Origin of the sequence: Klebsiella sp. CN_Kp106 (assembly GCF_040064575.1) — a bacterium.
Classification (GTDB): Bacteria; Pseudomonadota; Gammaproteobacteria; order Enterobacterales; family Enterobacteriaceae; genus Klebsiella; species Klebsiella michiganensis.
On the sequence record NZ_JBEAIG010000008.1, the window covers coordinates 1 to 57,671 of the forward strand.

A 57,671-nucleotide genomic window follows, 5' to 3' on the forward strand; every position below is an offset into this window, starting at 1 on the left:
CAGTGCTGGAGTATGGATTTCGTGTCGGATAACCTGTTTAACGGACGACGTTTCCTGGCGCTGACTGTAGTGGATAATTTTAGTCGGGAGTGTGTGGCGATCCATGCCGGAAAGTCGCTGAAAGGTGAGGATGTGGTCGGTGTGATGGAAGGGTTGCGGGTGCTGGGCAAGCGCCTGCCGGTACGTATTCAGACAGATAACGGCAGCGAGTTTATTTCGAAAATTCTGGATAAATGGGCGTATGAGCACGGTGTCACAATGGACTTCTCCCGCCCCGGAAAACCAACGGATAACCCGTTTATTGAGTCATTTAATGGCAGTCTGCGGGATGAATGCCTGAACATTCACTGGTTCCTGTCGCTGGAAGATGCGCAGGACAAACTCGACAACTGGCGCAGGGAATATAATCATGAGAGAACGCATTCATCATTAAATGACATGACTCCGGCTGAATTCATCCGAAGTCTCCGGAAAGACGAGGATCTCTGATTTAGCACTGCACTGAATTTGGGCCAGGGTCAACTTCCTGTCGTATCCATTCAATGGCATCATTCATTACAGCGTAATAGTCCTCCGCGCCATGATGTTTCAGGTCGTTGACATCGGCATCTTTGGATATTCTGGCAAGAAGGCTACACGGTGATCTGGAATATTACAGGTATGAAAATCAGCATCGAACTCCATGATATCGATTTCGTCGACAGGCTGTTTTTCCATATAAACCCGGATTTCTCCATAGTCACTTTTCCAGCGTTTGATTTCGCTTTCGTCAAACGAGCAGCGCCTGAGTGATATACTTGTCTATTGGGGCCTATACAGGCAAATATAAGCAATGTCCGTTCCTGGCACAGAGCTGCTGTTGCAGCCCTGACAACCTTAGACCTCTATCGATTCAGAAATCCCTGACGCATCATCGACTTCAATGCCCAGATAACGGACTGTGCTTTCCAGTTTCTTATGACCCAACAGAAGTTGAATCACCCGAAGATTCCTGGTTTTCTGTTTCCACCTGGCAATACAGCCAGGCGATGAGGAAAGCAAGTGGGACCGCCTCACGTCCTGCAGAAGACGGTTCATGAATCCCGCTCAGTCCTGGTATTGTGAAAAGCCCCTTTCCGCAAGGAAAGGGGGGGCAGTTCAGAAAGACGGGGATATAAGGGGGTCCGCTAACGGCCCGCATTCCCCCTCTCTTCAGAAGAAGTCAGGCAGGCGGTAAGGCGTCGCTTTATTTGACCTTTCTTATCGCCTTCGGCTGTTTTACAGACTTTTTGGATGCCTGTGTCTTCAGCATTTCAATATACGCGTTCACATTCCGGGCTCGCCGTACTGCTCTCGCCCCCACTGCAACGCAGTATTAATCAACCTCTCCAGCAGTTGTTGCGCCTGCTGCCCTTTCTCCGGAAGATAAGCAAAGCTCTCCTCATCCATATAGCAGCACTGGGCCATTTCTAGCTGAACAGCATGAATATGGTTGGCGGGATCGCCATAGTGACGGGTGATATATCCGCCCTTAAAGCGGCCATTGAGTATCCGGCTATACTGCGGGAACGCATTGCAGCTTGCCAGCAGCGCCTGGCTAAGCTGCGTCGAACAGCTGGCGCCGTCCGCCGTACCAAAGTTCAGATCCGGCAGTCGCCCTTCAAACAAGCGCGGCACCACGGATTTGATCGAGTGCGCATCCCACAACAGCGCATAGCCAAATTTCTCACGCAGACGTGCCAGTTCAGCGGCAAGCGCCTGGTGATAAGGCTGCCAGACCTGTTTTAGGATCGCGTCCTTCGCCGCCGCGTCAGGCGCACCGCCCGGCACGAACAGGGCTTCTCCGTCAAAAAAGATATCGGTAAACAGCCCGGTTGTCGCCGTGCTGTAAAGCGGTTTATCATCCGCCGGGCGATTGATATCCACCACATAGCGGGAATAGCGGGCGCATAACGTGCTGGCCCCCATGTCCGCGATGGTCTGATAGAGCAAGGGAATATGCCAGTCGGTATCTTCCAGACGCTTCGCCCTCGGCGTGAGCCCCTGGGCGACTTCGGGGGTTAATAACGTTCCCGGGTGGGGCATACTGACCAGAAGCGGCAGGTTCCCCTGCCGCAAATCAAACGCCTTAATCACAATAAACCTCCTTACCTTGATAAATCACCTGTTTCGAAAGGGAGCCTCCCAGCCAGTAGCTTAGCTCCGCCGGATGAGCGATATCCCACGCCACGAAGCTGGCCTCTTTTCCGGCTTCCAGAGAACCACAAACTGTATCCAGCCCCAGCGCCTTCGCGCCGTTAAGCGTCACGCCAGCCAACGCCTCTTCCGGCGTCATGCGGAATAGCGTACAGGCCATATTCATCATCAGACGCAGGGACAACACCGGCGAGGTGCCGGGATTTAAATCGCTGGCGAGGGCAATCGGCACCCGGTACTGACGCAGCAGATCCAGCGGCGGTAGCTGTTTCTCACGCAGGAAGTAATAGGCGCCCGGCAACAGCACCGCCACCGTCCCATGGCGTGCCATTGCGGCGATATCTTCTTCGCACAAATATTCCAGATGATCCGCCGATAGCGCATGGTAGCGAGCGGCCAACGCCGCCCCATGCTGTAGCGTTAGCTGTTCAGCATGGAGCTTCACTGGCAGCCCCAGTTCCCGGGCCTTCTGGAAGACCCGCTCCACTTGCGAGAGCGAAAATGCCAGGTGTTCGCAGAACGCATCTACCGCATCCACCAGCCCTTCCTGATGCAGTTCCGGCAGCAGTCGTTCGCAAATATAGTCAATCCAGGCATCCGCCCGCTCCTGATACTCGACGGGCACCGCATGGGCCGCCAGGCAGGTACTGCGCACGGTCAGCGGCAATATGTCGCCTAAACGGCGGATCGCCCGCAGCATTTTACGTTCGTTAACCAGATCCAGGCCGTAGCCGGATTTGATCTCCAGCGCCGTTACGCCATCCCGGCATAGCTCCCGGATACGCTGCCGCGCGCTCTCCAGCAACTGGCTTTCGCTGGCCTGTCGCGTGGCGTTGACTGTACTGGCGATCCCGCCGCCGCCAGCCGCGATCTCCGCATAGCTCGCCCCGTTGAGACGCATTTCAAATTCCCGGGCCCGGTCGCCGCCAAACACCGCGTGGCTATGACAATCCACCAGTCCCGGCGTGACCACCCTGCCCTGCAAATCCACCCGCTGCGCAACGGGCAAGTCCGGCAATTCTGCCCGGTTCCCGACCCATAACAGCACTGCGCCGTCGGTCAGCATCGCGCCATCGTCAAGCAACTGATAATGCCCTGCGGCCATGGTGGCGATCCGGCAGTGGTGCCAAAGGGTATACATGGCGCTCTCCTTTAACGACTGATGGCGGCGCCAGCCGCCGCTGCGGACTGCGCTTTGCGCAGGACATAGTAGAGCCCCGCCGGTAGCGCCAGCCCAATAAGCCAGGAGATATCGATACCGCCCAGCATCTTCACGAATGGGCCGGAATAGAATCCACTATCAATAAACGGCGTCTGTACCGCCACTCCAACGAGATAAACCCCGAGCCCCGTCACATTCCACGCCCGATATTTCCCGTTCGGATCGTTCAGCGCCTCCATGTCTATCGCCTGATGGTTGAAGAAATAGTAATCCACCAGGTTAATCGCGCTCCACGGTGTAAAGAAAGTCAACAGGAACAACAGGAAGGATTTAAAAGCCGACAGGAAAGAGTGTTGCCCGATAATCGCGATAGCGGTCGCCAGGGTAATAATCATCGCCAGCACCAGCAGACGTACCGACTGGCTTACGCGCACTCGCTGCTTCCCGCAGCTGTACACCGTCGCCAGGCACATCAGGCTGCCGTAGGCATTCAGGGTATTGATCGTCAGTTTACCAAACGCGATGCTCAGATATAACAGCGTGGCAATCGCGCCGGTGCCGCCCAGGCCGACGATATAGTCCACCTCATGACCGACCAGTTTTCCCTGCGAGAGAGCGGCAGCCAGCACCCCGACGGTCATGGCGATTTGCGCGCCAATCACCGAACCGCTCCCGACGGCGAAAAAGACCTTCCCGGGAGAGGTGCTGCGCGGTAGATAGCGGGAATAATCGGCAACATAGGGGCCAAAGGTGATCTGCCAGGAAGCCGCAAGGCCGGTGGCGGTTAAAAACGTACTCCAGCTAAAGGGTCGGATACTCAGCAGGTCGCCAATAGCCGGAAAGGAACTGATTTTCCACAGCAGGTAGATAAACGCGATAATCCCCACCAGGCTCGCCAGCTTACCCAACAGGTGGATCAAACGATAGCCGACATAGGCGATAACCAGCGTGGCGGCAGCAAAAAGCAGAATGCCGCTGGTTTCCGTAGTATGGAAAACCGCTGAGATCGCCTGGCCGGACAGCACCGCCCCGGTGGCGATAAAGCCAAGGTACATCAGGCAGACCAGCAGAATCGGCAGGCAGGCGCCGTAGACGCCGAACTGTACCCGGCTGCTGATCATCTGTGGTATCCCCAGCTGCGGCCCTTGCGCGGCATGCAATGCCATCACAATCCCACCGGCAATCTGCCCCAGCATAAGACCGGCCAGCGACCAGAAAACATCCCCGCCGAATACAATAGTTAATGCGCCAGTGACCATGGCGGTGATTTGCAGGTTAGCCCCCAGCCACAGGGTGAACTGGCTAAAAATGCTACCGTGGCGTTCACCGTCAGGGATGGGTTCAATAGAACGTGTTTCGATGTATGTTGTGTTGTTATTATTCATGGCAGCACTCCGGTGAGGCGAAGAGGATACATTGCCCCCTTCGCCGGAGAAATTAGTCCGCAATCATTGGCAAGTTGAGTCCTTGCTCTCTGGCGCATTCAATCGCGATGTCATAACCCGCATCCGCATGGCGCATCACACCGGTGGCCGGGTCGTTGCTCAGCACCCGGGCGATGCGCTCCGCCGCTTCATCGCTGCCGTCGCATACAATGACGACGCCGGAGTGCTGGGAGAAGCCCATCCCTACGCCGCCGCCATGGTGCAGGGAAACCCAGGTCGCGCCACTGGCGGTATTCAGCAGCGCGTTCAGCAACGGCCAGTCGGAGACCGCGTCGGAGCCGTCCTGCATCGCTTCCGTTTCGCGGTTAGGGCTGGCAACGGAGCCGGAGTCAAGATGATCGCGGCCGATCACGATCGGTGCCGACAGCTCGCCGCTGCGGACCATTTCGTTAAACGCCAGGCCCAGCCGGGCGCGCTGTCCCAGGCCGACCCAGCAGATCCGGGCCGGCAGCCCCTGGAAGCTGATGCGCTCTCTGGCCATATCCAGCCAGTGGTGGAGGTGTTCATCATCGGGTATTAGCGCTTTAACTTTCGCGTCGGTGCGGTAGATATCCTGCGGATCGCCGGAAAGCGCCGCCCAGCGGAATGGGCCAATCCCCCGGCAGAACAGCGGACGAATATAGGCGGGAACAAAGCCTGGGAAGTCAAAAGCGTTTTCCACCCCCATCTCTTTCGCCATCTGGCGGATGTTGTTGCCGTAATCGAAGGTGGGAATGCCCTGCTGCCTGAAGGCGAGCATGGCTTTAACGTGTTCAGCCATTGAGGATTTCGCCGCGTGGATCGTCTCCACCGGGTGGGACTGCGCGCGAGCGCGGTAGTCTTCCCAGCTCATGCCCAGCGGCAGATAACCGTTGAGGGGATCGTGTGCACTGGTCTGGTCGGTCACCATATCCGGGCGCACGCCGCGTCTTACCAGCTCCGGTAAAATTTCCGCCGCGTTGCCATGCAGCGCGATGGATACCGCTTCTCCTTTTGCGGTATAGCGGGCGATGCGGGCCAGGGCGTCATCCAGATCGCTGGCCTGCTCATCGACATAGCCGGTACGCAGACGGAAGTCGATACGCGACTGCTGGCATTCAATATTCAGCGAACAGGCTCCCGCCAGGGTTGCGGCCAGCGGCTGAGCGCCGCCCATCCCCCCCAGGCCCGCTGTCAGCACCCAGCGTCCGCGCAGGCTACCGTTATAGTGCTGGCGCCCGGCTTCCACAAACGTTTCGTAAGTGCCCTGAACAATGCCCTGGCTGCCGATGTAGATCCATGAGCCGGCCGTCATTTGCCCGTACATCGCCAGACCTTGTGCATCAAGCTCGTTGAAGTGCTCCCAGTTTGCCCAGTGCGGTACGAGGTTGGAGTTGGCGATCAGCACCCGCGGGGCGTTGTCGTGGGTTTTGAAAACCCCCACCGGTTTACCGGACTGGATCAACAGCGTTTCATCATCATTGAGCTGCTTCAGGGTCTCAACGATCTTGTCGTAGCATTCCCAGTTTCGGGCCGCCCGGCCAATACCGCCGTACACCACCAGCTCTTTTGGATTTTCGGCGACATCGGGATCCAGGTTGTTCATCAGCATGCGCAGCGGCGCCTCTGTGAACCAACTTTTTGCGTTCAGCTTAGTGCCTCGCGGGGCTCTTATTTCAACATCGCGAAAACGGGTTGCTTGTTTACTCATGCGCTTTACCTTCTTATCCGTTACCTGTCATATGTTAATTAATTGTTAGTTTTGTTATTTGCATTTTAATTGTATATACATGATAAGCATGTTGGATGCCAGGTTAGCAATTAATTTATAAAACTAATAAAATTCAACAAATTAACATAAAAACAGAAGGACATACTGCGCTATACACTCGTGAACACACCGTGATGATGGGCCATTTTGGTGCAAAAATACAGCTCTTCGCCTTATTTTTGTGCACTAAAACATCACAAAAAGATAACACTAGTGCATTTTCTATCTCGTCATGACTTCTTATCTCGCCATAGACGGCAGTACCAGATAACGCAAATACACTATAAGTAATTGTTTTAAAATAACAAAATAACCATCTCATTGCATATCCCTCTGGCAGTGGCACAAGTTTTGCTAGTTGTACATACAAGATTATACATAGCAGCATTTTGTCGCGTGACTTCCCTGCATTCGGGAACACCACACACAACAATCAGAGGCGTGAAGATGATTACCTTCCAGAATGTGACTAAGCACTACGACAACGGTTCGGTCGTAGTAGATGGCCTTAGCCTGGTAGCGCCGGGGGGCAAAATTACGGTATTTGTCGGCCCTTCGGGCTGTGGAAAAACCACCTCATTGCGGATGATTAACCGGTTAGTGGAACCGTCATCGGGCCGGATCCTGCTTAACGGCGAAGCCACCGAGCAAATGGATATCGTGCAACTGCGCCGCCGTATTGGCTATGTCATTCAAAATGCAGGTTTATTCCCCCATAAAAATATTATCGACAACATTGCCACCACCGCGATTCTCAACGGCGCCGCCAAAAGTAAAGCCAGAGCCAGAGCCGGGGAATTACTGGAAGTCGTCGGTCTGGATCCGCAAATCGCCAAACGCTTCCCCTGGCAGCTTTCCGGAGGCCAGCAGCAGCGCGTGGGCGTTGCCCGCGCCCTGGCGGCAGACCCGGAGTTTATGTTGATGGACGAACCGTTCAGCGCGGTCGACCCGGTGGTCCGCGAACAGCTGCAGGAAGAGTTTTTGCGTATTCAGAAAGAGGTGAGCAAAACCATCATTATGGTCACTCACGATATTGATGAAGCCATGAAGCTCGGCGACCTGGTCGCGGTACTTAAACCTGGCGGCAAGCTGGCGCAGATGGCCTCCCCAGGCAAACTGCTCAATACGCCGCAAAACGCCTTTGTGGCGGACTTTATCGGCAAAGACAGAGGCTATCGCAAACTGAGTTTCCACGCCGCCGACACAGAAACCGGGTTACGCGACGAGCCCTATGCCGAGCTGGACTGTTCCTTCGAGCAGGCCAAAGAGATGGCCATCGACCGCTGGCTGCTGGTTACCCAAAACGGCAAAGCGTTTGGCTGGTTCGACACCCATCAGCCGGCAACAGCGATTACCCACGACAACATCAATCTGGGGGCGACGTTCCACCAGCAGGGGAGCCCGTTGCGCCATTTGCTGGACGCTGCGCTGAGCTCGCCCAACCATCGGGCCGTGATCGTCGATGAACGGCAAATCCCGCAGGGGACCATCCACCTCGATCAAGTACTCGACATGTGTAAATCCACGCGCCAGGAGGGAGCATGAGATTCGATTGGCTATGGGCGCAGAGCGATAAAATCTTCAACCTGTTTCTCTGGCACAGCTATCTCGCAATTGTGCCGGTAGTGATAGGGTTAATTCTGGCGATCCCCGTCGGCTGGGGCATTCACCACCTGCCATCGGTCAAGTCGGCGATCGTTAACCTGTTTGGCCTACTCTATACCATTCCCTCCCTGGCGCTGTTTGTGCTGCTGCCCCCGCTGCTCCACACGCAGATTCTGGACCCCATTAATGTTGTGGTCGCCCTGACCATCTACAGCTTTGCGCTACTGGTTCGCACCGTCTGCGACGGGCTGGACTCCGTATCGGCCGATACCCGTCAGTCCGCGGCAGCGCTCGGGTATAAACCCGCTCAGCAGTTTTTCCAGATCGACCTGCCGCTGGCCGTGCCGGTGATTGGTTCCGGCCTGCGCGTTGCCGTGGTGTCTAACGTCAGTATCGTTTCCGTCGCGGCATTAATCGGCGCACCGCAGCTCGGCTCGCTGTTTACCCTGGGCTTCCAGCTGCAATTTCTGACGCCCATCATCGCCGGGATCGCGCTCAGCATCATTCTGGCGCTGCTGCTGGATATGCTGGTGGTTTACGCCACTCGTCAACTCAGCCGCTGGCAACCTCAGAGAGGATAATTATGCTTACCTGGTTTATGGATCCCATCCACTGGTTTGGTGAGGGCGGCATTTTCCCCCTTCTGGCGCAGCATATCAGCTATAGCGCTGTCGCTCTGGCGATCGCCTTTATCATCGCGTTTCCCGTCGGCTGCTACACCGGCCATACCGGTAAAGGGGAAGGCCTGCTCATCGGTACCACCAACGCCCTGCGCTCCCTGCCCTCATTTGGGCTGATTATTCTGCTGGTGATTTTACTTTCCGGCGAGTTTGAGTCCGATATGGCCTTTATTCTGCCCTGTATTCTGGTGCTGGTGGCGCTGGCGCTCCCGCCGATTGCGCTGGGTGTGCATGCGGGTATTCGCGCGCTCGATCCCTATGTCCTTGATGCCGCTCGCGGCATGGGGATGACGCGGCTGCAGATCCTGCTACAGGTGGAGTTGCCCTGCGCGCTTCCGCTGATCCTCTCCGGCGTGCGCAGCGCCACGTTGCAGATTATTTCCACCGCCACCATCGCAGCCTATGTCTCGCTGGGGGGATTCGGACGTCTGATTATTGACGGACGCGCGGCGAACGATTTCAGCCAGATGATCGCCGGCGCCATGCTGGTGGCGCTACTGGCTTTACTGATCGACTGCTTGTTCTCTGTCTCGCAAAAAATAGTCGTTTCACCCGGTATTACCCGGCGTATTAAAAACCCATAACCTCATTCCACTGCTCAAAAGGATACCTCAATGAATATGAAAAAACGTATTTTGACGCTGTGTTCAGCGCTGCTGCTGTCGGCGACCTCATCGGCCTGGGCCGCGCCGAAAGTCATTGTCGGTTCTGCAGACTTCCCGGAAAGCCAACTGCTGGGCACCATTTATGCGGGTGCGTTAGAAGCGCAAAATATCCCGGTGGAGAAAAAGCTGAACATCGGCAGCCGCGAAGTGTATATCCCGGCGCTGCTGGACGGTTCCATCACGCTGATCCCGGAATACAGCGGCGCGCTGTTGAGCTATCTGGATGCGAAAAATGCGGCACACGGTAGTGAGGACGTCGCCAGAGAGCTGGCCGCTAAGCTGCCGGAGAAAGTTAAAATGCTGCAGATCTCCCAGGCTCAGGATATCGACGTTCTGGCCGTGACGCAGAAAACCGCCGATAAATATAAACTGAAAACCATCGCCGATTTACAGCCTGTTGCCAGCCAACTGGTGCTGGGCGGCCCGGCGGAATGGAAAACCCGCCATGAGGGGCTCTCCGGCCTGCGCGACGTGTACGGGCTGAACTTTAAGAGTTTTAAAGTGCTGGACGTCGGCGGGCCGCTGACGCTCAGCGCCATGAAAAATAACCAGGTCCAGGTCGCCGATCTGCTTTCAACCTCGCCAGCAATCAAAAAAGATCGCCTTGTCGTGCTGGAAGACACAAAACATCTGTTCGCGGCGCAAAATATTGTGCCAATCGTCGCCAGTGAAGCGCTGAATGACGCCGTGACCACCACGCTGAATAAAGTCTCTGCTCAGCTAACGACTGAAGATCTGATCGACATGAACGAGCAAATTGCCGAATTTGTCAGCATCGACGATATCGCGCATCAGTGGCTGGTAAAACATGGATTTAGCCAATAAGGTCGCAGACATGACAACTCCTCTGAACGGCAGCATTACCCTCGGGCAGGCACCGGGTACTGTGGATGAGATAGTGCGGATTGCCGACGGCGCGCCGATCGCGCTGGAGAAGGCGGCGCTGGATAATATGGCGCGGGTCAGCAGCCGTATCCAGCGCGCCATTGAACAAGGCCAGATAATCTACGGGCTGACGACCGGCGTCGGCGATCTGGTCACCACCCGGCTTTCCCCGGACAGGATGACGGATACTCAGTTGAATATGCTGCGCAGCCACGCCTGCGGAGTCGGTCCGGACCTGACGGTGCGTGAAGTGCGGGCCATGATGGCGGTGACGTTAAAATCCCTGCTGCAGGGATACAGCGGCGTTACCCCGGCGCTGGCGCAGCGTATCGCCGATATGTTGAACCGTCAGGTCACGCCGTGGTCACCCGCCGGCGGCTCCGTCGGTTACCTGATTGCCACCGCCCATATCGGCCTTGCGGTCTTCGGCGAAGGCAAATGCTGGTATCAGGGAGAACTGCTGCCGGCGCAACAGGCGCTGACGCGGGCGGGTATCCCGCCCTATGTTCCCGGCCCCAGAGAGGGTCACGCGTTGGTCGGCGGTACCTATGAGATCACCGCGCTGGGCTGCCTGGCCGTGGCGGATTTCCAGCGTCTGCTCCCCGTCGCCGATATGGCGGGCGGGATGTGCCTCGAGGCCATGCGAGGAAATACGCGCGGCTACGATGCCCGCCTGCACGCCCTGCGCCCTCATCCCGGACAGCAGGAAACCGCGCAAAACCTGCGCCGCCTGCTGAAAGGCAGCGAGATCCTGGCGCGTTATCGCGACCACCGGGTTCAGGACGCGCTTAGTTTACGCTGTATCCCCCAGATCCACGGCGCGGTGCGCGACCAGCTGGCCCACTGTCGGCAGATTATGACCATCGAACTCAATTCGGTGACCGATAACCCGCTGTTTCTGGTAGAAGAAGACAGGCTTATCGTGATGCCCGGGGGCAACGGTCACGGTGCGCCAACGGCGCTGGCGCTGGATGCGCTGGCCGTTGCGATTGCCCAGTTGAGCACCGCTTCCCAGGCCCGTTGCGACCGAATAACCAATACGCATCTCAGCGGGCTGCCGGCCTTTCTTATCTCGCCGGATTCGGGGTACTCCGGGATGATGATCCCACCCTACGTCGCCGCTGCGCTGGCGGGCGATAACCGCAGTCTGGCCGGCCCGGCCAGTATCCACACGGTATCCACCTGCGCCGGTCAGGAAGATCATGTCAGCATGGGAGTTGCCGCCGCACGTAAAGCGCTTAAGGCGGTAGAAAACGCCGTGGACATCGTCGCCATCGAACTGCTGTGCGCCTGTCAGGCGCTGGAGTTCCATCGCCCGCTGCGTGCCGCCGTGGGCAGCGAGGCGACGCTGGAGAGAGTGCGTCAGGCGGTGCCGTTCCGGGATAAAGATACGCTGCTCTACCCCGATATACATGCGCTACGCGCCCTGATTCATCAGGGCGAACTCAGCGCGATGCTGCAGGCATTGTGCGAAGAGGTGTGACAACAGGCGCCGCAGAAGGAGCCTGCGGCGTGATTAAAGGGGAACCAGCGTGATGCGGGCCAGACGCGCGCCCGGAGAGTCCGGGATAACCAGCGCCACCGCTTCATCCACCAGCAGACTGTCGTAATGTTCCAGTAAATAGCGTTGGTCGCCGATGCTCACCCGCAACGCGGGCCCGGCATTAAACAATATCCGCAGTCCGCCCTGATGCGACCACGTCCCCGCCCCGCACCAGCTCACCGTCGCCCGCAGAGCGGCTTCCCGGTAAATCACATTAAAATCCAGCAGCGGGCCGCCGACAATCTCACAGGATACGCCGCTCGCGCCGTTAAACCCCAGCGCCTGGAAAGGCGCAATCAATGCGCTGCGCTGCCCATCGATTGTCAGGTACATCCCGCCGCCTTCCAGCACGCTGATATTGCGCAGGTAGCCGGGAAATGCGGAGAACGGACCAGGCTGGCGAATGGTCGCCAGGGAAATACGCCAGTCATATTCCCCCGCTTCCGGATAGCGGGCCACTTCGCGCGTCACGCCCTGGCCGTTTTTCCAGGGCATTTCCGTATACAACCCGGCAGGGAGCAGACGGATCATTTGCGCATGCTCCCTTCCAGGCGGTAACGCGGACCGGGATAGACCAGGCGCACGCTGGTGACGATTTTCTTCTCCTGACGGCCGGTCCACGTCCGACGATTGACCAGCAGACAAGGCGTATGTTCATCAATTTCCAGGTAAACACACTCGGCCCGCGTGACGTTGACCGCTTCAATAACGTGTTCGCCTTCAACAATCGGCGCAATTGAGGAGAGATAGGCGTTCGGCGTGATACGTGTAAAATCCTGCTGCAGGTAGTCAGGCACAACCTGCATATTCACCAGTCGGTCTTCCAGCATAACCGGTACGCCATTTTCATAATGGCAAATCAGCGAATGGTACAGACCGCAACCCTGCTGCATGCCGAAGCTGAACGCCTGCTGGGCATCGGCTTCGATTTCCGTCAGTCTGAAGACTCTGGCGTGGTGGCGATGGCCACGGCTGGCGATTTCGTCAGCGATATTGTTAATGTCCAGCAGCGCCGACTGGCCGCGAATTTCGGCGACAAAAGTACCGACCCCCTGCATCCGCACCAGCAAGCCCTCCGCGGTCAGTTCTCGCAACGCGCGGTTAATCGTCATTCTGCTATAGCCAAACAGCGTGACCAGTTCGCTTTCAGAAGGAACACGGTAATTCGCGGGCCATGCCCCGCTGTGGATCTTGGTTTTGATCATGGCCTTTACCCTTTCATAAAAGGGGGCGGGATGTTCAAGTAACTCATCCATGGAATCCGAATTTGACAGGTCGTTACGCGCCATTAACCATTCCTCATATGCTGACGTTGTCAGTTTACTCTATGACCTGTTAGATGTATATATATGTACATGTATATACATTAGCACTGATAATAAGGTGGTAAAATGGCAGTCTGGTTGGCAGAAAAAGCGCTGTTGCCTGATGGCTGGGCAAATAATGTCGGCATAACCGTGTCCGAAGAAGGCATCATAACCGCGCTGGAAAAGAACGCAGCGCCGAATCCGCAGGCGACGCGCATCAAAGGGGTCGTCGTGCCGGGTATGCCGAACCTGCACTCCCATGCCTTCCAGCGGGCGATGGCCGGGTTAACGGAGGTGGCGGGAAACCCGTCGGATAGCTTCTGGACCTGGCGGGATCTGATGTACAGGCTGGTAGATAAAATTACGCCAGAACAGCTGGAAACCATCGCCAGCTATCTGTACATCGAAATGCTCAAAGCCGGGTACACCTCGGTCGCCGAATTCCACTATCTGCATCACAGCAGCAGCGGCGCGCCTTATGAAGAGCGGACGGAATTAGCGCTGCGTATCGCCAGCGCGGCGAAACATACCGGCATCGGCCTGACGCTGCTGCCCGTCCTGTACAGTTACGCCGGGTTTGGCGCGCAGCCGCCCTCCGTTGGACAGCGCCGCTTTATCAACGATAGCGACAGCTACCTGACAATGTACGAGTCGCTCACATCGCGGCTGGCCGGCGAGCCAATGCAGCGTACCGGTCTGTGCTTCCACTCATTACGGGCCGTTACGCCGGAGCAGATTGGCGCCATTCTGGCCTGCCATCCTGGCCAGCAGCCGATTCATATTCATATTGCTGAACAGCAAAAAGAGGTGGATGACTGCCTGGCCTGGTCCGGCGAGCGCCCGGTGGAGTGGCTGTACAACCATCTCCCCGTGGATTCGCGCTGGTGCCTGATCCACGCCACTCATCTGACGCCTCAGGAAACGATGAAGATCGCCACATCCGGTGCGGTGGCCGGCCTGTGCCTGACTACCGAAGCCAATCTCGGCGATGGCATATTCCCTGGCCCACAATATCTGGAGCATAACGGCGTCTGGGGAATTGGTTCCGACAGCCACATTAGCGTCAGCGTCAGCGAGGATTTACGCTGGTTCGAATACGGGCAGCGCCTGATAGCCCAGCGCCGCAACCGGCTCATCGTCCCAGGCGAGCCTCACGTCGGCAACGTGCTGTATCAAGGGGCGCTACGAGGCGGCGCCAGAGCGCTGGGCCAAAACATTGGCCAGCTAAGCGTAGGATATCGGGCCGATCTGGTCGTATTGGATAGCCAGAATCCCTTTATCGCCAGCGCAGAAGACCAGATGCTGCTCAACCGCTGGATCTTCGCCTGCTCATCTAATCCCATTACCGCGGTGATGACTGGCGGACGCTGGGTGATTGAGGATGGGCATCACCATAAAGAAGAATCTGTCTCTCAGGCATTTATTCAGGTAATGAAAGATCTTGCAGCCTGATATCGAAAAAAGCGGTTCACCGACGGTGAACCGTTTTGTTTTCGGATGTATTCAAAGTAAAAGCCTCGGGCGATTCACTGAATCCAATAAGCCAGCCCCGCGGCGAAGAGCATTGAAAGCAGGACCGATGCCAGGCCAGGCAGCAGAAAAGGGTGATCGATAATATGTCGGCCCAGTCTGGTGGAGCCGGTATCATCCAGCTCTACCGCCGCCAGCAGCGTCGGATAGTTTGGCAAAATAAAAAGAGAAGCCGTTGCCGGGAAGCAGGCAACCAAAATAGCCGGGGCAACGCCCATACTCAGCGCGGCGGGGAATAAAATTTTTGTGGAGGCCGCCTGAGAATACAAGAAGCATGAGGCCGCCATAATAATAATGGCCAGCATCATGGGCGAATCCAGCAAGTGTGACGAGACCGCGCTTTGCAACCACTGTTGATTACTGTCCATAAAGGTTGAACCCAGCCAGGCGACGCCGAGAATACAGATGCAGGAGGTCATCCCGGTTTTAAACACCGAGCCGGACGGGACCTTGTGTACGTTAACCCGGCAGCACACCACAATCAGCAGCGCAACGCCCATCATCACCCCTACCCGCGCCTGTCCGCTGCTCATGACCGGATGGGCAATCAGCCCGAGCTTCGGACTGGTGACAATCGCATAAACCAGCACCACAACCAGCCCGACGATAAAAATCAGCACCGAACGACCGGCACAGGGCGGGATCGCCCGCGCAGTCCTTGCCTGCACCTGAACCGGATTGTCATTGAGCCGATCCTGCTGGCGGATCCTGTCCCAGCACAGGTAAAAAACGGAGGTGACCAGCAGCGCCAGAAAGGTGGACGGGATTGATACCGCAATAAGCTCAATATAGCCCCAGCCAGAATGGCCCTTTTCCAGAATCCCCGAGAAGAAAATCACCGCCGCAGAAATGGGCGACGCCACAATGCCCAGCAAAGAGGCACCGACCGAAAGAGCAAGCGCCCGGGTGGGTTTTATATTGTTCTCTTTCGCCACGCCGACAATAACCGGCATACAGGCAAAAGAGACCTGCCCGGTGCTGGCCATCATGGTTAATAGCCAGGTGGAAAGCGGCGCGGTGATGACTAACAATCGCGGATAGCGGCGCAGCAGGCGCTCGGTGAGGTCAACAAGGTATTCAATACCGCCGGCCTCCTGCATGGCGGCAATCGCCACGATCACCACCATTATAAATACGATAACCAGCATCGGCATATCACCCGGCGTGGCGCCGAGCGCGCTGAGGACAATCACGCCGGCGCCGCCGGCAACCCCCACGCCGATCCCCCCGACCCGCATGCCGATGTACAGAAACAGCAGCACCACCAGAAACTGAACCAATATCATACATTGCCTCCACGGCTCCCTGTCCGGCATTAACCCTTTACATGATTAAATGGCCTGCAAGTCCTGGCCGCCGGGCAAACGCGCTCTCACCCTGTTTTTGGATACAAACGATAACTTATCGCGCTACTGCGGCATCGCTGCGCACGGTATTCATCAGGCATCCGATCTGCTCAATCTCGACTTCCACCCTGTCCCCGGGCTGCATAAAGAGCGGCGGGGTACGTTTTTTTCCGATGCCTCCGGGCGTGCCGGTCAGAATGACATCCCCCGGAGAGAGCGCGCTGAAGGTGCTGATATACGCAATGAGTTCGGCAATTGAATACAACATGCTGCCCGTATTATCCTGCTGCACCGTCTGGCCATTCAGTCGGGTGGTAATATTCAGATTTTGCGGGTCGGGGATAGCGTCCGCGGTCACCAGCCAGGGGCCGAAGCCGCCCGTCGCTGGCCAGTTTTTGCCGCCGGTAAAGCAGGCATGCTGCCAGTCGCGCACGGAGCCATCCATATAGCAGCTGTAGCCGGCAACATAATGCAGCGCCTCCTGCTCTGGTATATTGCGTCCTCCACGGCCCATCACCAGCGCCATTTCGCCTTCATAGTCAAACTCATTGCTGCGTTCCGGCTTGAGGAGCGGTGCCAGGTGCCCGGCCTGTGAATCCGCAAAGCGGATGAATAGCACTGGGTTAGAGGGCTTCTCGTTACCGGCAGCATTTTTATCGCGATAATTCACGCCAGCGCAGATAATTTTTTTCGGTTCAGTAATGACCGGCAGGAAAGCGATCTCGTCGAAAGAATAGTTCGCCTGTTTCGCAGACGGCGGCAGAGTATCAACAAGATGAAGATGCGGTATAAATTCCAGCAGGCTGCCATATTGAGGAAACCGCGCCTGCAGATCGATGACGCCGTCAGCGGTCGCCAGGCCATATTTGTTTTTATCATTAACGCGAAAGCTTAATAGTTTCATAAATCACCCAGCAATATACAGAGGTGAAAGCCCCGACGTTATGATGAAGAGCAGCAAAAAATACCGGGGCGAAGTAACCGATGATCCGCAATACAGTAAGCGATATTTCTGCATTGCGGATTAACAACAGACGCAGAATAAATTAACCGACGCGGCCCAGCTCAGCGGCGCGCATGGCGTCGTGGATCTCTTTTTCAGCGCCATTTTCGAGCGGCAGCAGCGGAGAGCGAACGGTGGCATGTTCAAGGATCCCGCGCGCAACCAGAGCATGTTTAAGGGCCACGGTACCTTCCATGTGCGAACCGCGGTGGTAGACGCTTTTGGTCACCGGCAGCAGTCGGTCGTGCAGCTCACGCGCTTTAACGTAATCGCCCGCTTTACCCGCCTTAATCATTTCAATTAACGGCTCAGGCGCGATATTGCCGTAGCCGACCAGGAAGCCATCCACATCAAAGGCGGTATGCAGCAGATATTCATCGTGGCAGCTTAAGATTTGCAGATCCGGACGCTCGCGGCGAATAACCGGAATTTCGGTATCCCAGCGGCGCATATTACGTACGCCATTCTTCATGGCAAATACGCCCGGCTGCGCGGAGATATCCAGCAGCGTTTTCAGGTTGTAGGTGGCTTTAGTGACATCCGGATACTGGAAAAGAATCAGCGGCAGGCCGCTTTCTTCGTACACCACGCGGTAGCGATCCTGAGGCGCGCCATCCTGATAGCCAAAGCGCAGCCAGCCGTGGGAAGGATAGAGCAAACCGGCGGATGCGCCGGCGGCAACGGCGCGCTTCGCCTCCAGCGCAGCCACTTCCGTCCCTTCCCCGGTGATGCCGGCAATAATCGGAAGCTTATCATCCACGGACTTCACAAACGCGCGGATCACATTCGCCTGCTCTTCCTGGGTCAGAAAAGTCCCCTCCCCTGCATGTCCCAGCACCACCAGACCTTTCACCCCGTCGATGCTGCCCAGCCAGCTGCCGAGGCGCTGAATGGCATCATAGTCTACGCGTCCATCGCGAGTGAAGGGTGTAACCGGAGCCGGAGTCAAACCTCTCAGATCGATGTTAATCATAAATATCCCCTTGATGAGTAAGCATTTGTTTACGGTTAAGCGATTCTTTGAAACGGAAGTGAAATCGTTTCTGCAATCGTTTTCACGACGTTGACATTGAACCTCAAAAATAAAACCGTCAACGCCATGTTGGTTAAAAATGCAACGCAGATCACAAACTAAACCGCGATCTGCATCCGGGATGAGATCCGTTATACAAAATTCAACCCTCCCCGCTTTCTCCTGGAAAGTCGGGGGAGGATCGCAGGGGGATTATTTACGTGGAGACGCGGTAGACTTACGGGGAATAAGGGAAGGCGTGGTAATCCGAATATTATTATTTATCTCTGGATTCAATAACATATCAACCGCATTGCTGGCGATATGCTCCAGCGGCGTTCTGACCGAGGTCAGCGCCACGGGCAGTCTGCTCACCAGGGGAATATCATTGTAGCCGACCAGGGAGAGATCTTCGCCAATCACCAGCCCCTGCTGGTGCGCGGCCGCGAGGACGCCGATCGCCAGCTCGTCATTGACGGCAAATAGCGCGCTCGGGCGATGAGGCTGGCTGAGAATTTTCATTCCCTGCTGCTCCCCCGAGGCGATATTAAAATCTGAATGACAGCACCATTCCGCTTCGATCCTGAGCCCGGCTTCCTGCATTGCCCGCTCAAAGCCCTTACGCCGGTTGCGCGCGTTGGAGGCAAAATCAGGGCCGCCAATCAGGCCAATATCGCGGTGGCCTAAATCAATCAGGTGTCGGGTAGCCAGATAGCCGCCAAGCTCATCGTCCCCGACCGATGAGGGGCTAAAACCGTCGGTACGCAGCGCCAGAACGTGGGGCACATCCCGTTCACGCAGGGTTTGCGGCAAAGGATCGTCCAGCCGGCAGGTGGACATGATCAACCCATCCACGCGACGATCCAGCAGCGATTCCACGGCGTTTTTCTCCTGATCCTTGCTATCACCGCAGGTCGCAACGATCGCGAAATAGCCTCGCCTGGCCGCCGCCCTGGCTATCTCTTCGAAAAGCATCGCCGTAACGGCATCGGTCAGCCTCGGCACCAGGACGCCAAGCGTTCCGGTATCGCCCCGGCGCAGGCTGGAAGCAACATAGTCCCGACGGTAGCCCAGCTCACGGGCCACCTGGCGAATTTTCTCTGCCGAGGCGCTGCGTGAAGTGGGTAACCGTTCATCGAGTACGCGCGAAACGGTCGAGACGCTCACGCCCGCAGCGCGAGCAACATCCCGCATTGTCGCCAGCTTTTTTTCCGGCAAATCGTTCAGTTCACTTTCTTGATCCATCTGCTGCTCCAACTCATCAATGCGGGTAAAAATCCGTGTTGCCCGTTCAACGGATACCATCGTGCAAACCGTGGGGTTAAAGGATCTTACGTCAAACCTCGCCCGGACAAAAGGAATGGTGCTTCACTTTGCCGGGTTCATTCGGCTGGTCGTTAATTCACATTTCTTATCCATTTTGCTTTGCATTCGCCGCTTCGCCTTTTTGCGCGTGAGTTTTTTCAGATTGTGAACTGCTCGACATTTATACAACAGGCGTAATTGACTTAGCGGCGAATCCAGCAAAGGATTAGCTGCAAGTGAAATCGATTGCAGTAACGTTATCATAAACACATCAGGACAGCATTATATGCAGCACGTCGATGAATAAGGGTTCGTTGCCCTGTGGTTATTCAGAACCTTACGTGTATGCCCCAGACAACGTTTAACAGGGTAATACTATGTCAACTCAGGCCATTGCTTCAGATTACGCCGTTGCCAGCGGAACGGCGTCCACGCCAGACGCGCTGCTGGCAAGGCTGGAACGCCTCCCCATCACCCGACGGCTGAAAGCGATCCGCGTTATCGTCGGCTTATCGACGTTTTTCGATGCCTATACCATTATTGCAATCGCATTTGCTCTCCCCCAGCTTACCCAGGAGTGGGGTCTCACGCCGACGTTTGTCGGTCTTATTATTGCGGCCAGCTACGTGGGCCAGCTGTGCGGCGCCCTGTTTTTCGGCTCGCTGGCGGAAAAAATAGGCCGTATCGGCGTATTGCGTATCACCATCATCATGTTCGTACTCATGGATGCGGCCTGCCTTTTTGCCTGGAACGGCTGGTCAATTCTTGTTATTCGCTTTTTACAGGGGGTGGGTATCGGTGCGGAAGTCCCCGTTGCCAGCGCCTATATCAATGAATTTGTCGGTGCCAAAAAGCGCGGGCGTTTCTTTTTGTTGTATGAAGTGATTTTCCCTATCGGCATGATGTTTGCCGGATTGGTGGGGTATTTTCTGGTGCCCATCTATGGCTGGAAGGTCATGTTTTTAATTGGCTTAGTCCCCTCCGCGCTGACCGTTCCCCTGCGCTGGCTCATGCCGGAATCACCGCGCTGGTTGACAGCAAAAGGGAGGCTGAAGGAAGCGGACAGCATCGTATCGACGCTGGAATCAGAGGTCATCAGGCGCGGGATGACGTTGCCCGAACCGGAAATAAAAGCCCCCGCGGTGCAAAAAGCGGCTCCGGAAGGGGTTAAAGCCCTCTTTGGCGGTATCTATAAATCCCGCACCTTTATGCTCTGGGGACTGTGGCTGACGGTTTATAGCGTCAACAACGGAATGATCACCTGGTTTCCAACCCTCTACAAAACCTGGTTTAACCTCTCCCTCGATACCAGTCTGGCCTACGGCTGGATCACCTCTTCCTGCGGCGTCGTGGCTTCGGTGATCTGCGCCTTGATGATCGACCGCGTCGGGCGCAAGCGCTGGTACACATGGGCCTTTTTACTGGCCGTCGTTCCGCTGATCGCCCTCTCCGTTCTGGGCGCGAAATCCGCCGTTGAAATTCTGATTCTGGGCAGCCTGACCTACGCCATTCTGCAGACCATCGCTTTCTCGCTTTATCTGTACGCGGCAGAGCTTTATCCCACCCGACTGCGCGCTATCGGCACCGCGTATTCCAGCGCATGGCTCCGGGCGGGGTCATCCATCGGCCCACTGATGGTCGGTTTTATCGTCAGCGGCTTCGGGATCCGCTTTGTGTTTATCACTTTCGCGGTCATTGCGCTGATTGGCGGCTTAATTACCTGGCTTTTTGCCATTGAAACCAAAGGAAAATCGTTAGAAGAGCTGTCGCCATAGACGGCCTGTGGCTCCGGGAAACGCGGAGCCACCTCTGACGGGAGGTCGGCGCAGCCGGCTGATTCAGCTGCGCCTTACCGGGAATTATTCATAGACCTGGATCATTAACAGGCGGTAAAAACATGAACAAACTCATCCACAGCGGCACGATGCTGCTGGCTTTACTACACCCTTTACAGACGCTGGCCAACGAGACGCTTTTTTCTCCCACCGCAAAAAACATGACCGGAGAATGGGGAGGCGTGCGTACGGATCTGCGCCGTCATGGTTATGATTTTACGCTGGAATATAGCGCAATGACGGCCACGAATATCTCCGGCGGTTACGATCGCGATAAAACCCTGCGCTACAGCGACCAGTATATTCTCGGCGTAAATATGGATCTGGAAAAGATTTTAGGTATTCACGACGGTGAATTTAAAGCGTCGGTGAATAATCGTAACGGGCGAGATCTGACTCAGGATCGCCTTCAGGATCCGCGCGCGCCGGTAATAGGCTCCGGTGTTCAGAGCAACTACGGTCGGGGGCAAACATGGCACGCGACGCAGTTTTGGTTCAAAAAAACCGGGTGGGATAAGAAGCTGGATCTCAAGGTGGGCCTGATGCCGCCGGGAGAGGATTTTGATAACAACGGCTGCTTTTTTCAAAACCTGTCGCTGTGCGGCTCTTTAGCCGGCCACGGCAGCGGCGTCTGGTATAACACCCCCATAGGCCAGTGGGGCGGCCGTATTAAATACAGCCCTGCCCCGGCGCTTTACGTCCAGGCCGGCGCGTTTCAGTACAATCCTGCCTACGCCACCCGCCACGGAAGCTTCCAGCTGGATGGTACCGGGCATCTGGGGTACATGTACCTTTTTGAACTGGGATATCGACCTACTCTCGGCGCGGCAAAACTCCCCGGCATCTGGAAACTCGGGGGATGGTATAACACGGCGGACGCCAATGATGTGCTGGATGATGACAATGGCGATCCCTATGTGCTCACGCACCAGGCCGCCCGGCGACACGACGGCCGCTACGGAGGTTATCTCTATATCGTCCAGCAGCTGACCTACTCGAGCAGCCAGCGCCAGCGTGGCCTTAGCCTTTTCGGGCATCTGGCAATGAATGATAAAGATACGGCGACAATGGACTATCAGATTCAGGCCGGAGCCATTTATCAAGGCTCTTTCGCCAGCCGTCCGCAGGACTTTATCAGCTTCGGCGTCAGTAAAATGCACGCCAACGACAGAGTCGCCCGTCGGGCGCAGCTCCTGAACCAGATGCGGGGGATCGATGATTATGATAACCCTCTGTATGTTCCGGTTCGCAGAGCCGAGTATGCCGCAGAGCTGCATTATAGCTTTCGCGCGACGCCATGGCTGACCGTGCGCCCTAACCTGCAGCTGCTCGTTCATCCGGGAGGAAGCGAAGAGATTAAAAACGCCTGGGTGCTCGGCAATCAGGTGACCGTCAAATTCTGATAAAACGGGCTGCCGCCGTCAGGCCTGCTCTATTCAGCAATACGCAGCCTCTCAACGCTTTAGCGCACCGGAATCAACGACCAGACACATGTCTTTCCAGGGGGAGAGGAGATTATCTCCCCATTTCTCCCCCCACGTCATAGGGAATTCAGAGGGAGTACGGACAGAACTGGGGTCAGCTTCTTTATATAACCCTCTTGTCTATCGCGGGAAATTCTTTGGTCGCGGTCGTGGTTATCCAGTCACGGAAACGCCGGCATATCTTCTGCAAGACCGCGGACTCGTCGTACACCAGATAGTACGCAATCGGCGTATCAACCGGTATTTTTAGCGGGTTAATCAGCAAACCACTCTTCAGTTCTTCACAAATAAGAGAACTGCGCACGAGCGCGATACCTTTGCCCGCGATTGCGGCCTCAATCACGCCGTTGGAATCGATGAAAACGGGCCCCGTGTCTGTCTTCAAATTGCTAATACCCAGAGCACGAAACCAGAGAGCCCAGTCCAGCCTGTGTTCATCGTGCAGCAGCGTGTATTCAGCCATATCGCCCGGTGATGAGAGCTCGTCCTCTGATGCGATTAACCGGGGGCTACAGACCGGGAGGAGTTTATCGTTTATCAGGCACTCAGACTCCAGCCCGGGATAGTCACCAGCCCCGTGTCGGATGGCGAAATCAATCCCTTCAGACAGTAAATCAACCTGCCTGTTGGTGGTACTGATTTGCACTTCCACGCCCGCGTTAGCTTTTTCAAATGCAGGCAGCCGCGGCAGGAGCCATTGGATGGCAAAACCACTTGTGCAACTGACCGTCACTTTGTTTGCCTTTCCTTCATTCATTAAGCGCTGTGTTGCTTCTGCTATCTGATTGAAAGCCGGCCTTATCGCCCGCAGATAGATGCGTCCTTCGGTTGTCAGTTCGAGACGGCGAGGACTACGTATGAACAACCGGCTGTTCGTCATGCTTTCCAGCTTAGCAATCTGTTGGCTGACCGCGCTGGATGTCACGCATAACTCATCGGCAGCCGCTTTCATACTCATCAGCCTTGCCGCAGACTCAAAACACATAAGCGCATGTAAAGGTGGCATTTTCATCGGCTACACGACTTCATGAATTAGAAAAGCTTAAGTATAAACAAAAATCTTGTTTGTCAGTACGCCCGCCCTGTTTCACAGTTGCGTTGTGACTTCTCATTCAAATAAAAGGAACCGCTATGCGCATTGCTGATTATCTTCGGTTATTGTTGCTCGCCGCTATCTGGGGCGCGAGTTTTCTCTTTATGCGTATAGCCGTACCGCAGTTTGGCGCTATTAACACGGCTTTTTTGCGCGTCTTTTTTGGTTTCACAGGACTCGCGGTTATTTTATTTATCTTTAAATCTTCTTTTGACTTTAAAGATAAATTTAAGTCCTCTGTGATGCTTGGCGTCATTAATTCTGGATTACCCTTCCTGATGTATTGCCTGGCTGCCAAATGGTTACCGGCTGGGTATTCAGCCATTCTGAATGCAACAACGCCGTTGATGGGGGCGGTGATTGGGTTTGCATTTTTTGCAGAGAAATTAACATTCAGAAAATGGGCTGGCATGCTCCTGGGCATTGTCGGGATCATCGCGATCGCCACAATTGGTGAACCCCTGTCAGCTGAGAAACAAATTGCCGGCGTTATTGCCTGCCTCATCGCGACCAGTTGCTATGCGATCGCCGGTTTTCTGACGCGTAGCTGGATTTCAAACAAAGGTGGACTCGATCCTAAAATCGTTGCCTTCGGTAGTCAGATAGGTGCGTCCTTTTTTTTGCTACCCTTTTTTATATGGAGCACCCATAGTGGACCGACCGTTAACTGGTTACAGCAAGAGGCATGGATAAGCGTCATTGCCGCAGGAGCGATCTGTACCGCATTTGCCTACATACTCTATTTCCGGCTTATCGCTGATATCGGACCCTTACGTTCATTAACAGTGACCTTTTTAATTCCTCCATTTGGCGTGCTATGGGGATACATGGTACTGAACGAAACCGTTAACAATGGTTTTGTTATCGGGGCGATCATTATAGGTATTGCTGTCTGGATGGTTGTGAGCCCGGAAAAAAATAATTAGCGAGGGAGTACGCAGAGTCAAATTGACGTGCATTCAGTGCCAGAAATCCCCAAGAAATTATCCTGAAAACGTAATGAATATGGCCAGTTCGCCGCTAACCGGCTGCTGTCCTGGGCAATGCGTAAACTGACAAGAGAACACCCATGGGCGCCCTTTCCTGCGGTTCTGAACCCCCCTGATCCCGGCATAGCCTTCCTGCTATGCCGGGTATTTCAACTACCGCTTGATTAACGCAAACACGCCCCAGCCAAAGTATTCACGCGTATAAGTCGCATGGCGTTTTGGCGCCATCGTCAGCTCCGCCCGGACTTCTGGCACAAACTCATCATCGGGGTTTTCCTCTAACCAACGGCGCATGGTGAGCCATTTCGCCGCTTCGTAGCGGTCCCAACCTTCCTGGTCCGCCAGCACCATTTCGACGAGGTCATAGCCAAGCGCATCGTAAGAGGAGACCAGATCGGCAAGCGTCAGAAAGTCGGCGAGCGAAGAGGCGCCACAGGCCTGTGCTATCTCTTCCGTTGCCGGTACCTGGCGCCAGTACGGTTCGCCGATCAGCAGCATACCGCCGGGCTTGAGGCTTTTGCTCAGCAGCTCGATAGTCCCGGCGACGCCGCCGGCGATCCAGGTCGCGCCCACGCAGGCGGCGATGTCGCATTTTTCCTCGGCCACATAACCGGCGGCGTCCTGGTGAATAAACGTCACGCGGTCGGCAACGCCGAGCTCTTCTGCCCGCAGCTTAGCCTGCTCGCTGAACAGCGCGCTCATGTCGACGCCGATGCCGCGAATGCCGCGATCGCGCGCCCAGGTACAGAGCATCTCCCCCGAACCGCTGCCAAGGTCGAGTATCCGGGTTCCGGCCTTCATTCGCAGCGCGCGGCCAAGAGCGGCGTATTTTTCCGGCGTAAACGGGTTATGGATGCGGTGAGCGCTTTCACTAATGGTGAAAATACGGGGAATATCCAATGGTTGAATTCCTTTTATGGGTTTTGCGGAAAGAGAATCGGGAACGTTTTTTTCGGCCAGCAGCGCGTACAGCTTGCCGGTAAAGGTTTCGCTGACCGGCCATTCCGCCTCATCCGGGCGAGTAATGGTGGTCAAACCCGCCGTGCGCAGCAGGTCGAGATAAGCGTCATCATGCCAGGCGGTCATCCGGCTGCCGAAGCGCGTCACCTTGCCGCTCTCTTCAATCGCCATAAACCGCGTGGAGCTGGTTTGCGCCGCCGGATCCCAGGCGTGCTCCGTCAGCAGCAGGTGCGGAACATCAAGAAACAGCCCCTGCGGACAGCGCTGCCAGCCGGGATCGGCCATTCCCTGACGTTTAACCTCTGCATAGGTATGAACCTCGATGAGCAGCTTTCCCCACGGAACCAGCCACTGCGCGCAGCGATGAACCAGCGAGCGGGCCTCAGCCGCGCTGAACACGTTCAGTTCACCGAAGGTCATCATAATGAAATCAAACTGGGTTTCCGGCGCGTACTCGCGAACGTCCTGCTGGTGATAGGCAATATCCAGCCCGGCCGCCTGCGCCTGCTGCCGGGCCCAGGCGATCGACGCCGGCGAAAAATCCACGCCCGTACAGTAAAAGCCGCGCTCCGCCAGCAGGCGGGTGTAAAAGCCCGGCCCGCAGCCGAGGTCCAGAATGCGCGCGCCGGCGGGTAGCTGTCCGGCAATCCACGCGACCTGTTGTTCGATAACCGCACGCCTGCGGCTGGCCCAGTCGTGCTCCTGCGACAGATGGTTCTCCAGCATACGCTGGCTAAAAGCCGGTTCATCCCAGGGGATTTTGCGCTCCCGGGATGACAACGCGATATGCCTGGAACCTGTAATAATCGTGCCAATAGTCATCATCATCTCCTTATTGATTACTCGCGCCAGTGCTCGGGTTTCATTAACGCCCGGGCGCACTGTATCTGGCCCGTTCGTCCCAGCGGCTGAGACGAAATCGGCTGCAGCATCCAGCAGGCTTTATGCGCCGCGGGAATCGGATAAGGCGCCGGATAGCCTTTATCTCCCGCGCATGGCTCAAACCCGTGCCTGGGGTAGTAAGCGGCGTGGCCCAGAACAAATACCGCCTGGCTTCCCATTGCTTTCAACTGCTCAATGCCGTGCCGGATAAGCTCTCCGCCAACGCCCACGCCCTGGTATTCCGGCACCACCGCCAGGGGAGCAAGGATGTGCATCATCGGCGAGTCCGGCTCCCCTTTGAACGTCGCCCGGGTGAATAAAATATGCCCAACCGCCTCTCCGTTATGCCTGGCCAGCAGCGATAGCGTCGGGCAGGCACTCTCATCGTTGAGCAAATCGGCCACCAGCCTGGCCTCTTTGCTGTAGCCGAAAGCCCGGGTTTCGACGTCGAGAATGTCATCGGTATCGCCTTCAGAGGCGACATGAAAAGTGAAGCTGTGGTTTGTCATCAGAGGCTCCTTAGCGATTGTCCAGCTGTGCGCGGACGTTATTCAGCCCGGTGGTATTGATGCGGTAGGGCTGTCCGTTGACGGACTTAATCAGCTTTTTGGTTTTGAGTTTTTTGAAAACGGCGAGCGTGCAGTCGCTGAGCAGGAGCCCTTCGCGGCTGTAGCATTCAACAGAGGTGACGCGGCCTGATGCATCGCGGATGTGCGCGATCCGGCCACCTTTAGCGAGAACGTGTAAGGTACGTTGTTCCTGACGGGATAGATTCATACTGAAGAAACCTGTTAATCATCATGCGTAAAAACGAGCCAACACCCGCAGGTGTTCGCGTAAGGTTTAAGCGCAGCGATAACCAGTCCGGCCTGAAAAGGTCGGGAAGCTGATTATCTGATGATGACATTCTCCAGCATCAAAGCCTCGGTGAGAGTTGAAAAGGTATTTACCAGCGGAATGATAACACGTAGTTTTTATATGGAAATCGTAATAATCAAAAAGTGTGATCTGCTGCGAGTCCGTACGCGCTCCGGCCGGCATCAATGACCGCCTCCGTTCTTCTGGTCGATAGGTTTGGTACATTGGTTAACCATTTCGCAACACGACGCTACCCGCCGCGCACTGACCCTATGCCCATGAAGAATTCCACTTCCCCGGTTCTGAGTAATCTCTTGAAGTACATGAAAAATGCTTAACACTAACGCCAGCAGAATCAGCCCGCGCCCCGTGGCGGTCTAACAATGCCGCCCTGTTTAACGTTCCCTCCCCTTCACGCATCTCCGTCACACTTTGGTTTACCAATTTGCCATTCATGGTTGACATGTTCGACCAATTGGAGGAATTTATACGCCATATCGTCTGGTTTCCCCTCCGTTACGATGGTTGACCGGAACCGACGCTACCATCAAAGCAGCGGCCTGAAGCAGGTCAATAACGTGAAAGAGGTTAAGCATGGAACAGACATGGCGCTGGTATGGCCCTAACGATCCGGTCACTTTAGCTGACGTCCGTCAGGCGGGCGCGATCGGAGTGGTTACCGCCCTGCACCATATCCCGAACGGTGAAGTGTGGACGGTTGACGAAATCCTCAAGCGTAAAGCCATCGTGGAAGCCGCCGGGCTGGTATGGTCGGTGGTCGAAAGCGTACCGATTCACGAAGAGATCAAAACCCATACCGGCAACTACGCGAAGTGGATCGCTAACTACCAGCAGAGCCTGCGCAATCTGGCCCAGTGCGGCATCCGTACCGTGTGCTACAACTTTATGCCGGTCCTCGACTGGACCCGTACCGACCTGGAATACGTCCTGCCGGATGGCTCCAAAGCCCTGCGTTTCGATCAAATTGAATTCGCCGCCTTTGAACTGCATATCCTCAAGCGCCCGGGCGCGGAAGCGGACTATACCGCCGAAGAGGTCGCTCAGGCGAATCAGCGTTTCGCCGCCATGAGCGATGAAGATAAAGCGCGCCTGACCCGCAACATTATCGCCGGTCTGCCGGGCGCGGAAGAGGGATATACCCTCGACCAGTTCCGCCAGCACCTTGCCACCTATAAAGATATTGATAAAGCCGCGCTGCGCGAGAATTTCGCCGTCTTCCTGAAAGCGATTATCCCCGTCGCCGAAGAGGTTGGCGTACGTATGGCGGTACACCCGGACGATCCGCCGCGCCCGATTCTCGGCCTGCCGCGCATCGTCTCGACCATTGAAGATATGCAGTGGATGGTCGACACGGTGAACAGCATGGCTAACGGCTTTACCATGTGCACCGGCTCCTACGGGGTCCGCGCCGACAACGATCTGGTGGATATGATTAAGCAGTTCGGCCCGCGCATTTACTTCACCCATCTGCGCTCTACGCTGCGCGAAGAGAACCCGAAAACGTTCCACGAAGCCGCTCACCTGCACGGCGACGTGGACATGTACGAAGTGGTGAAAGCGATTGTTGAAGAAGAGCACCGCCGTAAAGCGGAAGGCAAAGAGGATCTTATCCCTATGCGTCCTGACCACGGCCACCAGATGCTCGACGATCTGAAAAAGAAAACCAACCCCGGCTATTCCGCGATTGGTCGCCTGAAAGGGCTGGCTGAAGTTCGCGGCGTCGAGCTGGCGATTCAGCGCGCTTTTTTTAGCCGCTAATTCCTGACTGGCGGGGCCGACGTCCCGCCTTTACCTCTTCGGCCGCCTTTTGCGGCCCACTCTGGAGTTTGCTATGACTGCAACCATTGCCGACAGCAACCTGCCGGTGACGCGCCCCGCGTGGGATCGTTCTCGCCTGGAATCCCGCATCGTTCACCTGGGCTGCGGCGCATTTCACCGCGCGCATCAGGCGCTTTATACCCATCATCTGCTGGAAACCAGCGACAGCGACTGGGGCATCTGCGAAGTCAACCTGATGCCGGGCAACGATCGCGTTCTGATTGAACAGCTGAAAAATCAGCAACTGCTCTACACGGTGGCGGAAAAAGGCGCTGACAGCACCGCGCTGAAAATTATCGGTTCGATGAAAGAGGCGCTGCATCCGGAAATCGACGGCTGTGACGGCATTCTGCGCGCCATGACGCGTCCGCACACGGCAATCGTCTCCCTGACGGTCACTGAAAAAGGCTACTGCACCGATGCGGCCAGCGGCCAGCTCGATCTCAACAACCCGCTGATTCAACACGACCTCGCCAACCCGACGACGCCGAAATCCGCCATAGGCTATATTGTCGAAGCGCTGCGCCTGCGCCGTGAGCAGGGGCTTGAGGCCTTTACGGTGATGTCCTGCGATAACGTCCGCGAGAATGGCCACGTGGCGAAAGTGGCGGTGCTTGGCCTGGCCCAGGCGCGCGACCCGCTGCTGGCGGCGTGGATTGAAGCCCATGCCACCTTCCCGTGCACCATGGTTGACCGCATCGTACCCGCGGCGACGCCGGAAACGCTGCAGGAGATTGCCGACCAGCTTGGGGTCTACGATCCGTGCGCCATCGCCTGCGAACCGTTCCGCCAGTGGGTGATTGAAGATAGCTTCGTCAGCGGCCGCCCGGCGTGGGATAAAGTCGGCGCGCAGTTTGTTGAAGACGTCGTGCCGTTTGAAATGATGAAGCTGCGGATGCTCAACGGCAGCCACTCCTTCCTGGCGTATCTTGGCTATCTCGGCGGCTATGAAACCATCGCCGATACCATGACCAACCCGGCCTATCGCGAAGCGGCTTTCGCCCTGATGATGCAGGAGCAGGCGCCGACGCTCTTCATGCCGGAAGGCACCGATCTCCAGGCCTACGCCACGCTGCTGATTGCCCGTTTCAGCAACCCGTCGCTGCGCCATCGTACCTGGCAGATCGCCATGGACGGTAGCCAGAAGCTGCCGCAGCGCCTGCTGGATCCCATCCGTCTGCATCTGCAAAACGGCAGCAGCTGGCGCCATCTGGCGCTCGGCGTGGCGGGCTGGATGCGCTATACCCAGGGCATCGACGAGCGGGGGCAGCCTATTGATGTCGTCGACCCGCTGCTGGCGGAGATCCAACAGATCAACCAGCGTTTTCAGGGTGCAGAACGCGTCGCCGCGCTGCTGGCGTTAAGCGGAATTTTTGCCCACGATCTGCCGGACAATAGCGATTTTATTGCGGCGGTGACGCAGGCTTACCACGCGCTGTGCGAACGCGGCGCCCGCGAGTGCGTTGCGGCGCTCGGCGGCGGCCTGTAACGCTCTGTCCTGCCATGGGTCAACTGCACACCAATGTGGTTGACCCGTTTTCCCACTCTCCGCGCACGGGGAGGTGCCAACCCCCTGGCCAGATGCTATAGTCAGCCACCGGGCTATCGCATCTCACAACATAACATCATGAAATCACAAACTTCTCAGCACAGACCCTATCAGGAAGTCGGCGCGTTGATCCGCAATCTGATCGTCCAGACGCCCTATAACCCCGGCGATCGCTTACCGCCGGAACGTGAAATCGCCGAGATGCTGGACGTGACCCGCACCGTGGTCCGCGAGGCGCTGATCATGCTGGAGATTAAAGGGCTGGTCGAAGTGCGCCGCGGCGCCGGGATCTACGTGCTCGATAACGCCGTCGGAGAAGGCGCGGCGGAGAGCGCGGACATCAATCATTGCAATGATGCCGGTCCGTTTGAACTGCTGCAGGCCCGCCAGCTGCTGGAGAGCAATATCGCCGAATTTGCCGCCCTGCAGGCAACCCGGGAAGATATCATCAAAATGCGCCAGGCTTTGCAGCTGGAAGAGCGCGAGCTGGCCAGCAGCGCGCCGGGCGGCTCCGAAAGCGGCGATATGCAGTTTCATCTGGCTATTGCCGAAGCGACCCACAACAGTATGCTGGTCGAGCTGTTCAGACAGTCATGGCAGTGGCGGGAAAATAACCCCATGTGGATCCAGCTGCACCGCCATCTCGGCGATACCCACTACCGCCAGGAGTGGCTGGTGGATCACAAACGGATCCTCGCCGCCTTAATCAAAAAAGACGCCCGGGCGGCCAAGCTTGCCATGTGGCAGCATCTGGAAAACGTCAAACGCCGCCTGCTGGAGTTCTCCAACGTCGATGATATCTACTTCGACGGCTACCTGTTCGACTCCTGGCCGCTGGACAACGCAGACGCCTGATCCCTGCCGCTGGCGCACGGATAGCGGCCGTCCGCGCGCCTTCTGTGCCGCAGCGCAAAAGTTGATAATGATTCTCATCTTTATTGTCGCCCTGCCCGCGCAGTGATAAGGTGACGTCATCCGATGACGCCCTCTCCGGTGCCGAAAACCGCATGAACAAGACAACTACGCAGAACGAACCCGCCCGCCAGGCGCTGAGGAAAACCTTCTCCGTCAGCGAGTTTATGGCGTTTGGTGAACGATACGGTATCGACTACCGCTTCCCGCAGCTGCTGCAAAAGCCGGAGCCTCCGCACGCCAGCCCGGTGCTGCGGGGAGAAGTGGAAGAGATGACCCTGCCCTGCGGCATGTGCGTCACCCATTCTGATGTTCACGTATTGCAGCCTTATGAGACCACCTCCCGCCACAGTAGCCCGCTCTATATGCTGGTGGTGCTGGAAGGCTGCGTCGCGCTGACCCTCAACGGGGAGCAGCACCTGGTGCGTTCCGGGATGGCCTTCACCTCGCGCCTTAGCGAACATCAGGCCATGCGCGCCCGCCACGATGCCGACAGCCGGCTCCGTACGCTCTCCCTCGGACTCTACCCGGACGGCACCTGGCGCGATGGCCTGCTCGATTCATTGATGCGCGAGTGGGAAAGGTGCCAGACGCCAACGCTTATCTGGCAGATACCGGGTTTTCTGCTGAGCGGACTGCAGTACGCGCAGCAGAGCGCGCTGAGTCGCGTGTCCCGACAGCTGATGCTGGAAGGGCTTATCCTGCAGCTGTTCGGCCATGGGCTGAGCGTCTGTCAGGATGAAAGCGCGAAGCACGTCGCCCCGGCGGGCGGCGAACAGCAGCGGCTGGAGAGAGTTCGCCGCCTGCTGGAGCAGGCGCCGGAAAACGACTACACCCTCAATGAGCTGGCCCAGCGGGCGGCGATGAGCTCCAGCAGCTTGCGCAGTAAGTTTCGCCAGGCCTACGGCTGTTCGGTTTTTGACTACCTGCGCGATTGCCGCCTGGCGCGGGCAAGAAGCTATCTGCTGGAGGGCTATAGCGTGCAGCAGGCGGCCTGGATGTCGGGCTACCAGCACGCCACCAACTTCTCTACCGCTTTTCGTCGGCGCTACGGCATCTCGCCCTGCGATGTGCAAAAGCCGGGCTAATCCATTTTTCCCCTTTTTGCGAAAAATAGTCAGCGGCTTTGGCAGCGCGCATACGTATCCTGGCATTGCGCATAGCTATAGACAGCATCAAAAAGGTAATAATTCTTATTAACAATTAGAAATGCCTTTGGAGATGTTCATGTTTGCGAAAACTCGCCTGGCGCTACTGGTAGGATGGGTGACCGGCGGCGTCGCCTTCCCGCTGCTGGCCCAGGAAACAACAAAAAACGAAACCATCGTGGTCACTTCGCAGATGCAGAGCGGCGCGACCAAAATTGCCACCCCGGATATAGAGACCCCGCAATCGGTGTCTATTATCACGCGCGAGCAGTTTGAAGAACAGGGCGCGATCAGCGTCCGCCAGGCCGTGAGCTATACCCCCGGGGTTTACAGCAACCAGATTGGCGCCTCCAACCGCTTTGACTATATCGTCCTGCGCGGCTTCTCCGACGGCAGCCTGGATAACGTCTATCTCGACGGCCTGAAAATGATGGGCGATACCAACTCGCACAGCTCGCTGGTGGTCGATCCGTGGTTCCTGGAAAATATCGAAGTGGTGCGCGGCCCTGCCTCGGTGCTGTACGGCCGCTCTTCGCCCGGCGGCATCGTCGCCCTCACCTCGCGTAAACCCTCATTCGATCCCGGCGGAGAAATTAAGCTGTTTGCCGGGAATAACAACCAGCGCGGGGCAGCGTTTGACGTTACCGGGGCGCTGGACGATAACGATCGCGTGGCGGCGCGCTTAAGCGGCATGACCCGCTATGCAGACTCGCAGTTTGATACCTTAAAAGAGCAGCGCTACGCGATTATGCCCAGCCTGACCTGGCGCATCACCGACCAGACGCGCCTTGATTTAATGGCCTATCTGCATCGCGACCCGGAGGGCGGCAGCCACTCGGGCCTCCCCTATGAAGGTACCGTGGTGCCGCACTACGGCAAGAAAATCGCTAACACCTTCTTCGAGGGAGAAGATGACTACGACAAGTACGATCGCCGCGAAAATATGGTCGGCTACAACTTCGAGCATCTGTTTGATAACGGCTGGTCGGTGCGGCAGAAGCTGCGCTACCTGCATACCAAAGTCGAGCTGAATCAGGTTTATGCCGCGGGCTGGCTGAACGAAACCGAGCTGAACCGCGGCTATTCCGGCTCGGACGAAAAGATGAACGCCATCACCCTCGATAACCAGCTCGACGGCAGCGTCGATACCTGGGCCGTTAACCATCGCCTGCTGATAGGGATCGACTATCAGGACCGCAGCAACGACACCACCGGCTACTATGGCGCATTCCCGGCCATCGACGCCTTTAATCCGGTCTACGGCGCGAAGCCGGATTACATCACCATGTACAGCCGCGAGAAGCACAAGCTGCGCCAGACCGGCTACTATTTACAGGATCAAATGTCCTGGGAGCGCTGGCGTTTGACCCTCGGCGGGCGCTACGACCAGGTCAGCGTCTCCAACATCGATAAGCTTAATCAAACGCGCAGCGATCTGGATAAGAACAACTTCAGCACCCGCGCCGCGCTGCTGTATCTGTTCGATAACGGGTTTGCCCCGTACATCAGCTACTCCACCGCCTTTACGCCCACCAGCTTCGCCGACGAAAACGGCAACGTGCTGGATCCGATGAAAGGCAAGCAGTGGGAAGCCGGGCTGAAGTATGAGCCGGAAGGAATGAACAGCCAGTTCAGCGCCTCGGTATTCCGCATCAATCAGACCAATATCGCCACCAAAGAAGAGCCGACCGATCCGTATCGTTCGATTGGTGAAATTGAGTCGAAAGGGGTGGAGCTGGAGGCGATAAGCCAGCTAACGGATAGCTTCCGCCTGCAGGCCGCCTATACCTACACCGACATTCGCTATAAGAAAAGCAGCCCGGAAGAGCAAGGCAAGCGTGCAGTTTACGCGCCGCGCAATCAGGCCAGCGCCTGGCTGAGCTATGATGTAAAAAGCGGCCCGCTGGATGGCCTGACGCTGGGTTCCGGCGTGCGCTACGTCAACGGCATTACCAGCGACCGCCTGAATACGCACACTCTGCCATCCTATACGCTGGTGGATATGGCGATCGGCTATGACCTGTCGAAGGTGGGAATTAAAGGCCTCAGCGCCCAGCTGAACGTGAATAACCTGACCGACAAAAGCTACGTTGCCGCCTGTAACTCGCTCTCTTACTGCTACTTTGGCGCAGAGCGCAGTATCGTCGGCAGCGTCTCCTGGAAGTTCTGACGCGCTAAAAGCCCGGAGTTTTGCTCCGGGCTGCGGGTTACTCTTCCGCTTTATGGGCCCACGCGGGCATGGCCGTTAAGTAGCGCATCGCCCGCTTGCGCGCTTCCGCGGGGCCGACCTTCTGCCAGGAATCGAGGAACTCGGCCAGGCCGGAGACGGCATCCTCCCAGGACTTAAGCTTCCCCTCGCTATCGCAGCACCAGGCGCAGTAATCGTCGCTTGCGCTTTTCGCCTCCTCGGCGGACATCGGCATTCCGCAGGCCTGACAAAACCGTTCTTGCTGTGACATAGGGCGCTCCTTTCTCGCAAATTGAGCATAAAAAATACAGCATTGTTTGCACAATAACGTTCTGCCAGTTCAAATATCCGTAAATTATTGAGGGTTATTATTGTATCACCCAGCACTGCTCCCGGTTCTCTGAACGCGTTCGTCTACACTAAACAGGGACAGGTGTTTGACGCAGCTGATTCAGGCGCATCCACGGTTTAAAACAGATTAAGACAGGACGCAATCATGCAACTTAACGACCCTACCCTTTTTCGCCAGCAGGCGTTGATTAACGGACGCTGGCGCGACGCCAGCAGCAAAGAGACCCTCGCGGTCACCAACCCCGCCAACGGCCAGCAGCTGGGCAGCGTGCCCAAAATGGGCGCCGCAGAAACCCGCGAGGCTATCGATGCCGCCGCCGGCGCGCTGCCCGCATGGCGCGCCCTTACCGCCAAAGAACGCTCCGCTATCCTGCGCCGCTGGTTTGAACTGATGATGGAGCACCAGGACGATTTGGCGCGCCTGATGACGCTGGAACAGGGTAAACCGCTGGCGGAAGCAAAAGGTGAAATCAGCTACGCCGCCTCCTTTATCGAGTGGTTTGCCGAAGAGGGTAAGCGCATCTACGGCGACACCATTCCCGGCCATCAGGCCGACAAGCGGCTGCTGGTGATTAAACAACCGATTGGCGTGACCGCCGCTATCACACCGTGGAATTTTCCCTCGGCGATGATCACCCGTAAAGCGGGCCCGGCGCTGGCCGCAGGCTGCACGTTGGTGCTCAAGCCCGCCAGCCAGACCCCGTTCTCCGCGCTGGCGCTGGCGGAGCTCGCCAACCGCGCCGGGATCCCCGAGGGCGTGTTTAACGTGGTCACCGGATCGGCCAGCGAAGTCGGCAATGAGCTCACCGGTAACCCGCTGGTGCGCAAACTCTCGTTTACCGGCTCGACGGAAATTGGCCGCCAGCTGATGGAACAGTGCGCGAAAGATATCAAGAAGGTCTCGCTGGAGCTCGGCGGCAACGCGCCGTTTATCGTTTTTGACGACGCCGATCTGGATAAAGCCGTCGAAGGCGCGCTGGCCTCCAAGTTTCGCAACGCCGGGCAGACCTGCGTCTGCGCCAACCGCCTGTATGTCCAGGATGGCGTCTACGATCGTTTCGCCGAAAAGCTTCAGCAGGCGGTGAGTAAGCTGCAAATCGGCGATGGCCTGCAGCCCAACGTCACCATCGGGCCGCTGATTGACGAGAAAGCAATCGCCAAAGTACAGGAGCATATCGCCGATGCGCTGGGCAAAGGCGCGCGGATAGTAACCGGCGGGAAAGTTCATGAGCTCGGCGGAAACTTCTTTCAGCCAACGATTCTGGTGGACGTCCCCGGTGATGCCAAAGTGGCGAAAGAAGAGACCTTTGGCCCCCTCGCCCCGCTATTCCGCTTTAAAGATGAAGCGGATGTTATTGCTCAGGCCAACGACACAGAATTCGGCCTGGCGGCCTATTTCTACGCTCGCGATCTGAGCCGCGTCTTTCGCGTCGGCGAAGCGCTGGAGTACGGCATTATCGGCATTAACACCGGCCTGATCTCCACCGAGGTCGCCCCGTTCGGCGGCGTGAAATATTCCGGTCTCGGCCGCGAAGGGTCGAAGTATGGCATAGAGGATTACTTAGAAATCAAATACATGTGCATTGGGATTTAGCCAATAAACGCGCCAGCCCCGCTGGCGCGAATTTTTTAACGCTCAAGTGCGGATCGGCCAGGAAATGTAGTCACGACGGCCGTTCGTTTGCCACCCGGGTCTCTCCGCCCCTATTTAATCGTAACCGCCATTTTTATGCTTCAGGCAATGATAAAAATATTATTGCCCGTCAGGAAAAGTTATCTCCTCTCAGTCCGGGGCAGGTTCGACATAAGATTAATCGTAGGCTACAATAATCAACGCCGATCTAAAGCTTAATTTTTGAATAGATTCATAGACATAAATTCAGCTTTAAAGAAGGACGGGACATCATTTTATTGACTATAAAACGAGCAAAAAGATGACGGATAGCACCATTAAAATTTACAACGCCCGCTATAGTAAGCTGATGAAGCTACTGGATTTTATTGCCGTCAACTTGTTCATTTTCGCTTATTTAAAATACTTTTTCGTCGAACCCTCAACGGCCTCTCTGTTCCTGGGCATAATATATTCACTGATTTTTATCAGAGCCAATGAACACTTTCAGCTATATTCTGGTCAGTTTAAAGGCCAGTATTTAAAAAAATTAACTAAATTGTTTTTCAGCGTCAGTATAAGCGGCTTGTTATCATTTTTATTGTTTGTAAGCGCCGAATTATTACTGAACAATCACGCCAGCACAAACGCGGTGCGATTAGCTGAAATTATTGTGCTGTGCTCGATTGCCATATTTATTAGTATGTTTCTGATTCGCGTTATCTCCAGCCGCTATTTTTTCAAATCCAGACTCAAGGTGGCTATTTTAGGCATAACGCCAGCCGGGCTGGCCATCGAGCAGGCGCTGTTTAAGGAGTATACCCACGACGGGATTGACATCACCTTCTTTGAGGACCGCGCCGTGCAGCGCGACAGTCGCCTGCTCAGCATTGAGAAAAAAGGCAATTCACGAGACCTGCTGGCGCTGGCGAAAGCCGGAGAAATCGATGAAGTCTATATTGCCCTGCCGATGGTCGCCCAGCAGCGTATTCGCCAGTTCTTGAATGAATTTTCCGACACCACCGTAGATGTGTTTCTGGTACCGGACCTCTTTTCCTACAGCTCACATATTTCTCAGCTGCGGATGTTTGGCAATATTCAGACGATCAGCATTTTTACCTCGCCGTTTGAAGGCGAAGGCGCGGTACTCAAGCGTATCGAAGATATCGTGCTTGGCGCTTTTTTTACCCTGGTCAGCCTGCCGGTCATGCTGGCGGTGGCGATCGGCATTAAGCTGACTTCGCCGGGCCCGGTGCTGTTTAAACAAAACCGTTACGGCCTGAACGGTAAACAGATCCCCGTCTGGAAGTTCAGAACCATGCGCGTGATGGAAAATAGCGCGGTAGTGACCCAGGCAACGCGTAACGATCCGCGCATTACCCGCTTCGGCGCCTTTTTACGTAAAACCTCGCTTGACGAACTGCCGCAGTTTTTTAACGTGCTGCAGGGAACCATGTCGATAGTGGGCCCACGCCCTCACGCGGTCGCGCATAATGAGCAGTATCGCGTGCTGGTGGAAAATTACATGATCCGCCATAAAGTGAAGCCCGGCATTACCGGGCTGGCGCAAATACACGGTTTTCGCGGCGAAACCGACACGATTGATAAAATGGAAAAACGCATTCAGTACGATCTGGAATATATTCAGTCGTGGTCGCTGCTGCTGGACATTAAAATTGTGTTTTTAACGTTTTTCCGCGGATTTGTGGGGAAGAATGCGTTCTGAACTCACTTTCCTCGCAGGTTTGCTGGCGATGCCTTACGCATGGGCTGACCTGCAGGCAAAACCACATACCGGTGTGGCTGGCATCGATTTCGAGAGCCAGGTGGGTTATGACGTCGGTTACAATGACAACGTGACCTGGCAACGCTACGGCGGGAATGAAATCGGCTCCGCTTATCAAGGCGTTAAGCCGATTTTCAAAGCCATCGGCGAGCGCTACGAGGACCGCTATTTATTGATGTACTCCGGCGATTACCGCCGCTACGCCAGCGATAGCGCAGATAACCGCGACAACCATTTTTTTATGTTTAACGGCAAGTGGCGCTTCGGCAGCATGCACGGGCTGTCGTTGGATCTCGATGAAACGTTCGGCCATGAAGAGCGCGGCCGCGATACCACCGAGGGGTTTCTCCCCGAGCAGTTTAAAGAGTTTGGCATTAATAAGCCCATCGCCACGCGCTTCTTTAACAGTGAACTGCGCTATAGCTACGGGGCGCCGGAAGGCCGCGGTAAAGCAGAAGTTGCGCTAATGCATAAGCAGCTGCGCTTTCGCAATCTCGACAGCATTGAGGACGCCAGCGCCGACTTTCATTATTACATGCACGATCAGGAGTGGCATGAAAACAGCGTGGTCGCCGAGCTTTTTGATCAAAAAGCCAAAACGCTGCGCTATCGCTACAGTTTTATTACCAACCAGCGTCGCTATGAGCTCAACCCGTTAAAAGACAGTAATGAATATTACCTGCTGGTCGGCATGAAAAATCGTCTTTCCGGCAAGACCGAGATCCACGGCAACGTCGCCTGGCTGTATAAAGATTTTATCCATAATCCCGACTCGCAGGGGTTCAACGGCCTGAACTGGGATATTAACGCCGACTGGAAACCGCTTGAACAGATAAAGCTCAACCTACACAGTTCACAACGAATAAAAGATCCCACCGACTCCGGCGGCTATATTCTGGTATCAAATTTCGGTCTGGGCTATGAGCACCACTGGCTGGTCGACAGGTTCTCCACTCTGGTTGATTACTCTTATATTACAGAGGATTACAAACACCAGACCAACGGACGCAAAGATCGATCAAACCTCGTTTCGCTCACCTTCAACTACGACTACCGTCCATCCGTTAATTTTCAGCTGAAGCTGCAATGGAACACGATGCATTCTAATAAAGAAAAAGATGCCTTTTATATTGGCCCGGACTATGACCATGAGGTCGAGCGCACGCTGGGCTACAACGACTCGGCCATTATTTTTATGACGCAGGTACAAATATGATCCTTAGCTATGGAAAACGGGCGGTGATTTCTCTTCTGGCGCTATGGCTGGCGGGCTGTTCGGCGCCGCCGCAGACAATCCGAACGCCGCCGGATGCCGTTTATCATCTGGACCAGGGAGATGAGATCAATATCGCGGTTTCCGGCGAACAGGATCTCACTATGCGCGTAAAAATCGATAATAGCGGCAGCGTTGATTATCCTTATATAGGCTCCCTGATGCTGAAAGGGAAAACGCCTGAACAGGTCGGCAACGAAATTGCCGATAAGCTGCGCGGTAACTATCTGCAGGCGCCAATGGTGACCGTAAGCATTGCCGAATACCGTAAAATTTATCTGTTAGGCGAAGTCAAAAAACCGGACGGTTACGCCTGGGAACCGGGCTTAACCGCTGAAAAAGCCATTGCGCTGGCCGGCGGGTTTACCGATCGCGCCGATCGCCATGACATCCGCATTCGTCAGTTTCGCAGCGGTAAACTGCTGGAAAACGTCGCCGCCGACTCCGCCGTACAGGCCGGAGATACCATCATCATTGGCATGAGTTTCTTCTGATATGGCTATTTCATTAGTTGAAAATGGAAAGAAGAAAGAAGGCTTTATCGACTTCACGCCTTATTTCAACAAAATTAAGCACAAGCTGATCTGGTGCCTGGTAGTGGTGGTGGTGGCTGCCGCGGCGTCGTGGATCCTGACGCGCTTTATGTCATCCAGCTATACCGCAACCGCGACGGTGCTGTTTAAAGCGCAGTCGCAGGATGTTACCCCCCTGCCGCGGCTGGAAAACTATGATTCCACCCGCAGCGATTACTATGAAACCAAATACGCGCTGATGGGCTCCCGCGTCGTGCTGGAAGCCGCGGTAAAAGCGCTAAAGCTGGATCGGGACCCGGAATTTAACGGCGGGGACAATCTTGATGAGGCCGCACGGGTCAATAATGCGCTGCGCGCCCTGCAAAAAAACCTGACCATCTCCGGCGTGCGCACCACGCAGCTAGTATCCGTTTCGATGGAGGCGAAATCGCCGCAAAAAGCCGCCGATATCGCCAACGGCGTGGCGCAGGCGTTTATCGATTACAGCCTGGCGCAGAAGCAGAAAATCTTACTTCAGGCCCAGGGCTGGAACGAGAAAATGATGGACGATCTGCGCGATAAGCTCGATCGCCAGAAAGCCGACATCGATGATTTTCTCAAACAAAACGGCCTGCTGACCTTTCGCAGCATGGATGGCTACGAGACCGAGCGCCTGGGGATCGTGATTAACCATCTGGCCGACGCCACCCAGCGCCGTCTGAAAGCGCAAACGGTGTGGGACAAAGTGCGCCGTCAGCAGGGAAAAGCGCCGGAAGCCATCATCTCGCTGCCGGAAATTTCCGGTCATCCGCAGATTCAGGATCTGCGTATCGCGCTGATCCAGACGCGGCGTAACTTATCGGAAGCGGCAAAACACTATGGCCCTAAGCATCCGAAATATCTTCAGGCTCAGGCCCAGCTGCAGGTCGTCAACGGGCAGATAGGCCAGGTGTTGGGGGAACTACTTAACGGCTTACGCCAGCAGTATCAGATTGCGCTGGACGATGAGCAGCACTATCAGAAGATGCTCGATGATCAGAAAGCCGACTTCCAGGCGCTGGGCGCCAAGCGCGATAAATACAACACCATGATGACCGCGCTGAACAAAACCGAAGAGCTGTATAAGTCGCTGTATCAGCGGGCGAATGAGCAGAAGCTCTCCGAGAGCTTTTCGGTTCCCGATGAAGTGATCTACGATGCCGCCGTGCCGCCAAATCTTCCTTCTAAACCGCAGCGCGGTCTGCTTATCGTGATGGCGACCCTGATGGCGCTGGCGCTGTACATCATGTACCTGATAGTCAGCACCGCGCTCGACAAAACGGTGAACAGCATCAGCGAACTTAAAGCCAAAACGGGCCTTGATGCCAGCGGTGAGTTTCCGCTGTTGCCTCAGGCGAACAGCGCGAAGCTGACGTTCCAGAACCTGCTGTATGCCGATATGCTCCACAGCCTGCGCCTGGCGCTGCTCGGCCAGAATACTCATAGCGGGACGATACTGGTGACCTCGGCGCAGGCAGATGCCGGCAGCAGCCTGATTGCCGAAATGCTGGCGTGGTCCGCCGCTAAGTCAGGCAAAACCTTGCTCATCGATATAGATTATCTGGCAAGCGCGGGGCTCTCCGCGCGCTATCCTCAGCATAAAACAGGGTTCAGCGAGCGTCTTGATGGCCGCAGCGCCGCGTCCCAGGCGGTGGTCCCCCTTTCCGAGACGCTGGATTTTATGCCGCGAGGCGAACTCAGCGACTCAGCCCTGCTGCTGCTCACTTCTGAGCGGCTCCCGGCGCTGCTGACGACGCTGCGGCAGACCTACGATTATCTGATTATTGATGCGCCATCGCTCGGACTGGCCCAGGACGCCCTGCTGCTGGCACCGCACGTCGATATCAGCCTGCTGGTGGTCAACGCAGGCGAGCAGGCGTCGCGCATCCGCGACGCGCAACATCGTCTGCAAGCCGCCGCGCCAACGCCTGTCGCCACCATGCTTAACCGGGTACAAGAAGAGAACCTGGAGACGCAGGAGGGCAAACGCCTGCCCGAGCGCGGCATGGGCGAACTGATTTCACCGAAGTAGCGATTATGAACTTAATTAAGAGTATTTCTTCAATCGCCAGCTCCTCGGTCCTCTCGCAGGCGATCGGCGCTTTTTCCGTGTGGCTGATTTCCCATCGCTACGGCATGGCGGAAGTCGGGCACTATGCGATGATCTACAGCAACGTGCTGATTGGCGCGCAGGTTTGCACCTTTGCGTCGCAGCTGCTGATCCCGCGCCAGGAAGAGCATGAGCTGGGGCAGAATGTGGTGTTTTGCCTGCTGCAAAGCCTGCTTCTGGCGCTGCCGTGGGCGGTCATCACCGGACTGATATTCCATCTCAATATCGCGTTTCTCTACCTGCTCACCTTCGGCTATGCGCTGGTTTTGATCGCCGAGAACCTCTCGCTGCGCGGCGGTAACTATCAGTTCCTCACCTTCCAGCGTATCGCCGTGTCGCTGGTGGTGGCGATAGCTCTGCTGGCGATGCCGAATACCACGCTGTTCTATATTGCCTGGATGGCGGGTATTTTGCTGCTGCTCGGCCTCTGCCTGCTGCGTTTGTTTCGCTTCAGCACCCTGACGCCGGCGCACTTTTCACCGCGAGCGAACGGCCTTTTTGCGCGCCAGCACTGGCAGCACCTCAGCCGCGTCGGCAGCGCGGAAGTGCTGGCGATGGCCAGCAATAACCTGCCGACGATGTTGATAAATATCTGGTTTTCACCGCTGGTCGCGGGCTATTTCTCGGTAGTGAGCCGCTTCTGTTTATCACCGGTGATGATTGTCGGTAACGCGGTGCGCAACTCCATCTTTTCAAAATGGTCGATGGATTTTCGCAACGGCACCTTTAACTATCCGGAGTACAAAAAGATTCGCCTGCTGCTGATGGCCGCGGCGCTGATCTGTATCCTTGGGATCTGGATTTTCTATCCGCTGGTCATGCGCCTGGGCTTCAGTCAGGAGTGGCTCAATTCCATTCCGACCTCACGCTATATGCTGCCCTATCTGTTCGCCGCGCTGGCCGTCAGTCCACTGACCGTTATTGAGCTTATCTTTGGTTCTAAACGCTATTTTTTACGTATTCAGATCGAGCAGCTGCTGATCATTATCGTCGCTTTTATCGCGCTGCCTGAATTGGGCCAGCGCTATGAGATAGCCCTCCTGACGTTCTCCGTGCTGACCAGCATTCGCTATCTGTTCATCCTGCTGAAAATGAACAAACGGGCGCTACAGCTCTCCCGGCAGGAGCAGAAAATATGCAGCTAAACACCGGTCGCTATCTGGAGGTATTCGCGCTGACGACCATCGTCTTCTGCGGCACGATTCAGTATTTCACCGGCGTGGCAGCCGTGCTGTGGCTCCCCTTTTTCATGGTGCTGGTGATGGTGGTCCTGCTGATGATGCAAAGCCGGCCGCAGCCGCTGGCGCTTAGCGCGCGCGAGAAGGTGGTGCTGGCGCTGTATCTGACGTTTATCATCCTTAGCCTCTGCGCCACGGTTTTACAATCCGGCATCGTTACCGCCATCGTCGGCTTCAAAAATGAACTGGCCCTGTCGCTGGTGATGTTTTGCATGCTGCTCGGCATGTTTCGCGAGTCGCAGCTGCACCGCCTGACCCGGCTATTTTACTGGCTGTTCTACGTCCAGTTCCCGCTGGCTATCTATCAGGTGCTGGTGGTGGTGCCAAAACGCGTGGCTTTGCGCGGCGAGGATGAAAAGTGGGATTCGGTGGTCGGCACGTTTGGCGGCGACCCGATGGGCGGCGGCAATACCGCGGCTATGGGGATGTTCTGCCTGCTGATTATGCTGCTGAAGGTGTCCGAATTTAAGCACGGTATCTGCTCGTTCAAGTCGATGGCGGCGCATATCGTGCTGGCCTTTTTCCTCTGCGTGGTGGGCGAGGTAAAATTCGTGATTCTGCTGTCGCCTTTCTTACTGGCGCTGCTATGGATCATGCCCGCTTACGTCAGCGGCATCAGCAAAGTCACCCTGCGCTCGTTGATGATTATCGCCGCCGGAATGGTGGTGCTAATTTTTGCCGCTATCACCATTCTGGCGTCCAATTACTCGTCGGCCTTCGGCGGGGACCCGACCAAAAGCGCGCTCTCGGTATTTATCGATTCCCTCGGCTATATCTTTGATACCAATTACATTATGGAAAGCGGCGAGCTCGGCCGGTTTACCACTATTTTCTTCTGGCTCCAGCATAACGAGCTTTTTGGCCCCGGCGGGATGCTGTTTGGCTACGGTCTGAACGCCACCAACAGCGGCAGTACCGTCTCCCCCGGCTATATTGGCGCCTGGTATCATCTGATACTCGACTCCACCGCGCTGAGCATGATGCTGTGGGAAGTCGGTATTATCGGCGTGATCTTATTTATCGCCATGATTGCCGCTATTCTCATCGGCATGCGGCCCAAAGAGACCTTTTCCCGCTACGATCTCAAACGGGAAGATTTACAGCTGCTCAGCTCCGCGCCTGCGTTTTACGTCTTTGCCATTGGCTGTTTGCTCAGCCTTCCCTACAGCCAGATCCTGATGATCATTCCCATGCTACAGTTTTTATTATGGCTGGCCCTCGGGGCGCTTATTGTCATTCATCGTTCCGTCCGTCTGAACTCCGGTACCCAATATGAATAAAACGCCATCAATTACCGTCAGCATTAAGACCCTCAACGAAGCGCAGGGTATTGAAAAAACGATCGACAGCGTCCGCAAGCAATTGCAGCCTTACCCGCATCAGATTATCGTCGCCGATAGCCTGTCCACCGATAATACCCGCGAGCTGGCCGTCGCCAAAGACGCTATGGTGGTCTGCCTCGATAACGCGAAAGATCGCTGCTGCGGCGTGGGCCACCAGCTGGGCTGGTTATTCAGCGAAGGGGACTATCTGCTGCTGCTGGACGGCGATATGGAGCTGGAGCCGGGTTTTCTCGACACCGCGGTGGCGTTTCTTGAAACGCATCCCGAATATGCGGGCGTGGCGGGCAGCGTCGAGATGGATGACGCCGCTAACTATGAGTTTAAATCGCGCAAGCAGCGTCTGCATCTTATCTATCCGCAGGGCGATACCGATCATCTTGGCGGCGGCGGCCTTTACCGCCGTTCGGCAATCGAGAAAATTGGCTATCTGACCAATCTTAACCTTCACGGTTATGAAGAAGCCGAATTGGGGATCCGCTTGCAGGCCGCGGGCTATAAACTCCACCGCCTCGCCGCGCCCTATTTTAGCCATGCGTCCTATACTATGCCGACATTTAAAATGCTGACCTATCGCTGGAAGAACGGTTTTTTATGGGCGCCGGGTGAGCTATTACGCAACTGCTGGGGGAAAAAGCATTTCCCCGCCGCGCTTAAGATTGTTCGCAACGAACTGATATTCACGCTGTATATCCTGGTATTGATTATTTGCCTCCTGTCGTTCAATCCCGGGGTGATTTTTATCGCCCTGCTTCCGCTGCTGGCATTTATCGCGCTGAAGGCGATTAAAAATAAGTCGCTGCGGGACGGCGTCCAGAGCGTGATCAACTTATCGTTATTTTCCGCAGGTATGGTGCGAGGCCTGATTAACGCCGTTCGCGATCCGCTGAAACAACCCGCCGTGACCGTCTCCAACCCAAAACATATCCAGACAGAACATGAAAATATTATTCGTTAATAAATTCTTTTTTATTAAGGGCGGAGCGGAAACCGTTTTTTTCCAGGAGCGAGACGCCATGCTGCAAGCGGGCTATCAGGTTGTCGACTTCAGCATGCAGCATGCGGAAAATAAGCCTTCGCCCTGGGAAAGCTTCTTCGTACATAACGTGGATTATCATCAAAGCCACGGGCTGACGGGTAAGCTCAAAGCGGGCATCGACTTTATCTACAACGCTGAGGCCTGCAATAAACTCAACACCCTGCTGCTGGAGCAGCGCCCGGATATTGTGCACTTTCATAATATCTACCACCAGCTGACGCCCGCATTGATTGGCGTCGCTAAGCGCTTTGGCTGCAAAACCGTACTGACGGCGCACGATTATAAAATCGTCTGCCCATCGTACACCATGCTACGCGATGGCCACGTCTGCGATGACTGTCTTACCGGTTCGGTGAGCAATGCCTTTCGCCATCGTTGCCAGCAGGGCGATACCTTTAAAAGCCTGCTGCTCTCGCTTGAGGCCTACTGGCAAAAGTTCGCGCAAAATTACGCCATGCTCGATTGCATTATCGCTCCCAGCGAATTTATGCGTCAGACGCTGCTGCGTAAATTACCCAGGTCGCGGATCGATGCGATCGTCAACGGTATTGATGCCAGCACCACGATCCCGGGCGATACGGCGGGGGATTATTTCCTCTATATTGGCCGCTTGAGCCGTGAGAAAGGCGTGGCCACCCTGGCGCTGGCGCAGCAAAAAATGCAGCAGTCCATGCCGCTGAAAATCGTCGGCGATGGCCCTCTCGGCAGCGACCTGCGCGCCCGCTTTAGCGGTCCGGAATTTCTCGGCTATATGCGCCACGGAGACGCGCTCAACGCGTTGATTCGCGGCGCGCGGGCGGTGATCGTCCCTTCCGAATATTATGAAAACTGCTCGATGTCGGTGCTGGAGGCCATGGCGTTCGGTCGCCCCGTCGTCGGCGGCAATATCGGCGGCATTCCGGAGCAAATTCGCGATGGCATTGATGGCTATCTGGTGGAACCCGGGGATGCCGACGCGCTGGCGCGCATCATGGATAGCCTGGCCGCCAATCCGCAGCAGGCGCGTGAAATGGGCATCAACGCACGCCAGCGTTTAGAGGAGAAATACGATCTCGCCCGGCATATGCAGGTTCTGCAGGAACTCTATCAGCAGCTCGTGGGGGAAGCGAAATGAAGCTCAAAGTGACGGTGCTTGGCACCCGCGGTATTCCGAACGTCCAGGGCGGCGTGGAGACCCACTGCCAGAATCTTTATCCAGAAATCTATCACCAGAATCACGCCGATATCTGCGTCATTGCCCGCTCACCGTACGTGGACTATCGCCGTAGCGAATATAAAGGCGTGCGGTTGAAAAGCCTGTGGGCGCCCAAAAGCCGTAAATTCGAAGCCATTATTCACTCTACGCTGGCCGCCTTCACTACCCTCTTTGACGGCTCAAATGTGGTTCACGTTCACGCGGTCGGCCCTGGCCTGGTGGTCCCGCTGCTGCGCCTGCTCGGCAAGCGCGTCGTTTTTACCCACCACGGCCCGGACTACGACAGGCAGAAGTGGGGCAAAATGGCGAAAGAGATGCTGCGCCTCGGTGAGAAATGGGCGGTGAAATATGCCAACGAGGTTATTGTTATCTCGGAAGTGATTAATACGCTGATTAAGACCAAACACGGCCGTACCAACGCTAACGTGATCTATAACGGCGTGCGCCAACCGCAGCTTCCCGCCGAAGAGACGCGACGGGCCACGCTGAATCAGTACTCGCTGAAAGCCGGGCAATACGTTGTCGCCGTCGCCCGTTTTGTGGAAGAAAAAGGGCTGCACGATCTGCTTGCCGCCTACAAAGCCTCGAACTGTTCGCTGCCGCTGGTGCTGATTGGCGATGCCGACCATCCCGATGAGTACAGCGAGCGGCTGAAGAAGCAGGCGGCCGAAACCCCGGGAGCGATCATGACCGGTTTTATTAGCGGCGATCCGCTGCACACTTTGTTCTCACAGGCCGGGCTTTTTGTTCTACCGTCTTATCACGAAGGGCTGCCCATTGCCCTGCTGGAAGCCATGTCCTGGTCACTGCCGGTTATCGTCAGCGATATCCCGGCCAACCTCGAGATTGGCCTGCCTGCCGAGGTCTATTTTCCGACGGGCAATGTCGCCGCGCTGGCGCAAAAGCTCCAGTCCTGGCGCGGCGAGGAGACCGCGGATTACAGCCAACTGATGCCCAAATACCGCTGGCCGGACATTGCGGCAAAAACCGCTCAGGTCTATCAGCGTTTAACGAATAAGAGTCAACCGTGACTAAATCAACATCCGACCTGGTCGTCGAGCGCTTTTATTCCGCGCTTGACCCGGAAACAGAAACCTCACTCACGCCGGAGCAAAAGCGCGGTATTGAACAGGCGCTGGTGAGAGCGAGCCTGGCCTCGCGCCATCGCATCGATTTTCGCCACAGTTTTCCTTTTCTGCATCGCCGCTATTTCGTGGTCTTTTTATGCGGCCGCGATCTGCGCAAAATTCGGCGAGAGAGTACGCTGCTCGGGCGTATATTCTCCACCCTGGCGATTACCATCGCCGTGCTGTTCGCCATTCTTGCGGTGCTGCTGGCGCTCTATATGCTGAAATCCGCGCTGGGTATCGATGTGTTTAAAAACTTCCACGTCGGTATCTGGACGTGGTTTGTGAACCTCCACGATAAAGTGAATTAACGATGAGCTCTTTTTCGCTGCGCCGCGCCGCGCGCCTGGTGGCGCTACTGCTGGCCGGAGTCATACCCTCAGCGGCAGTGCTGGCTGAACGCACGGTTATCACCCCGCCGGCCTTTACCGGTCTGTTGACGAACCCAGGGATCGGCGTGGCCAGTTTCCACGATGGTTATGGTCAGAAACCCTCTCTGAAAGAGTATCCGGACACCGGGTTTGAATACGATCGCTTTTACTGGAGCGATCTGGAGCCTGAAGAAGGCGTCTATGATTTTGCGCCGATCGATCGTGCTTTCAGCGTCGCCGCCCGGCATCAGCCGGCGATGAACGTCGGATTGCGTTTCATGGCGCTCGATGAACCGCAATCGGGCTCGAAAATCCCCGCCTGGCTTATCAAAAAAGGCATTCAGGGACAATGGGTCGAAAATGGCAAAACCTTTGTGCCGGACCTCAGCGATCCGACCTTTATCGCCTATGCGCAAAAGTTGCTTAACGCCCTCGGCGCGCGTTATGACGGCAATCCGAACCTCGGGTTTGTCGATATCGGCATGGTGGGTTCGTGGGGGGAATGGCACAACTCCAATTTCCCTGACGTTGCGCCGTTGCTGGAAAAGTACGCTCCGGAGCAGCTCAATCGCTACGTTGATATGCACTTCAGCAGTTTCCCGAAAACGCCCAAAATCATGTTAATCAGCGGCGGTAATTCGCTGGCCTGGGCCAGCCAAAAAGGCGCGGGGTGGCGTGCGGATTGCTGGGGAGACTGGCATAACTTTTCTCCAGAGTGGAGCCATATGCGCGATGATTATCCTCAACGCCTGGCCGCGGCGCAGACGGCGTGGTCCGGGTTTAATGATAGCTGGCAGCACGCCCCCGTTAGCCTGGAAATTTGCGGTTATATGGCGGAGTGGGAAAGCGTGCAGCACTATACCCGCGAAGAGGTCCAGGCAAGCTTCGACTGGGCATTAGCGCAGCACGCCAGTACCCTGAATCTGAAATCGCGTCCGGTGCCGGCAGCGTATCGCGATATCGTTGATAGCGCGTTATTGCGAATCGGCTACCGCTACCGGGTGGGTCAGCTGGAATGGGATACGCCCGTACGCAGCGGCATGCCGCTTACGCTAAACGTCACCTGGCGTAACGACGGCGTCGCGCCAGCCTATCTCCCGTACCTTGTGCAATGGCGGATAGTCAATGACGCCGGAACTACCGTTACGCAAATCAAAACGGCGGATGACGTTCGCCAGTGGCTGCCCGGCGAACATCACAGCAGCGCTACGCTGCCGCTGCCTGCCGGACTCCCGGGCGGCCAATATCGTCTGGAAGCGGCTCTGACCAATTATCAGGGCCAGCCGCGTATTCAACTCGCTAACGAAGGTAAAACCGGTGATGGATGGTATTCACTGGCTTCGTTTAACCTTAAGGAATAACCATGTTTGAGGCTATCAGGCTGGTCGCCCGGGAAATCAAATCCTGCGGCGGCATAAAAGCGAAAATCGCGGTTCTGCTTTATCGTCTGGCGACGCTCTATCGCAGCCGTAACCCTCTGTGGAAGATCTGCGGGATCCCCTTCGTTATTCTCAATATCGTGATTAACGAGTGTTTATTTTGCATTGAGCTGCCGTGGCGAGCGCGCATTGGCTATGGGCTGAAGCTGTATCATCCGCACTGCATCGTGATTAATCGGGGAACGGTCATCGGCCAGAACTGCACCCTGCGCCAGGGCGTCACGATTGGCAGCGTGACCGACAGTCAGGGCCGTGAGGGCGACAGCCCGCGCATCGGCGATAACGTCGAATTTGGCGCCCACGCCGTGGTGATTGGCGCGGTCACGCTGGGTGACAACGTCAAGGTTGGGGCAGGCACGGTAGTGACCAAAGATCTGGCTGCAGGAATGATTGCCGTCGGTCAACCCTTTCGGGTATTAAACGGTATTTAGCGCGGGTTTGCCTGGGAAGGAAACCCGCGCTGGTCGAAACGCGGGTTTTATTGCGAGCAGGATGACAGCCGCTGACCGGAACTCAGGCTCTCAGCTTAACCGGTTCGCTAAAATCATCGGCGGGCTCCAGCTTAAGACTGAACGTCGCCAGTAACGCTTCGGCTCGTTCGTGAAAACCACGTAGCGTCTTTTCAAGCTTTTCAGTGACTTCAGGATCGTCAATCGCGACCGGACGCCAGACGCCCTCTTTGTCGAACAATCCAAACTGATAGCTATAGGTGAAGCGCGATTCCTGCGCTTCCATCTCCATCCACCATCCCCAGAACTCGCGTTTTTCAGGCGCTGGTTTTACGTTGACGCAAACAGCCAGGCAATCGAAAAAGAAGCGGTTGTCTTCACATTGCTCCTCACGGATGTAAGGGCCAAGCGCCGTGAATTTCTTAATCAGCTTACTCTTCAGGTGTCCACTCGGTAACGTCATTGCGATCTCCTTTAGTGATGCCATGACGTTACCAAATCGATAGAATTTAGCAATATATTAACTAAATCTATGGCTAATCCAGCGGGCGATCTGCCGCAGCGCGTGATCGAAATTGCGATAGACCGGATTGAACGGGATCTCCAGCAGCTTGCCGTCGGATGATGATGAAGTAATCAGCCGCGACTCCTCCTCCGGGCTGAACGGATCGTCTTTCCAGAAGCCTGAGAGCATCGGCGTGGGGCAGCGGCGTCCCAGCAGCCCCTGAACCTTCAGGGAATAGCGGTTAAGCTCAACGCGCAGCGCGTCGTCGGAAGCGTCATGCATCCCCAGCCGCGAAGCCAGAACGTCAAGATACATCTCCGGCACCCGCCCCTGATGCAGCGGGTCCACCAGCAGGCCGTGTACCACCGGCCCCAGGCAGGCCACCGCCTTCAGGCGCTGGGACTCAAGATAGCCCAGCCGCACGGCGATATTCGCGCCGAAACGGAAACCAAAGGCGGCCACGCGGGTATGATCGACCCAGGGCACATTAGCCAGATGCTGCAGCACATACTGGTGCAGCAGACTGGTATCCTGGGTCAGCTTGCATTTTGAGGAGAAACCGATGGAAGGCATATCCACGGTCAGCATAGCGATACCCAACGGCGCAAAATAGTTTTCATACAGGTTGTAATAGTCGGTCTGTAGCGCGTCAAGCCCGCCGCACATCAGTACCGTCGGGAACGGCCCATCGCCTGGCGGCATATGCAGGAAACCGGTGATCGGCGCGGCGCCGGGGATAGAGAACTCCAGCTCTCGCAGCTTGCCGGGCAAGCGCTGAGCGGCTTCTTCATAAGCCCGGTATGCCAGCACCTGCGCCTGTTCCGCCAGCTCATCGCCCTTGATGTGCGGATAGGCGGCAATGCTGTAAAGGTTTGCCGCATGGAGCCAGTGACGACCGCTCACGAGCAGATTCTCTTCCTGACCGGCCTTCTGCTGCCAGTCCATCGCCTGTTTGGCCCATTCAAAGATCCAGTTGCCGCCGCGATAGCCAACGACCGTATCGTAAAGCTCCGGGTCGGTTCGCTCGGCATCGCTCATGACGATGCGCGCCTGCACGTCGAGGATTTCCTGCGGCGTCACGCCACGCCAGATCCACATCAGGCGGTTAATCAATCGATACCAGTGATCAACGTGATTACCGCTGAGCGCAGACTGGATCGGTTGCTGCGCTCCGGTATTAAACCGACGCACCAGCGTGGAGGTTTCCGGATGTTTGAATCGGGGTTTAAACAGCGTTTCGCTAAGGTTAGCCTGGGACATGTGCAGCCTCCATCATGTTGCCACTGAAGCTATTGTAACCTGCGCAAGGGTAAAAAAAACCACGCCCGGCAAAACCGGGCGTGGTAATTAGCATTTATACTGGAAATTAACGACCTGCGATAGGCGGTACGAACACCACGCCCATATCCCACGGCTGTTCAATCCAGGTATCCTGGGGAATATCAACAACATAATCATCAACCAGCGGGCGACCGGCCGGTTTTGCGAAGATAGTGACAAAATGTGCTTTCGGATACATTTCGCGGATGGCTACGGCGGTACCGCCGGTGTCGACGAGGTCATCGATCACGATAAAGCCTTCGCCATCGCCTTCCGCACGTTTCAGCACGGTCAGTTCACGCTGATTATCGTGGTCATAGCTTGAGATGCAAACGGTATCAACATGACGAATACCCAGTTCACGCGCCAGTAGTGCTCCCGGTACCAGACCGCCGCGGCTAACGGCAATAATGCCTTTCCACTGTTCAACCGGCAGCAGGCGTGTGGCCAGCTTGCGGGCGTGAATCTGCAACATGTCCCAGGTGACGACGTATTTTTCGCTCATGTGAAGTGTCCCAGCCTGTGTAATACGGCTTAAATAATGTTCGAGGGGGAAAATGGTTGCGCGAGATTATAGAGATCTGACGCGCTAAAAACCAGCGTTAAGCGGCCACGACGACTCTTTTTACGTGGTTTACACTACCAGAGTACACGGAAAGTGGTATTCTCAACCCCATCGCGCAAGCCCGGGCTTGTAGTGTATTTGATTGCTAACCCCTCGATCTGCAAACGACTTTTGCAGGTGATTGTAAGGAGACTTATCGTGTCTGAACTGTCTCAATTATCCCCGCAGCCGCTGTGGGATATTTTTGCCAAAATCTGCTCTATTCCTCACCCCTCCTATCACGAAGAACAGCTCGCTGAGCACATCATGGGCTGGGCAAAAGAAAAAGGCTTACACGCGGAACGCGACCAGGTTGGCAACATTCTGATTCGTAAAGGCGCGACTGCCGGTATGGAAAACCGCAAACCGGTTGTGCTGCAGGCGCACCTCGATATGGTGCCGCAGAAAAACAACGATACCGTTCATGACTTCGCTAAGGACCCGATTCAGCCGTACATCGACGGCGAGTGGGTCAAAGCGCGCGGCACCACCCTGGGCGCCGACAACGGTATTGGCATGGCTTCCGCGCTGGCGGTACTGGCTGACGACAACGTGGTTCACGGCCCGCTGGAAGTGCTGCTGACCATGACGGAAGAAGCCGGTATGGACGGCGCGTTTGGCCTGCAGGCCAACTGGCTGCAGGCGGATATCCTGATCAACACCGACTCCGAAGAAGAAGGTGAGATTTACATGGGCTGTGCGGGGGGTATCGACTTCACCTCTGACCTGGCGCTGACCCGTGAAGCCGTTCCGGCCGGTTTCCAGAGCTTTAAGCTGACCCTTAAAGGACTCAAAGGCGGCCACTCCGGCGGCGAGATCCATGTTGGTTTAGGTAATGCCAACAAGCTGCTGGCACGCTTCCTCGCAGGCCATGCTGAAGAGCTGGATCTACGCCTGGTCGATTTCAACGGCGGCACCCTGCGCAACGCGATCCCGCGTGAAGCGTTCGCGACAGTCGCCGTGGCCGCGGATAAAGCGGACGCGCTGAAAGCGCTGGCTAATGAGTACCAGGCGATCCTGAAAAACGAGCTGGCGGCCAAAGAGAAAAACCTGACTGTGCTGCTGGAGTCGGTTGCTAACGAGCAGCCTGCGCTGACGGCCCAATCTCGTGATACCTTTGTGCGTCTGCTGAACGCCACGCCAAACGGCGTCATCCGCAACTCTGATGTGGCAAAAGGCGTGGTGGAAACCTCGCTGAACGTCGGCGTGGTGACCATGACCGGCGACAACGTGCAGATTCACTGCCTGATTCGCTCGCTGATCGACAGCGGCAAAGATTATGTCGTGAGCATGCTGGATTCGCTGGGCAAGCTGGCCGGTGCGAAAACCGAAGCGAAAGGCGCCTACCCGGGCTGGCAGCCGGACGCCAACTCGCCGGTGATGCATCTGGTGCGTGAAACCTATCAGCGTCTGTTCAACAAGACGCCGAACATCCAGATTATCCACGCGGGCCTGGAGTGCGGGCTGTTCAAAAAACCGTATCCGGATATGGACATGGTTTCTATCGGGCCAACCATCACCGGTCCTCACTCCCCGGATGAGCAGGTTCATATCGAAAGCGTGGGCCAGTACTGGACGCTGTTGACTGAACTGCTGAAATCCATTCCGGCGAAGTAAGACAACACAGGCCCACTCCGCAGAGAGTGGGCCTTTTCTTTATAAAATGACCGAGCGAAAGCACGCCGTGCCGATTGTGGTAACCGCATCCGGGCATACCTGTCACGCGCTGTATGTGGGGTCGATTTGCCGCCGCATCAAATAATTAAGAAATTGTTCACCCCGCGCCGTCACTTCCTGTGGCTGCATAACGGTGAAGCCGTGACGCGCAAAAAAGGGCTTTGCCGTAATACTGGCCTCTACCGTATAAGCGCGCTCAGGAAGCTGCCTCAATAGCGTATTAAGCAGCGCGCTGGCGACGCCCTGGCGGCTATAGTCGGGAGAGACAAATAGTAAATCGATATAGTCATCCACGGCGGTAATAAACCCGACCGGCGAGGCATCATTTATTGCCACCAGTACGCGTGACGCCGCGAGTTTTTGCCGCCAGCGGGCTTCATCAACCTGCGCCCAGGCGGCAATTTGCCGGGGGGAATAGTCGGCGCTGGCGGTCTCTTTAACGGCGCGTAAAAATAGTGCGCATAGCGCCGGAAAATCCCGCTCTTCGTACATTCTTATCGTTAACATCGTTACAATCCCAAAACGAGTTGCCGCTCCAGCTGCGGATCAAGCAGCGTCACGTGCAGCCCCACCAGCCTTACTCCCCGACCTCCGCGCCGCTCGTGCCAGGCTTTATGCGCGGTAGAAATCAAATCATCTTTATTCAGCCGGGGCCAGACATGTTCCTGGGTGGTGAGCTGAAAATCATTAAACTTCAGCTTGACCCCCTGACGGGCAATCAGCAAATCCGGTTTAACCTTCGCCAGTCGCCGTTCCAGCTCCGGGTAGAGGTTCTCAATAATCGATTCACACTCCGCCCATTCGTGGATATCTTCTATCAGGGTTCGTTCAACGCCCACCGATTTGCGCTGGCGCTCGCTGCTGATTTCTCGTTCATCAATCCCCTGGCTGCGTTCCCACAGTATCCGCCCAAATTTACCAAAGCGCTTGAGCAGCATCGCCAGATCGCTGTTCTGCACATCTTCACAGGTCCTCAGCCCCATGCTCTCGAGCTTCGCGGCGGAAACCTTGCCGACGCCAGGGATCTTCGATAGCGGCAACGTTTTGACAAACTCCGCGACCTGATGCGGCGCAATAACAAACTGACCGTTGGGTTTATTCAGATCCGAGGCGATTTTTGCGAGAAATTTTACCGGCGCAATTCCTGCGGAGGCGGTCAAATTTAGCTCACGATGGATGGTCTCGCGGATCTCCTGCGCCATCAGCGTCGCCGACCCCTGACAATGAACGCTGTCGCTAACGTCGAGATAGGCTTCGTCCAGCGATAATGGTTCGATTAACGAGGTATAGCGGGAAAAAATCTCCCGGATATGGTTCGACGCCTCTTTATAGGCGTCAAAGCGGCCGGGAAGCAGCGTCAGGTGGGGGCAAAGTTTGAGCGCGGTGGCGGTTGGCATGGCGCTGCGCACGCCGAATTTACGCGCCGGATAGTTAGCCGTACTGATAACACCGCGCTGCACCCGACTGCCGCCAATGGCAATAGGGATGTCGCGCAGTGCCGGGTTGTCACGCATTTCCACCGCCGCGAAGAAGCAGTCCATATCAACGTGGATGATTTTACGCATAGCCAAACCTTAGACTGTACATGCATACAGTATAGCAAAATACGGCGAAATTTAATCTTTTTAAATCCACTATCCTGAAAAACGTGCTACAACATAAAAATGCAATAAATATAAGTTACTTTTCATATAGTTATATGAGTATATAAGGTGAATGCAATCATGAAATCAATACTTACTGCGCTTGGTTTGCTTATTGCCAGCAGCGCCTGCGCCGCGCCGCAGCTCATTGCCCATCGGGGAGGCACCGGCGATGCGCCGGAAAATACCCTTCCGGCGATAAAACTTGCGCTGGAGAATAAGGCCGAGGCGATTTGGATAACGGTACAATTAAGCCAGGATGGCGTTCCGGTCTTATATCGCCCGAGCGATCTGTCCGCGCTGACTGACCATACGGGGAAAATCTCAAGCTTCAGCGCTGCCGAGCTGACCCGTATGGACGCGGGATGGACATGGGGCGGTGAAACTCACCCCTGGCGCGGTAAAAACGCAACCATTCCAACGCTGCAATCGGTACTGGAACAGTGGCCGCAGACCTTCTTTTACATCGATATCAAATCGCCTGATGCAGATCCGGCCATCATGGCGGCGCGTCTTAGCGAAGTACTGCAAAAGACCAATAGCCTCTCGCGCGTACGGGTGTATTCAACGGAAGACCGCTATATCGCGGCGCTGCCAGCATCTATCCCCCATTTCGTCAGCCGGGGCGAAACGCGAACGAAGCTGGCTAATATTTCGCTTAGCCACCAGTGCCAGCCAACTGCGGCGTCGGGCAATGAATACTGGTACGGTCTGGAGCTGAAACGCAAGGTAGAAATAGTGGAGAAGTTCACGCTGGGCGAAGGCGTATCGCCAGCCACGCTCACCTGGGATAAAGAAGCTATGGACTGTTTCCGCTCACAGGGCAAAGCCCATATTGTCTTCTTCGGCATTAATAGTGCCGATGATTTTCGTACCGCAAGCGAGCTGGGCGCCGACGGCGTGATGGTAGAC

General features: G+C 56.0%; 50 protein-coding genes and 1 pseudogene (1 of these 51 running past the window's edge). 30 read left to right on the forward strand and 21 right to left on the reverse strand.

The window, feature by feature from the left end; genetic code table 11:
- Positions 1 to 489 (forward strand): IS3 family transposase (locus tag ABLU96_RS05685; RefSeq protein ID WP_348862376.1); only part of this gene is annotated, 489 nt, incomplete at its 5' end.
- An 816-nt stretch (positions 490 to 1,305) separates the two neighbouring features.
- Here the strand turns inward: ABLU96_RS05685 and hutG are convergent.
- Genes hutG through hutU form a run of 4 tightly spaced genes read right to left on the reverse strand, consistent with a single transcriptional unit; the run spans position 1,306 to position 6,451 of the window.
- Positions 1,306 to 2,115 carry an N-formylglutamate deformylase gene (gene hutG / locus ABLU96_RS05690; protein ID WP_072065664.1) on the reverse strand — a complete coding sequence of 270 codons (810 nt, stop codon included), beginning with the start codon at positions 2,113 to 2,115 and terminating at the stop codon, positions 1,306 to 1,308.
- A complete protein-coding gene (gene hutI / locus ABLU96_RS05695) occupies positions 2,108 to 3,316 on the reverse strand; it encodes an imidazolonepropionase (RefSeq protein ID WP_064405194.1) in 1,209 nt (402 codons plus the stop codon). The genes hutG and hutI overlap by 8 nt, the downstream gene beginning before the upstream one ends.
- Positions 3,317 to 3,327: 11 nt before the next feature.
- Entirely contained in the window at positions 3,328 to 4,722 is a 1,395-nt protein-coding gene (locus ABLU96_RS05700; protein ID WP_025107235.1) for a cytosine permease, read from the reverse strand.
- Positions 4,723 to 4,774: 52 nt separating this feature from the next.
- Positions 4,775 to 6,451 carry a urocanate hydratase gene (hutU, locus tag ABLU96_RS05705; protein WP_057173096.1) on the reverse strand — a complete coding sequence of 559 codons (1,677 nt, stop codon included), beginning with the start codon at positions 6,449 to 6,451 and terminating at the stop codon, positions 4,775 to 4,777.
- A 507-nt stretch (positions 6,452 to 6,958) separates the two neighbouring features.
- On the opposite strand from hutU, the gene ABLU96_RS05710 reads away from it, so the two are divergent.
- From ABLU96_RS05710 to ABLU96_RS05730, 5 genes are read left to right on the forward strand one after another with little or no spacing between them, the layout of a single operon-like run.
- On the forward strand, positions 6,959 to 8,056 hold the full coding sequence (locus ABLU96_RS05710) for an ATP-binding cassette domain-containing protein (RefSeq protein WP_064405196.1): 1,098 nt from the start codon (positions 6,959 to 6,961) through the stop codon (positions 8,054 to 8,056).
- Positions 8,053 to 8,697 (forward strand): ABC transporter permease subunit, encoded by a 645-nt coding sequence (locus ABLU96_RS05715; RefSeq protein ID WP_004848024.1) that lies wholly within the window; start codon positions 8,053 to 8,055, stop codon positions 8,695 to 8,697. Before ABLU96_RS05710 ends, ABLU96_RS05715 begins: the two co-directional genes overlap by 4 nt.
- 2 nt (positions 8,698 to 8,699) lie before the next feature.
- Complete coding sequence (locus ABLU96_RS05720) at positions 8,700 to 9,380, forward strand: ABC transporter permease (protein ID WP_064405198.1); 681 nt, start codon at positions 8,700 to 8,702, stop codon at positions 9,378 to 9,380.
- Positions 9,381 to 9,410: 30 nt separating this feature from the next.
- On the forward strand, positions 9,411 to 10,286 hold the full coding sequence (locus ABLU96_RS05725) for an ABC transporter substrate-binding protein (protein WP_004848020.1): 876 nt from the start codon (positions 9,411 to 9,413) through the stop codon (positions 10,284 to 10,286).
- Between the two features lie 10 nt (positions 10,287 to 10,296).
- A complete protein-coding gene (locus ABLU96_RS05730) occupies positions 10,297 to 11,829 on the forward strand; it encodes an aromatic amino acid ammonia-lyase (protein WP_064405199.1) in 1,533 nt (510 codons plus the stop codon).
- A gap of 33 nt (positions 11,830 to 11,862) precedes the next feature.
- Here the strand turns inward: ABLU96_RS05730 and ABLU96_RS05735 are convergent, their stop codons facing one another.
- Positions 11,863 to 12,420 (reverse strand): HutD family protein, encoded by a 558-nt coding sequence (locus ABLU96_RS05735; RefSeq protein WP_064405201.1) that lies wholly within the window; start codon positions 12,418 to 12,420, stop codon positions 11,863 to 11,865.
- Complete coding sequence (gene hutC / locus ABLU96_RS05740; protein WP_004848014.1) at positions 12,417 to 13,178, reverse strand: histidine utilization repressor; 762 nt, start codon at positions 13,176 to 13,178, stop codon at positions 12,417 to 12,419. Before hutC ends, ABLU96_RS05735 begins: the two co-directional genes overlap by 4 nt.
- Positions 13,179 to 13,280: 102 nt before the next feature.
- On the opposite strand from hutC, the gene ABLU96_RS05745 reads away from it, so the two are divergent.
- A complete protein-coding gene (locus tag ABLU96_RS05745) occupies positions 13,281 to 14,648 on the forward strand; it encodes a formimidoylglutamate deiminase (protein ID WP_014228062.1) in 1,368 nt (455 codons plus the stop codon).
- A gap of 74 nt (positions 14,649 to 14,722) precedes the next feature.
- On the opposite strand, the gene ABLU96_RS05750 is transcribed toward ABLU96_RS05745, so the two are convergent.
- The 4 genes from ABLU96_RS05750 to ABLU96_RS05765 all read right to left on the reverse strand — a co-directional run bounded on the left by ABLU96_RS05750 (position 14,723) and on the right by ABLU96_RS05765 (position 19,332).
- Positions 14,723 to 16,012, reverse strand: a complete 1,290-nt coding sequence (locus tag ABLU96_RS05750; protein ID WP_348862379.1) for an anaerobic C4-dicarboxylate transporter family protein — start codon at positions 16,010 to 16,012, stop codon at positions 14,723 to 14,725.
- 115 nt (positions 16,013 to 16,127) lie between these two features.
- On the reverse strand, positions 16,128 to 16,976 hold the full coding sequence (locus ABLU96_RS05755; protein ID WP_025107243.1) for a fumarylacetoacetate hydrolase family protein: 849 nt from the start codon (positions 16,974 to 16,976) through the stop codon (positions 16,128 to 16,130).
- Between the two features lie 142 nt (positions 16,977 to 17,118).
- Entirely contained in the window at positions 17,119 to 18,048 is a 930-nt protein-coding gene (locus ABLU96_RS05760) for a dihydrodipicolinate synthase family protein (RefSeq protein ID WP_004848004.1), read from the reverse strand.
- Positions 18,049 to 18,300: 252 nt separating this feature from the next.
- A complete protein-coding gene (locus ABLU96_RS05765; RefSeq protein WP_025107245.1) occupies positions 18,301 to 19,332 on the reverse strand; it encodes a LacI family DNA-binding transcriptional regulator in 1,032 nt (343 codons plus the stop codon).
- 437 nt (positions 19,333 to 19,769) lie between these two features.
- Between ABLU96_RS05765 and ABLU96_RS05770 the strand changes: the two genes are divergently transcribed.
- Positions 19,770 to 21,167: an MFS transporter gene (locus ABLU96_RS05770; RefSeq protein ID WP_025107246.1), complete on the forward strand. Its 1,398-nt coding sequence runs from the start codon at positions 19,770 to 19,772 to the stop codon at positions 21,165 to 21,167.
- A gap of 122 nt (positions 21,168 to 21,289) precedes the next feature.
- Positions 21,290 to 22,630 (forward strand): carbohydrate porin, encoded by a 1,341-nt coding sequence (locus ABLU96_RS05775; RefSeq protein ID WP_025107247.1) that lies wholly within the window; start codon positions 21,290 to 21,292, stop codon positions 22,628 to 22,630.
- A 184-nt stretch (positions 22,631 to 22,814) separates the two neighbouring features.
- On the opposite strand, the gene gcvA is transcribed toward ABLU96_RS05775, so the two are convergent.
- Positions 22,815 to 23,723: a transcriptional regulator GcvA gene (gene gcvA / locus ABLU96_RS05780; RefSeq protein WP_064405202.1), complete on the reverse strand. Its 909-nt coding sequence runs from the start codon at positions 23,721 to 23,723 to the stop codon at positions 22,815 to 22,817.
- 119 nt (positions 23,724 to 23,842) lie between these two features.
- Between gcvA and ABLU96_RS05785 the strand changes: the two genes are divergently transcribed.
- A complete protein-coding gene (locus ABLU96_RS05785; protein ID WP_064405204.1) occupies positions 23,843 to 24,730 on the forward strand; it encodes a DMT family transporter in 888 nt (295 codons plus the stop codon).
- 216 nt (positions 24,731 to 24,946) lie between these two features.
- Here the strand turns inward: ABLU96_RS05785 and ABLU96_RS05790 are convergent, their stop codons facing one another.
- The 4 genes and pseudogenes from ABLU96_RS05790 to ABLU96_RS05805 all read right to left on the reverse strand — a co-directional run bounded on the left by ABLU96_RS05790 (position 24,947) and on the right by ABLU96_RS05805 (position 27,412).
- Entirely contained in the window at positions 24,947 to 25,693 is a 747-nt protein-coding gene (locus ABLU96_RS05790; RefSeq protein WP_224244006.1) for a class I SAM-dependent methyltransferase, read from the reverse strand.
- A gap of 351 nt (positions 25,694 to 26,044) precedes the next feature.
- Positions 26,045 to 26,581, reverse strand: a pseudogene (locus ABLU96_RS05795) (class I SAM-dependent methyltransferase); the annotation flags it as partial.
- 11 nt (positions 26,582 to 26,592) lie between these two features.
- The gene (locus ABLU96_RS05800; protein ID WP_064405206.1) at positions 26,593 to 27,144 is read right to left on the reverse strand and encodes an N-acetyltransferase; all 552 of its coding nucleotides are present in this window, start codon (positions 27,142 to 27,144) and stop codon (positions 26,593 to 26,595) included.
- A gap of 10 nt (positions 27,145 to 27,154) precedes the next feature.
- Positions 27,155 to 27,412 carry a YjhX family toxin gene (locus tag ABLU96_RS05805; protein WP_004110819.1) on the reverse strand — a complete coding sequence of 86 codons (258 nt, stop codon included), beginning with the start codon at positions 27,410 to 27,412 and terminating at the stop codon, positions 27,155 to 27,157.
- A gap of 675 nt (positions 27,413 to 28,087) precedes the next feature.
- Here ABLU96_RS05805 and uxuA point away from each other — a divergent pair.
- The 5 genes from uxuA (at position 28,088) to foxA (ending at position 35,111) form a co-directional block, all read left to right on the forward strand.
- The gene (gene uxuA, locus ABLU96_RS05810) at positions 28,088 to 29,272 is read left to right on the forward strand and encodes a mannonate dehydratase (RefSeq protein ID WP_348862383.1); all 1,185 of its coding nucleotides are present in this window, start codon (positions 28,088 to 28,090) and stop codon (positions 29,270 to 29,272) included.
- Between the two features lie 73 nt (positions 29,273 to 29,345).
- A complete protein-coding gene (locus ABLU96_RS05815) occupies positions 29,346 to 30,821 on the forward strand; it encodes a fructuronate reductase (protein WP_064407195.1) in 1,476 nt (491 codons plus the stop codon).
- A 138-nt stretch (positions 30,822 to 30,959) separates the two neighbouring features.
- On the forward strand, positions 30,960 to 31,736 hold the full coding sequence (gene uxuR / locus ABLU96_RS05820) for a Uxu operon transcriptional regulator (protein WP_004847986.1): 777 nt from the start codon (positions 30,960 to 30,962) through the stop codon (positions 31,734 to 31,736).
- A gap of 152 nt (positions 31,737 to 31,888) precedes the next feature.
- Positions 31,889 to 32,881: an AraC family transcriptional regulator gene (locus tag ABLU96_RS05825; RefSeq protein ID WP_014228052.1), complete on the forward strand. Its 993-nt coding sequence runs from the start codon at positions 31,889 to 31,891 to the stop codon at positions 32,879 to 32,881.
- A gap of 121 nt (positions 32,882 to 33,002) precedes the next feature.
- The gene (foxA, locus tag ABLU96_RS05830; protein WP_086073898.1) at positions 33,003 to 35,111 is read left to right on the forward strand and encodes a ferrioxamine B receptor FoxA; all 2,109 of its coding nucleotides are present in this window, start codon (positions 33,003 to 33,005) and stop codon (positions 35,109 to 35,111) included.
- Between the two features lie 37 nt (positions 35,112 to 35,148).
- On the opposite strand, the gene ABLU96_RS05835 is transcribed toward foxA, so the two are convergent.
- Entirely contained in the window at positions 35,149 to 35,400 is a 252-nt protein-coding gene (locus tag ABLU96_RS05835) for a zinc ribbon domain-containing protein (protein WP_064405212.1), read from the reverse strand.
- Between the two features lie 225 nt (positions 35,401 to 35,625).
- Between ABLU96_RS05835 and gabD the strand changes: the two genes are divergently transcribed.
- The 13 genes from gabD (at position 35,626) to ABLU96_RS05900 (ending at position 50,992) form a co-directional block, all read left to right on the forward strand.
- The gene (gene gabD / locus ABLU96_RS05840) at positions 35,626 to 37,074 is read left to right on the forward strand and encodes an NADP-dependent succinate-semialdehyde dehydrogenase (RefSeq protein WP_064405214.1); all 1,449 of its coding nucleotides are present in this window, start codon (positions 35,626 to 35,628) and stop codon (positions 37,072 to 37,074) included.
- Between the two features lie 340 nt (positions 37,075 to 37,414).
- A complete protein-coding gene (locus ABLU96_RS05845) occupies positions 37,415 to 38,818 on the forward strand; it encodes an undecaprenyl-phosphate glucose phosphotransferase (protein WP_014228048.1) in 1,404 nt (467 codons plus the stop codon).
- On the forward strand, positions 38,808 to 40,094 hold the full coding sequence (locus ABLU96_RS05850) for an outer membrane beta-barrel protein (protein ID WP_049070941.1): 1,287 nt from the start codon (positions 38,808 to 38,810) through the stop codon (positions 40,092 to 40,094). Before ABLU96_RS05845 ends, ABLU96_RS05850 begins: the two co-directional genes overlap by 11 nt.
- On the forward strand, positions 40,091 to 40,645 hold the full coding sequence (locus ABLU96_RS05855) for a polysaccharide biosynthesis/export family protein (RefSeq protein WP_004847971.1): 555 nt from the start codon (positions 40,091 to 40,093) through the stop codon (positions 40,643 to 40,645). The genes ABLU96_RS05850 and ABLU96_RS05855 overlap by 4 nt, the downstream gene beginning before the upstream one ends.
- A 1-nt stretch (position 40,646) precedes the next feature.
- Positions 40,647 to 42,734, forward strand: a complete 2,088-nt coding sequence (locus ABLU96_RS05860) for a polysaccharide biosynthesis tyrosine autokinase (protein WP_064405215.1) — start codon at positions 40,647 to 40,649, stop codon at positions 42,732 to 42,734.
- Positions 42,735 to 42,739: 5 nt separating this feature from the next.
- Complete coding sequence (locus tag ABLU96_RS05865) at positions 42,740 to 43,957, forward strand: capsular polysaccharide biosynthesis protein (protein WP_014228045.1); 1,218 nt, start codon at positions 42,740 to 42,742, stop codon at positions 43,955 to 43,957.
- Positions 43,948 to 45,330, forward strand: coding sequence for a hypothetical protein (locus ABLU96_RS05870; protein WP_014837479.1), 1,383 nt, complete (start codon positions 43,948 to 43,950; stop codon positions 45,328 to 45,330). The genes ABLU96_RS05865 and ABLU96_RS05870 overlap by 10 nt, the downstream gene beginning before the upstream one ends.
- A complete protein-coding gene (locus ABLU96_RS05875; RefSeq protein ID WP_064405217.1) occupies positions 45,323 to 46,348 on the forward strand; it encodes a glycosyltransferase in 1,026 nt (341 codons plus the stop codon). The genes ABLU96_RS05870 and ABLU96_RS05875 overlap by 8 nt, the downstream gene beginning before the upstream one ends.
- Positions 46,329 to 47,543, forward strand: coding sequence for a glycosyltransferase family 4 protein (locus ABLU96_RS05880; protein ID WP_064358617.1), 1,215 nt, complete (start codon positions 46,329 to 46,331; stop codon positions 47,541 to 47,543). Before ABLU96_RS05875 ends, ABLU96_RS05880 begins: the two co-directional genes overlap by 20 nt.
- Complete coding sequence (locus ABLU96_RS05885; RefSeq protein WP_064405219.1) at positions 47,540 to 48,655, forward strand: glycosyltransferase family 4 protein; 1,116 nt, start codon at positions 47,540 to 47,542, stop codon at positions 48,653 to 48,655. The genes ABLU96_RS05880 and ABLU96_RS05885 overlap by 4 nt, the downstream gene beginning before the upstream one ends.
- Positions 48,652 to 49,062 carry a hypothetical protein gene (locus ABLU96_RS05890; RefSeq protein ID WP_064405222.1) on the forward strand — a complete coding sequence of 137 codons (411 nt, stop codon included), beginning with the start codon at positions 48,652 to 48,654 and terminating at the stop codon, positions 49,060 to 49,062. The genes ABLU96_RS05885 and ABLU96_RS05890 overlap by 4 nt, the downstream gene beginning before the upstream one ends.
- A 2-nt stretch (positions 49,063 to 49,064) precedes the next feature.
- A complete protein-coding gene (locus ABLU96_RS05895; RefSeq protein ID WP_064405224.1) occupies positions 49,065 to 50,483 on the forward strand; it encodes a DUF4832 domain-containing protein in 1,419 nt (472 codons plus the stop codon).
- Positions 50,484 to 50,485: 2 nt separating this feature from the next.
- Positions 50,486 to 50,992 (forward strand): serine acetyltransferase, encoded by a 507-nt coding sequence (locus tag ABLU96_RS05900; protein WP_049084249.1) that lies wholly within the window; start codon positions 50,486 to 50,488, stop codon positions 50,990 to 50,992.
- 82 nt (positions 50,993 to 51,074) lie between these two features.
- Here ABLU96_RS05900 and crl read toward each other — a convergent pair whose 3' ends face one another.
- The 3 genes from crl to gpt all read right to left on the reverse strand — a co-directional run bounded on the left by crl (position 51,075) and on the right by gpt (position 53,340).
- A complete protein-coding gene (crl, locus tag ABLU96_RS05905; RefSeq protein WP_004847949.1) occupies positions 51,075 to 51,473 on the reverse strand; it encodes a sigma factor-binding protein Crl in 399 nt (132 codons plus the stop codon).
- 57 nt (positions 51,474 to 51,530) lie between these two features.
- Entirely contained in the window at positions 51,531 to 52,775 is a 1,245-nt protein-coding gene (frsA, locus tag ABLU96_RS05910) for an esterase FrsA (protein ID WP_004129202.1), read from the reverse strand.
- A gap of 106 nt (positions 52,776 to 52,881) precedes the next feature.
- On the reverse strand, positions 52,882 to 53,340 hold the full coding sequence (gpt, locus tag ABLU96_RS05915) for a xanthine phosphoribosyltransferase (protein WP_004129200.1): 459 nt from the start codon (positions 53,338 to 53,340) through the stop codon (positions 52,882 to 52,884).
- A gap of 258 nt (positions 53,341 to 53,598) precedes the next feature.
- On the opposite strand from gpt, the gene pepD reads away from it, so the two are divergent.
- On the forward strand, positions 53,599 to 55,056 hold the full coding sequence (pepD, locus tag ABLU96_RS05920; RefSeq protein ID WP_025107264.1) for a cytosol nonspecific dipeptidase: 1,458 nt from the start codon (positions 53,599 to 53,601) through the stop codon (positions 55,054 to 55,056).
- 102 nt (positions 55,057 to 55,158) lie between these two features.
- Here the strand turns inward: pepD and ABLU96_RS05925 are convergent, their stop codons facing one another.
- Positions 55,159 to 55,623: a GNAT family N-acetyltransferase gene (locus ABLU96_RS05925; RefSeq protein WP_064405227.1), complete on the reverse strand. Its 465-nt coding sequence runs from the start codon at positions 55,621 to 55,623 to the stop codon at positions 55,159 to 55,161.
- Positions 55,624 to 55,625: 2 nt separating this feature from the next.
- The gene (gene dinB, locus ABLU96_RS05930) at positions 55,626 to 56,681 is read right to left on the reverse strand and encodes a DNA polymerase IV (RefSeq protein ID WP_025107266.1); all 1,056 of its coding nucleotides are present in this window, start codon (positions 56,679 to 56,681) and stop codon (positions 55,626 to 55,628) included.
- 159 nt (positions 56,682 to 56,840) lie between these two features.
- Here dinB and ABLU96_RS05935 point away from each other — a divergent pair, with 159 nt between their 5' ends.
- Positions 56,841 to 57,671, forward strand: partial view of a glycerophosphodiester phosphodiesterase family protein gene (locus ABLU96_RS05935; RefSeq protein ID WP_025107267.1) — the 5' portion only. It continues 27 nt past the right edge of the window; only the first 831 of its 858 coding nucleotides appear in the window; the start codon lies at positions 56,841 to 56,843; its stop codon lies beyond the right edge, outside the window.

Coding starts and splice junctions, on each gene's coding strand:
- hutI (WP_064405194.1), bottom strand. CDS start 3,316: ATGTATACCCTTTGGCACCACTGCCGGATCGCCACCATGGCCGCAGGG.
- ABLU96_RS05700 (WP_025107235.1), bottom strand. CDS start 4,722: ATGAATAATAACAACACAACATACATCGAAACACGTTCTATTGAACCC.
- hutU (WP_057173096.1), bottom strand. CDS start 6,451: ATGAGTAAACAAGCAACCCGTTTTCGCGATGTTGAAATAAGAGCCCCG.
- ABLU96_RS05710 (WP_064405196.1), top strand. CDS start 6,959: ATGATTACCTTCCAGAATGTGACTAAGCACTACGACAACGGTTCGGTC.
- ABLU96_RS05715 (WP_004848024.1), top strand. CDS start 8,053: ATGAGATTCGATTGGCTATGGGCGCAGAGCGATAAAATCTTCAACCTG.
- ABLU96_RS05720 (WP_064405198.1), top strand. CDS start 8,700: ATGCTTACCTGGTTTATGGATCCCATCCACTGGTTTGGTGAGGGCGGC.
- ABLU96_RS05725 (WP_004848020.1), top strand. CDS start 9,411: ATGAATATGAAAAAACGTATTTTGACGCTGTGTTCAGCGCTGCTGCTG.
- ABLU96_RS05730 (WP_064405199.1), top strand. CDS start 10,297: ATGACAACTCCTCTGAACGGCAGCATTACCCTCGGGCAGGCACCGGGT.
- ABLU96_RS05735 (WP_064405201.1), bottom strand. CDS start 12,420: ATGATCCGTCTGCTCCCTGCCGGGTTGTATACGGAAATGCCCTGGAAA.
- hutC (WP_004848014.1), bottom strand. CDS start 13,178: ATGGCGCGTAACGACCTGTCAAATTCGGATTCCATGGATGAGTTACTT.
- ABLU96_RS05745 (WP_014228062.1), top strand. CDS start 13,281: ATGGCAGTCTGGTTGGCAGAAAAAGCGCTGTTGCCTGATGGCTGGGCA.
- ABLU96_RS05750 (WP_348862379.1), bottom strand. CDS start 16,012: ATGATATTGGTTCAGTTTCTGGTGGTGCTGCTGTTTCTGTACATCGGC.
- ABLU96_RS05755 (WP_025107243.1), bottom strand. CDS start 16,976: ATGAAACTATTAAGCTTTCGCGTTAATGATAAAAACAAATATGGCCTG.
- ABLU96_RS05760 (WP_004848004.1), bottom strand. CDS start 18,048: ATGATTAACATCGATCTGAGAGGTTTGACTCCGGCTCCGGTTACACCC.
- ABLU96_RS05765 (WP_025107245.1), bottom strand. CDS start 19,332: ATGGATCAAGAAAGTGAACTGAACGATTTGCCGGAAAAAAAGCTGGCG.
- ABLU96_RS05770 (WP_025107246.1), top strand. CDS start 19,770: ATGTCAACTCAGGCCATTGCTTCAGATTACGCCGTTGCCAGCGGAACG.
- ABLU96_RS05775 (WP_025107247.1), top strand. CDS start 21,290: ATGAACAAACTCATCCACAGCGGCACGATGCTGCTGGCTTTACTACAC.
- gcvA (WP_064405202.1), bottom strand. CDS start 23,723: ATGAAAATGCCACCTTTACATGCGCTTATGTGTTTTGAGTCTGCGGCA.
- ABLU96_RS05785 (WP_064405204.1), top strand. CDS start 23,843: ATGCGCATTGCTGATTATCTTCGGTTATTGTTGCTCGCCGCTATCTGG.
- ABLU96_RS05800 (WP_064405206.1), bottom strand. CDS start 27,144: ATGACAAACCACAGCTTCACTTTTCATGTCGCCTCTGAAGGCGATACC.
- ABLU96_RS05805 (WP_004110819.1), bottom strand. CDS start 27,412: ATGAATCTATCCCGTCAGGAACAACGTACCTTACACGTTCTCGCTAAA.
- uxuA (WP_348862383.1), top strand. CDS start 28,088: ATGGAACAGACATGGCGCTGGTATGGCCCTAACGATCCGGTCACTTTA.
- ABLU96_RS05815 (WP_064407195.1), top strand. CDS start 29,346: ATGACTGCAACCATTGCCGACAGCAACCTGCCGGTGACGCGCCCCGCG.
- uxuR (WP_004847986.1), top strand. CDS start 30,960: ATGAAATCACAAACTTCTCAGCACAGACCCTATCAGGAAGTCGGCGCG.
- ABLU96_RS05825 (WP_014228052.1), top strand. CDS start 31,889: ATGAACAAGACAACTACGCAGAACGAACCCGCCCGCCAGGCGCTGAGG.
- foxA (WP_086073898.1), top strand. CDS start 33,003: ATGCCTTTGGAGATGTTCATGTTTGCGAAAACTCGCCTGGCGCTACTG.
- ABLU96_RS05835 (WP_064405212.1), bottom strand. CDS start 35,400: ATGTCACAGCAAGAACGGTTTTGTCAGGCCTGCGGAATGCCGATGTCC.
- gabD (WP_064405214.1), top strand. CDS start 35,626: ATGCAACTTAACGACCCTACCCTTTTTCGCCAGCAGGCGTTGATTAAC.
- ABLU96_RS05845 (WP_014228048.1), top strand. CDS start 37,415: ATGACGGATAGCACCATTAAAATTTACAACGCCCGCTATAGTAAGCTG.
- ABLU96_RS05850 (WP_049070941.1), top strand. CDS start 38,808: ATGCGTTCTGAACTCACTTTCCTCGCAGGTTTGCTGGCGATGCCTTAC.
- ABLU96_RS05855 (WP_004847971.1), top strand. CDS start 40,091: ATGATCCTTAGCTATGGAAAACGGGCGGTGATTTCTCTTCTGGCGCTA.
- ABLU96_RS05860 (WP_064405215.1), top strand. CDS start 40,647: ATGGCTATTTCATTAGTTGAAAATGGAAAGAAGAAAGAAGGCTTTATC.
- ABLU96_RS05865 (WP_014228045.1), top strand. CDS start 42,740: ATGAACTTAATTAAGAGTATTTCTTCAATCGCCAGCTCCTCGGTCCTC.
- ABLU96_RS05870 (WP_014837479.1), top strand. CDS start 43,948: ATGCAGCTAAACACCGGTCGCTATCTGGAGGTATTCGCGCTGACGACC.
- ABLU96_RS05875 (WP_064405217.1), top strand. CDS start 45,323: ATGAATAAAACGCCATCAATTACCGTCAGCATTAAGACCCTCAACGAA.
- ABLU96_RS05880 (WP_064358617.1), top strand. CDS start 46,329: ATGAAAATATTATTCGTTAATAAATTCTTTTTTATTAAGGGCGGAGCG.
- ABLU96_RS05885 (WP_064405219.1), top strand. CDS start 47,540: ATGAAGCTCAAAGTGACGGTGCTTGGCACCCGCGGTATTCCGAACGTC.
- ABLU96_RS05895 (WP_064405224.1), top strand. CDS start 49,065: ATGAGCTCTTTTTCGCTGCGCCGCGCCGCGCGCCTGGTGGCGCTACTG.
- ABLU96_RS05900 (WP_049084249.1), top strand. CDS start 50,486: ATGTTTGAGGCTATCAGGCTGGTCGCCCGGGAAATCAAATCCTGCGGC.
- crl (WP_004847949.1), bottom strand. CDS start 51,473: ATGACGTTACCGAGTGGACACCTGAAGAGTAAGCTGATTAAGAAATTC.
- frsA (WP_004129202.1), bottom strand. CDS start 52,775: ATGTCCCAGGCTAACCTTAGCGAAACGCTGTTTAAACCCCGATTCAAA.
- gpt (WP_004129200.1), bottom strand. CDS start 53,340: ATGAGCGAAAAATACGTCGTCACCTGGGACATGTTGCAGATTCACGCC.
- ABLU96_RS05925 (WP_064405227.1), bottom strand. CDS start 55,623: ATGTTAACGATAAGAATGTACGAAGAGCGGGATTTTCCGGCGCTATGC.
- dinB (WP_025107266.1), bottom strand. CDS start 56,681: ATGCGTAAAATCATCCACGTTGATATGGACTGCTTCTTCGCGGCGGTG.